This is a genomic window from Microbispora sp. NPDC049125 (assembly GCF_040802045.1).
In the GTDB taxonomy this organism is placed as follows: domain Bacteria; phylum Actinomycetota; class Actinomycetes; order Streptosporangiales; family Streptosporangiaceae; genus Microbispora.
Genome location: NZ_JBEZDW010000002.1, coordinates 298,586 through 354,193, shown reverse-complemented (window position 1 = coordinate 354,193; position 55,608 = coordinate 298,586). Strand labels below are relative to the sequence as shown.

At 71.5% G+C, this 55,608-nt stretch carries 54 protein-coding genes and 2 pseudogenes (2 of these 56 only partly in view); 26 read left to right on the top strand and 30 right to left on the bottom strand.

The genetic code is table 11. The features are described 5' to 3' along the window. Positions 1-302: pseudogene (locus AB0B72_RS04075) on the bottom strand (histidine phosphatase family protein) (its annotated part extends 301 nt beyond the left edge of the window); the annotation flags it as partial. A gap of 12 nt (positions 303-314) precedes the next feature. After that, positions 315-1,223 carry a LysR family transcriptional regulator gene (locus tag AB0B72_RS04070; RefSeq protein WP_367736797.1) on the bottom strand — a complete coding sequence of 303 codons (909 nt, stop codon included), beginning with the start codon at positions 1,221-1,223 and terminating at the stop codon, positions 315-317. A 196-nt stretch (positions 1,224-1,419) separates the two neighbouring features. On the opposite strand from AB0B72_RS04070, the gene AB0B72_RS04065 reads away from it, so the two are divergent. Together AB0B72_RS04065 and AB0B72_RS04060 are read left to right on the top strand one after the other, a co-directional pair. Further along, complete coding sequence (locus tag AB0B72_RS04065) at positions 1,420-2,403, top strand: EamA family transporter (RefSeq protein WP_367736796.1); 984 nt, start codon at positions 1,420-1,422, stop codon at positions 2,401-2,403. Positions 2,404-2,476: 73 nt separating this feature from the next. After that, complete coding sequence (locus tag AB0B72_RS04060) at positions 2,477-3,073, top strand: Uma2 family endonuclease (protein WP_367736795.1); 597 nt, start codon at positions 2,477-2,479, stop codon at positions 3,071-3,073. Positions 3,074-3,077: 4 nt separating this feature from the next. Here AB0B72_RS04060 and hemL read toward each other — a convergent pair whose 3' ends face one another. After that, entirely contained in the window at positions 3,078-4,373 is a 1,296-nt protein-coding gene (gene hemL, locus AB0B72_RS04055; protein ID WP_367736794.1) for a glutamate-1-semialdehyde 2,1-aminomutase, read from the bottom strand. Positions 4,374-4,580: 207 nt separating this feature from the next. Here hemL and AB0B72_RS04050 point away from each other — a divergent pair, with 207 nt between their 5' ends. Beyond that, complete coding sequence (locus tag AB0B72_RS04050; RefSeq protein ID WP_367736793.1) at positions 4,581-5,354, top strand: NAD(P)H-binding protein; 774 nt, start codon at positions 4,581-4,583, stop codon at positions 5,352-5,354. A 64-nt stretch (positions 5,355-5,418) separates the two neighbouring features. Here the strand turns inward: AB0B72_RS04050 and AB0B72_RS04045 are convergent, their stop codons facing one another. From AB0B72_RS04045 to AB0B72_RS04020, 6 genes are all read right to left on the bottom strand, one after another. Beyond that, positions 5,419-6,063 (bottom strand): bifunctional DNA primase/polymerase, encoded by a 645-nt coding sequence (locus tag AB0B72_RS04045; RefSeq protein ID WP_367736792.1) that lies wholly within the window; start codon positions 6,061-6,063, stop codon positions 5,419-5,421. Positions 6,064-6,226: 163 nt separating this feature from the next. After that, positions 6,227-7,213, bottom strand: a complete 987-nt coding sequence (gene hemB / locus AB0B72_RS04040) for a porphobilinogen synthase (protein ID WP_367736791.1) — start codon at positions 7,211-7,213, stop codon at positions 6,227-6,229. Positions 7,214-7,376: 163 nt separating this feature from the next. After that, positions 7,377-8,966, bottom strand: coding sequence for a uroporphyrinogen-III synthase (locus AB0B72_RS04035; RefSeq protein WP_367736790.1), 1,590 nt, complete (start codon positions 8,964-8,966; stop codon positions 7,377-7,379). Then, positions 8,963-9,874 (bottom strand): hydroxymethylbilane synthase, encoded by a 912-nt coding sequence (gene hemC, locus AB0B72_RS04030; protein WP_367736789.1) that lies wholly within the window; start codon positions 9,872-9,874, stop codon positions 8,963-8,965. Before hemC ends, AB0B72_RS04035 begins: the two co-directional genes overlap by 4 nt. After that, on the bottom strand, positions 9,871-11,271 hold the full coding sequence (locus AB0B72_RS04025; RefSeq protein WP_367736788.1) for a glutamyl-tRNA reductase: 1,401 nt from the start codon (positions 11,269-11,271) through the stop codon (positions 9,871-9,873). Before AB0B72_RS04025 ends, hemC begins: the two co-directional genes overlap by 4 nt. A 25-nt stretch (positions 11,272-11,296) precedes the next feature. After that, positions 11,297-11,995 (bottom strand): redox-sensing transcriptional repressor Rex, encoded by a 699-nt coding sequence (locus AB0B72_RS04020; protein WP_367736847.1) that lies wholly within the window; start codon positions 11,993-11,995, stop codon positions 11,297-11,299. Positions 11,996-12,249: 254 nt separating this feature from the next. On the opposite strand from AB0B72_RS04020, the gene AB0B72_RS04015 reads away from it, so the two are divergent. Further along, positions 12,250-12,498, top strand: a complete 249-nt coding sequence (locus AB0B72_RS04015; RefSeq protein WP_367736787.1) for a glutaredoxin family protein — start codon at positions 12,250-12,252, stop codon at positions 12,496-12,498. A gap of 141 nt (positions 12,499-12,639) precedes the next feature. On the opposite strand, the gene AB0B72_RS04010 is transcribed toward AB0B72_RS04015, so the two are convergent. Next, on the bottom strand, positions 12,640-14,166 hold the full coding sequence (locus tag AB0B72_RS04010) for a hypothetical protein (RefSeq protein ID WP_367736786.1): 1,527 nt from the start codon (positions 14,164-14,166) through the stop codon (positions 12,640-12,642). A 190-nt stretch (positions 14,167-14,356) separates the two neighbouring features. Here AB0B72_RS04010 and AB0B72_RS04005 point away from each other — a divergent pair, with 190 nt between their 5' ends. The 3 genes from AB0B72_RS04005 to AB0B72_RS03995 all read left to right on the top strand — a co-directional run bounded on the left by AB0B72_RS04005 (position 14,357) and on the right by AB0B72_RS03995 (position 16,738). Further along, positions 14,357-15,013 carry a sigma-70 family RNA polymerase sigma factor gene (locus AB0B72_RS04005; RefSeq protein ID WP_367736785.1) on the top strand — a complete coding sequence of 219 codons (657 nt, stop codon included), beginning with the start codon at positions 14,357-14,359 and terminating at the stop codon, positions 15,011-15,013. Between the two features lie 105 nt (positions 15,014-15,118). Further along, positions 15,119-15,802, top strand: a complete 684-nt coding sequence (locus tag AB0B72_RS04000) for a DUF5667 domain-containing protein (RefSeq protein ID WP_367736784.1) — start codon at positions 15,119-15,121, stop codon at positions 15,800-15,802. 66 nt (positions 15,803-15,868) lie between these two features. Further along, a complete protein-coding gene (locus tag AB0B72_RS03995) occupies positions 15,869-16,738 on the top strand; it encodes an HAD family hydrolase (RefSeq protein ID WP_367736783.1) in 870 nt (289 codons plus the stop codon). A 13-nt stretch (positions 16,739-16,751) separates the two neighbouring features. Here the strand turns inward: AB0B72_RS03995 and AB0B72_RS03990 are convergent, their stop codons facing one another. The 6 genes from AB0B72_RS03990 to AB0B72_RS03965 all read right to left on the bottom strand — a co-directional run bounded on the left by AB0B72_RS03990 (position 16,752) and on the right by AB0B72_RS03965 (position 21,619). After that, complete coding sequence (locus tag AB0B72_RS03990; protein WP_367736782.1) at positions 16,752-17,756, bottom strand: lysophospholipid acyltransferase family protein; 1,005 nt, start codon at positions 17,754-17,756, stop codon at positions 16,752-16,754. Beyond that, on the bottom strand, positions 17,753-18,805 hold the full coding sequence (locus AB0B72_RS03985; protein ID WP_367736781.1) for an NAD-dependent epimerase/dehydratase family protein: 1,053 nt from the start codon (positions 18,803-18,805) through the stop codon (positions 17,753-17,755). The genes AB0B72_RS03990 and AB0B72_RS03985 overlap by 4 nt, the downstream gene beginning before the upstream one ends. A 43-nt stretch (positions 18,806-18,848) precedes the next feature. After that, on the bottom strand, positions 18,849-18,947 hold the full coding sequence (locus AB0B72_RS03980) for an AURKAIP1/COX24 domain-containing protein (RefSeq protein WP_018654693.1): 99 nt from the start codon (positions 18,945-18,947) through the stop codon (positions 18,849-18,851). A gap of 166 nt (positions 18,948-19,113) precedes the next feature. Further along, a complete protein-coding gene (locus AB0B72_RS03975) occupies positions 19,114-19,317 on the bottom strand; it encodes a helix-turn-helix domain-containing protein (protein WP_030456159.1) in 204 nt (67 codons plus the stop codon). Between the two features lie 310 nt (positions 19,318-19,627). Then, a complete protein-coding gene (locus AB0B72_RS03970; RefSeq protein ID WP_367736780.1) occupies positions 19,628-20,401 on the bottom strand; it encodes a phosphatase in 774 nt (257 codons plus the stop codon). Between the two features lie 54 nt (positions 20,402-20,455). Next, positions 20,456-21,619 (bottom strand): acetoin utilization protein AcuC, encoded by a 1,164-nt coding sequence (locus AB0B72_RS03965; RefSeq protein ID WP_367736779.1) that lies wholly within the window; start codon positions 21,617-21,619, stop codon positions 20,456-20,458. A gap of 136 nt (positions 21,620-21,755) precedes the next feature. Here AB0B72_RS03965 and AB0B72_RS03960 point away from each other — a divergent pair, with 136 nt between their 5' ends. Both AB0B72_RS03960 and AB0B72_RS03955 read left to right on the top strand, forming a co-directional pair. After that, positions 21,756-23,078, top strand: coding sequence for an SWIM zinc finger family protein (locus AB0B72_RS03960; RefSeq protein ID WP_367736778.1), 1,323 nt, complete (start codon positions 21,756-21,758; stop codon positions 23,076-23,078). Further along, positions 23,075-25,684 (top strand): DUF6493 family protein, encoded by a 2,610-nt coding sequence (locus AB0B72_RS03955; RefSeq protein ID WP_367736777.1) that lies wholly within the window; start codon positions 23,075-23,077, stop codon positions 25,682-25,684. The genes AB0B72_RS03960 and AB0B72_RS03955 overlap by 4 nt, the downstream gene beginning before the upstream one ends. A 4-nt stretch (positions 25,685-25,688) precedes the next feature. Here the strand turns inward: AB0B72_RS03955 and AB0B72_RS03950 are convergent, their stop codons facing one another. The 4 genes from AB0B72_RS03950 to proC form a co-directional block, all read right to left on the bottom strand. Then, a complete protein-coding gene (locus tag AB0B72_RS03950; protein ID WP_367736776.1) occupies positions 25,689-26,873 on the bottom strand; it encodes an ABC transporter permease in 1,185 nt (394 codons plus the stop codon). Continuing rightward, on the bottom strand, positions 26,870-27,703 hold the full coding sequence (locus AB0B72_RS03945) for an ABC transporter ATP-binding protein (protein ID WP_367736775.1): 834 nt from the start codon (positions 27,701-27,703) through the stop codon (positions 26,870-26,872). The genes AB0B72_RS03950 and AB0B72_RS03945 overlap by 4 nt, the downstream gene beginning before the upstream one ends. A 41-nt stretch (positions 27,704-27,744) precedes the next feature. Continuing rightward, a complete protein-coding gene (locus tag AB0B72_RS03940; RefSeq protein ID WP_367736774.1) occupies positions 27,745-29,145 on the bottom strand; it encodes an efflux RND transporter periplasmic adaptor subunit in 1,401 nt (466 codons plus the stop codon). 164 nt (positions 29,146-29,309) lie between these two features. Beyond that, a complete protein-coding gene (gene proC, locus AB0B72_RS03935; protein ID WP_367736773.1) occupies positions 29,310-30,104 on the bottom strand; it encodes a pyrroline-5-carboxylate reductase in 795 nt (264 codons plus the stop codon). A gap of 235 nt (positions 30,105-30,339) precedes the next feature. On the opposite strand from proC, the gene AB0B72_RS03930 reads away from it, so the two are divergent. Then, positions 30,340-31,899: an alpha/beta hydrolase gene (locus tag AB0B72_RS03930; RefSeq protein ID WP_367736772.1), complete on the top strand. Its 1,560-nt coding sequence runs from the start codon at positions 30,340-30,342 to the stop codon at positions 31,897-31,899. A 96-nt stretch (positions 31,900-31,995) separates the two neighbouring features. Here the strand turns inward: AB0B72_RS03930 and AB0B72_RS03925 are convergent, their stop codons facing one another. Both AB0B72_RS03925 and AB0B72_RS03920 read right to left on the bottom strand, forming a co-directional pair. After that, positions 31,996-32,730: an ABC transporter permease gene (locus AB0B72_RS03925; protein ID WP_367736771.1), complete on the bottom strand. Its 735-nt coding sequence runs from the start codon at positions 32,728-32,730 to the stop codon at positions 31,996-31,998. Next, positions 32,727-33,458 carry an ABC transporter ATP-binding protein gene (locus tag AB0B72_RS03920; RefSeq protein ID WP_367736770.1) on the bottom strand — a complete coding sequence of 244 codons (732 nt, stop codon included), beginning with the start codon at positions 33,456-33,458 and terminating at the stop codon, positions 32,727-32,729. Before AB0B72_RS03920 ends, AB0B72_RS03925 begins: the two co-directional genes overlap by 4 nt. Positions 33,459-33,562: 104 nt before the next feature. Between AB0B72_RS03920 and AB0B72_RS03915 the strand changes: the two genes are divergently transcribed. Together AB0B72_RS03915 and AB0B72_RS03910 are read left to right on the top strand one after the other, a co-directional pair. After that, the gene (locus tag AB0B72_RS03915; RefSeq protein ID WP_367736769.1) at positions 33,563-34,057 is read left to right on the top strand and encodes a hypothetical protein; all 495 of its coding nucleotides are present in this window, start codon (positions 33,563-33,565) and stop codon (positions 34,055-34,057) included. Positions 34,058-34,205: 148 nt separating this feature from the next. Next, positions 34,206-34,547: a hypothetical protein gene (locus tag AB0B72_RS03910; RefSeq protein WP_367736768.1), complete on the top strand. Its 342-nt coding sequence runs from the start codon at positions 34,206-34,208 to the stop codon at positions 34,545-34,547. 24 nt (positions 34,548-34,571) lie between these two features. Here the strand turns inward: AB0B72_RS03910 and AB0B72_RS03905 are convergent, their stop codons facing one another. Further along, entirely contained in the window at positions 34,572-34,871 is a 300-nt protein-coding gene (locus tag AB0B72_RS03905) for a hypothetical protein (protein WP_367736767.1), read from the bottom strand. 50 nt (positions 34,872-34,921) lie between these two features. On the opposite strand from AB0B72_RS03905, the gene AB0B72_RS03900 reads away from it, so the two are divergent. The 7 genes and pseudogenes from AB0B72_RS03900 (at position 34,922) to AB0B72_RS03870 (ending at position 44,001) form a co-directional block, all read left to right on the top strand. Continuing rightward, a complete protein-coding gene (locus AB0B72_RS03900; protein ID WP_367736766.1) occupies positions 34,922-35,575 on the top strand; it encodes a TetR/AcrR family transcriptional regulator in 654 nt (217 codons plus the stop codon). Between the two features lie 135 nt (positions 35,576-35,710). After that, entirely contained in the window at positions 35,711-37,585 is a 1,875-nt protein-coding gene (gene dnaK / locus AB0B72_RS03895; RefSeq protein WP_367736765.1) for a molecular chaperone DnaK, read from the top strand. Then, positions 37,582-38,235: a nucleotide exchange factor GrpE gene (gene grpE / locus AB0B72_RS03890; protein ID WP_367736764.1), complete on the top strand. Its 654-nt coding sequence runs from the start codon at positions 37,582-37,584 to the stop codon at positions 38,233-38,235. The genes dnaK and grpE overlap by 4 nt, the downstream gene beginning before the upstream one ends. A gap of 79 nt (positions 38,236-38,314) precedes the next feature. Beyond that, positions 38,315-39,490 (top strand): molecular chaperone DnaJ, encoded by a 1,176-nt coding sequence (gene dnaJ, locus AB0B72_RS03885; protein ID WP_367736763.1) that lies wholly within the window; start codon positions 38,315-38,317, stop codon positions 39,488-39,490. A gap of 4 nt (positions 39,491-39,494) precedes the next feature. After that, positions 39,495-39,785, top strand: a pseudogene (locus AB0B72_RS03880) (helix-turn-helix transcriptional regulator); the annotation flags it as partial. 84 nt (positions 39,786-39,869) lie between these two features. Continuing rightward, positions 39,870-42,455 (top strand): ATP-dependent chaperone ClpB, encoded by a 2,586-nt coding sequence (gene clpB / locus AB0B72_RS03875; RefSeq protein WP_367736762.1) that lies wholly within the window; start codon positions 39,870-39,872, stop codon positions 42,453-42,455. Positions 42,456-42,615: 160 nt separating this feature from the next. After that, positions 42,616-44,001 carry a hypothetical protein gene (locus AB0B72_RS03870; RefSeq protein WP_367736761.1) on the top strand — a complete coding sequence of 462 codons (1,386 nt, stop codon included), beginning with the start codon at positions 42,616-42,618 and terminating at the stop codon, positions 43,999-44,001. A 244-nt stretch (positions 44,002-44,245) separates the two neighbouring features. On the opposite strand, the gene AB0B72_RS03865 is transcribed toward AB0B72_RS03870, so the two are convergent. Beyond that, on the bottom strand, positions 44,246-44,782 hold the full coding sequence (locus AB0B72_RS03865; protein ID WP_367736760.1) for a tetratricopeptide repeat protein: 537 nt from the start codon (positions 44,780-44,782) through the stop codon (positions 44,246-44,248). 164 nt (positions 44,783-44,946) lie between these two features. On the opposite strand from AB0B72_RS03865, the gene AB0B72_RS03860 reads away from it, so the two are divergent. Next, positions 44,947-45,357, top strand: a complete 411-nt coding sequence (locus AB0B72_RS03860) for a hypothetical protein (protein WP_367736759.1) — start codon at positions 44,947-44,949, stop codon at positions 45,355-45,357. 7 nt (positions 45,358-45,364) lie between these two features. On the opposite strand, the gene AB0B72_RS03855 is transcribed toward AB0B72_RS03860, so the two are convergent. Together AB0B72_RS03855 and AB0B72_RS03850 are read right to left on the bottom strand one after the other, a co-directional pair. Continuing rightward, a complete protein-coding gene (locus tag AB0B72_RS03855; RefSeq protein ID WP_367736758.1) occupies positions 45,365-46,015 on the bottom strand; it encodes a TetR family transcriptional regulator in 651 nt (216 codons plus the stop codon). Positions 46,016-46,097: 82 nt separating this feature from the next. Continuing rightward, positions 46,098-47,174, bottom strand: a complete 1,077-nt coding sequence (locus AB0B72_RS03850; RefSeq protein ID WP_367736757.1) for a CapA family protein — start codon at positions 47,172-47,174, stop codon at positions 46,098-46,100. A 116-nt stretch (positions 47,175-47,290) separates the two neighbouring features. Between AB0B72_RS03850 and AB0B72_RS03845 the strand changes: the two genes are divergently transcribed. After that, positions 47,291-47,734, top strand: a complete 444-nt coding sequence (locus AB0B72_RS03845) for a Fur family transcriptional regulator (protein ID WP_367736756.1) — start codon at positions 47,291-47,293, stop codon at positions 47,732-47,734. Positions 47,735-47,788: 54 nt separating this feature from the next. Further along, positions 47,789-49,237, top strand: a complete 1,449-nt coding sequence (locus tag AB0B72_RS03840) for a catalase (protein WP_367736755.1) — start codon at positions 47,789-47,791, stop codon at positions 49,235-49,237. 63 nt (positions 49,238-49,300) lie between these two features. Here AB0B72_RS03840 and AB0B72_RS03835 read toward each other — a convergent pair whose 3' ends face one another. Both AB0B72_RS03835 and AB0B72_RS03830 read right to left on the bottom strand, forming a co-directional pair. Continuing rightward, positions 49,301-49,507 (bottom strand): DUF397 domain-containing protein, encoded by a 207-nt coding sequence (locus AB0B72_RS03835; RefSeq protein ID WP_367736754.1) that lies wholly within the window; start codon positions 49,505-49,507, stop codon positions 49,301-49,303. Between the two features lie 61 nt (positions 49,508-49,568). Next, positions 49,569-50,426, bottom strand: a complete 858-nt coding sequence (locus AB0B72_RS03830) for a helix-turn-helix domain-containing protein (protein WP_367736753.1) — start codon at positions 50,424-50,426, stop codon at positions 49,569-49,571. Between the two features lie 491 nt (positions 50,427-50,917). On the opposite strand from AB0B72_RS03830, the gene AB0B72_RS03825 reads away from it, so the two are divergent. From AB0B72_RS03825 to AB0B72_RS03810, 4 genes are all read left to right on the top strand, one after another. Further along, on the top strand, positions 50,918-51,124 hold the full coding sequence (locus AB0B72_RS03825; RefSeq protein WP_367736752.1) for a hypothetical protein: 207 nt from the start codon (positions 50,918-50,920) through the stop codon (positions 51,122-51,124). 118 nt (positions 51,125-51,242) lie between these two features. Then, on the top strand, positions 51,243-53,411 hold the full coding sequence (locus AB0B72_RS03820) for a molybdopterin-dependent oxidoreductase (protein ID WP_367736751.1): 2,169 nt from the start codon (positions 51,243-51,245) through the stop codon (positions 53,409-53,411). Between the two features lie 117 nt (positions 53,412-53,528). Beyond that, positions 53,529-54,080 carry an HD family hydrolase gene (locus tag AB0B72_RS03815; RefSeq protein ID WP_367736846.1) on the top strand — a complete coding sequence of 184 codons (552 nt, stop codon included), beginning with the start codon at positions 53,529-53,531 and terminating at the stop codon, positions 54,078-54,080. A 153-nt stretch (positions 54,081-54,233) separates the two neighbouring features. After that, positions 54,234-55,145: a Rieske 2Fe-2S domain-containing protein gene (locus tag AB0B72_RS03810; RefSeq protein ID WP_367736750.1), complete on the top strand. Its 912-nt coding sequence runs from the start codon at positions 54,234-54,236 to the stop codon at positions 55,143-55,145. A gap of 90 nt (positions 55,146-55,235) precedes the next feature. Here the strand turns inward: AB0B72_RS03810 and AB0B72_RS03805 are convergent, their stop codons facing one another. Together AB0B72_RS03805 and AB0B72_RS03800 are read right to left on the bottom strand one after the other, a co-directional pair. Continuing rightward, positions 55,236-55,481, bottom strand: a complete 246-nt coding sequence (locus tag AB0B72_RS03805) for a hypothetical protein (protein WP_367736749.1) — start codon at positions 55,479-55,481, stop codon at positions 55,236-55,238. A 6-nt stretch (positions 55,482-55,487) separates the two neighbouring features. Beyond that, positions 55,488-55,608 carry the final stretch of a sulfite exporter TauE/SafE family protein gene (locus tag AB0B72_RS03800; protein ID WP_367736748.1) on the bottom strand. The gene runs 629 nt beyond the window's last position, so 121 of the gene's 750 nt are visible here — the last part of the coding sequence; its start codon lies off the right edge, out of view; the stop codon is at positions 55,488-55,490.

The window sequence follows — 55,608 nt, the reverse complement described above, 5'->3', positions numbered from 1 at the left end:
ACGCCCCGGCCGCCGGTCACCCGCAGGCCCTCGAACACGTTGCCGGCCTCGGTCAGCCGCTCGTCGAGGACCACGTCCAGCCCGAGGGCCCCGGCCGACGGCGCGGCGGTCTCCTGGGCCCGCTCCATCGGCGAGCTCCACACGCCGACGATGTCCCGGCTCCCGACCGCCTTGGCGACGGTCTCGGCCATCCGGCGTCCGGTGTCGGACAGGTGGTAGCCCGGCAGCCTGCCGTACAGGACGCCGTGGGGATTGTGGACCTCTCCGTGACGGAGCAGGTGGACGATGGTCATCTCACTCATGACCTCGACAGCCTACCCGGCGGTGAGGTCGGAAGACGCGGAGCGCAGCGCGTCGACCGCGGCCCGGATCGCGGGCCGGCGGGCGGCGTCGGTCCGCCAGACCGCGTAGAGCCTCCGTACGGGCGGCGGATCCACCGACAGCACCTCGACCCCGTCGGGAAGCGGGCCCCGCCCCAGCCGGGGAACCAGCGCGCAGCCGTGACCGGCCGCCACCAGGGCGAGCTGGGTCGGGTACTCGTCCGCCATGCAGACGATCGTCGGCTCACGCTCCTCCGAGCGGAGCAGGAAGACCAGGAAGTCGTGGCAGACCGTTCCCGGCGTCGAGCTGATCCAGCAGTCGCCGGCCAGGTCGGCGAGCCGGACTCCGGGCTTGCCCGCGAGCGGGTGGCCGGAGGGGACGACGACGTCCGCCACGTCGTCGAGCAGCGCCGTGCGCGACAGGCCCTCGGGCAGCGCCATCGGCCGGTTCAGCCAGTCCTGCAGGATGGCCAGGTCGAGCTCTCCCCGGGAGACCTCGCGGATCTGGCGGTCGGGCTCCCGCTCGTAGACCAGCAGGGCGAGACCGGGATGCTCCCTCTTCAGCAGGGAGAGCGCCTGCGGCAGGATGCCCCGGGCCGCGGTGGGGAAGGCCGCCATGCTGAGCTTGCCGACCACCTCCCCGCGAAGCGCCTCGAAGTCGGCCTCGGCCGTCTCGACCAGGGCGAGGATGCGCTCGGCGTGGTCGGCGAGCAGGCCGGCGGCGTCGGTGAGCCGCACGCCCCGCCCGTTGCGCTCGACGAGGACCGTGCCCGTCTCGCGTTCGAGCTTGGCGAGCTGCTGGGAGATCGCGGACGGGGTCACCATCAGCGCGTCGGCGGCGGCGCCGACCGATCCGTAGACGGACACGGCGTGCAGGGCCTTCAGCCGGTGCAGATCCAACATGTAAGCCAGTCTAAACCGTACCCCTTAGAAAATCTCGCTTGTCCTCAACAGTTAAGCGATGCGACGATATCTTCATGCGAATCTTAAACAAGTTCTTCACAAAGCCGTCCCGTCGTGACGAGGTCTCCTACCTGGAGACTCTCGCCGTCCACGCCCGCCAGAGCAGGACCCGGCGGCCCTCCACCTCCCGCTGACCGTGCGTCCCCGGGACCTCGCCCTGGCGCTCGGCCTCGCCGCCGTCTGGGGCTTCAACTTCGTCGTCATGCAGGCGGGCCTGCGGCACTATCCGCCGCTGACCTACGCGGGGCTCCGGTTCGCCGTGGCCGCCTTCCCGGCGGTGCTGCTCATCGGCGGGCCGCGGGTCCCCTGGCGGTGGGTGCTCGCCACGGGCGCGTCACTCGGCGTCGCCCAGTACGGCCTGCTCCTGCTGGGCATGCGCGCCGGCATGCCGGCCGGGCTGACCTCGCTGGTCATCCAGGTCCAGGCCGTTTTCACGGCTCTGTTCGCGACCGCACTGCTGGGCGAGCGGCTCGGCGTCCGCCGGGTGACCGGCATGACCGTCGCGTTCGGCGGCCTGGCCGTCATCGCCGTCGGAGTGGTCGCGAAGTCGGGGGCGATCCCGATCGGCGCGTTCCTGTTGTGCGTCGGCGCCGCCGCGGCGTGGGGGCTCGGCAACGTCGCCACCCGCAAGGCCGCGCCGCCCGACTCGCTGCGCTTCATGGTCTGGGTGAGCGCCGTGTCGGCCGTTCCCCTGCTCGGCCTGGCGCTGGCCGTCGAGGGCACGTCCTCGCTGACCGCGTTCACTTCCGAGGGTGTCGGGGCGGTGCTGTACACGGGGCTGCTGTCCACACTCGCCGGCTTCGCCGTGTGGGGACGGCTCCTCGCCCGGTACAACGCGTCCATCGTCGCGCCGTACGCGCTTCTCGTGCCGGTCACCGGGCTCGCCTCCGCCGCCCTCGTCACCGGCGAGCCGATCTCGCCGTCCACCCTCGCCGCGGGCGGCCTCATCCTCGCCGGGCTGCTCCACGCCAACTCCCGGCCGCGTACGGCTCCCGCCGCCCCCGAGAGCGATTACCTGCGGACTCTCGCCGTACAGGCACGGGCCCGCCGCACGGCCCGCTGCCCGGACGCGGTGCTGGTCCCACCCCTGCGCGAGCACACCGACAACCCCGCCCGCTGACCGTTCCCTCTCCCGGCGCATCGGTAGACAATTGGCTACTGTGAGCGACCGAGATGACACCAACGTGCGGGACGTGAGCAGCGCACTCGAGTACTGGCCGGCTCCGCCCCCGTGGGGGTGGACCTCGGAGGACCTCGATCATCTGCCTTCGGAGGGCCCGAACGGCGAGCCCGGCTTCTTCGAACACGTCGAGCTGATCGATGGCGCACTCGTCTTCATGGCTCCCCAGCGACGGTTCCATCAACGTGTCACCCGCGGTTTGACGGAGCGGCTCGACTCCCAGGCTCCCGGCCACCTGGCGGCCGTGCACCGGATGGATGTCAAGCTCGGGCACCGTACGCGCCCGTGCCCGGACGTGATGGTGATCGACGCCGAGGCCGCGGCGGACCACGCTCGCACCTTCTACACCCCGGACGAGGTCCGCCTCGTGGTGGAGATCGTCTCCCCCGAGTCGGTGGACCGCGACCGCAAGACCAAGCCGCTGCGGTACGCGGAGGCGGCCATCCCGCATTTCTGGCGGGTCGAGGAGACCGAGGGCAGGCCCGTCGTCTACGTGTACGAACGGGACCCCGCCACCGGCGCCTACGCGGTGACGGGAATCCACCACGGGCGCCTCACGGTGGAGGTGCCCTTCCGGATCGAGCTGGACCTCGATCTGCTGGTGAAGTGACGCCTCAGGCGCCGGCTGCCTGCGCGGCGGCCTTGGCGGCGACGGGAAGGGCCTCCGCGACGCGGGTGAGCGCCTCGTCGTCGTGGGCGGCCGACAGGAACCACGCCTCGTAGGCCGACGGCGGCAGGTAGACCCCCTGGTCGAGCATGCTGTGGAAGAACGCCCGGTACGCCCCGGTGTCCTGGCTCTGCGCGTCCGCGAAGTCGGCCACCGGCACATCGGTGAAGAAGATCGAGAAGAGGCTGCCCGCCCGCTGGAGTCGGTGCGGGACGCCGGCGGCGGCCAGCGCGTCGGAGGCCGCCCGTCCGATGACCAGGGCGGCGGCGTCCACCCGGTCGTACACGTCCTCGTCGCACGCGCGGAGCGTGGCCAGCCCGGCCGCGCAGGCGAGCGGGTTGCCCGACAGCGTCCCCGCCTGGTAGACGGGGCCCTCCGGTGCGAGGGCGGCCATCACATCGGCCCGCCCGCCGAACGCGGCGGCCGGCAGCCCGCCGCCCATGACCTTGCCGAATGTCACGAGGTCGCCCTCGACTCCCTCAAGGCCGTACCAGCCGGAGGCGGAGACCCGGAAGCCGGTCAGCACCTCGTCCATGATCAGCAGGGCGCCGTGCTCGGTGCACAGCTCGCGCAGACGCCGGTTGAAGCCCTCGGCGGGCGGCACGACACCCATGTTCGCCGGGCACGCCTCGGTGATCACCGCCGCGATGTCGAACGTGCGGAAGGCCTCCTCGACCGACTCGGGCGAGTTGTACGGCAGGACGATCGTGTCGGCGGCGGAGGCCCCGGTGACCCCCGGGGTGTCGGGCAGCCCGAACGTGACGACTCCGGAGCCGGCCGAGGCGAGCAGCGCGTCCACGTGCCCGTGGTAGCAGCCGGCGAACTTGACGATCTTCGAGCGGCCGGTGAAGCCGCGGGCCAGCCGTACGGCCGACATGGTGGCCTCGGTGCCCGAGCTGACCAGCCGGACCTTCTCGACCGGGGCGACCCGGGAGACGATCTCCTCGGCGAGCAGGACCTCGCCCTCGGTGGCGGTGCCGAACGAGAACCCGCGGCCGGCCGCGGCCTCCACGGCGGCGACGACCGCCGGGTGCCGGTGACCGAGGATCATCGGGCCCCACGAGCACACCAGGTCGACGTAGCGGTTGCCGTCCACGTCGGTGAGGTACGGCCCCTCGGCGGAGGCCATGAACCGGGGAGTGCCCCCCACGGCGCCGAAAGCGCGCACCGGCGAGTTCACGCCGCCCGGGACGATCCGGCGGGCTCGGGCGAACAGGTCCTCGGAGGTCTGGGTTCTCGTCACGCCCCCAGATTACGGGCCGGGGACGTCACCCGGCCCTACCGGATCTCCCGGCCGGCGCGACGACGACAGGAGCCGAGCAGTCAACCTCCTCGGGGCGACGGTCTCGGCCGCGCCCGCGTACCCAGTGGCCGATCAGCTCGAAAACGAGTGGCGTCGCTTCACCCACCCGACTTCACTGTGACCAGTCCATGTCCCAGAGGGAGTTTCATGATTGTGATCTCGGCCGCGTCGGGTGCGTTCGGCCGCCTCGTCATCGAGCGTCTGCGGCCCCGGGCGGAGGTGGTGGCGGCGGTGCGCGATCCCGGGCGGGCCCCTGAAGGCGTCCCGGTCAGGCGGGGCGACTACGACGACCCGGCGAGCATGCGTGAGGCGTTCGACGGCGCCGCCCTTCTGCTGCTGATCTCCTCTCCAGAGCTCGACCCCGCCCGCAGGATCAGTCAGCACCTGGCCGCGGTCGAAGCGGCCGTAGAGGTTGGTGTGGGCGCCATCGCCTACACCAGTTTCCTCGAGGCCGACACCGCAGCCACCGGCATGACCGAGGCGCATCACGCTACAGAGCAGGCCATACTCCGCAGCGGCCTGCCGTACATCCTGTTGCGTCATCCCTTCTACAGCGAGGCGTTCATCCCGCGGGTGTCCGGCGGAGAGCTGACCAGCGGCACCGGGGGCCGAGGGTTGAACACCGCCTTCCGGTCCGACCTGGCCGAGGCGGCGGCCAACGTGTTGACCGGCCAGGGGCATCTGGGCCACGCCTACGATTTCACCGGCCCCCTCTGGACGTACCCCGAGGTGGCCGAGGCGCTGGGTGTCACTTATCGCGAAGTGCCGGACGACGGCCCAGGACCGATGAGCTGGATCAATGCGCGAGTGCGGGCCGGCGCTCTTGAGAAGCAGACGCCCGACCTGGAGCGAGTGCTCGGCAGACCCGCCGAGACGGTCGCCTCCCGCCTGCGGGCGCACCGCGCGGCGAGCGCCCTCTGACAGGCCCGGCACGACGCCCAGTCGCATCGGCGGCGGTCATCCGTCCTTCAGGGCGAGGAGGATGTCATTCGCAGTAATCCGCGATCAGGTCGAGGACGCGCAGCGGGTCGGGCAGCGGGCGGCCGTCAGGCGGCCTGATCCAGCTCACCGCCTCGCCTGTAGGCAGCGTGGACGGCGGCGCCAGCACATAGCTCTCCCGGCAGTGCCATCGCAGGCCGGGTGTCATCTCGATGGTCTCAGGGCCCGCGTCGAGCTGACAGGACCACCACTCGTCCTCGTCCTCCGGAGCTCCTCGGGTGGCCACGAAAAAAAGCACCCGGTCGCCGTTCTCGGCGACCGGGCCGGTCTCGAAGCCCGCGGCGTCCATCGCCGCCAAGGCGGGCATCCCCGCCGCGGCGGGCACGTCGAACACGTCGAACACCCGGCCCGTGGGCAGGATGACGTTCGCGTCCGGCTCCTGCTCCCACCACCGCGTCAACTGGGCGGAGTCGGTCGTCGACTGCATCTGCCACGCGGGCGACAGCGGGTGCCTGCCCGGGTCGGGACAGCCGACCCGGTCGCAGGAGCACGCCCTGCCGCCTTCCTCCAGCGGATGCGCACCCGGGCAACTCGGCCAGCCCAGCTGGGCGTATTCCAGCACGGAAGTGACCTTCCGCGGCACTCGGTGCGCCCGCCGTTTCGAACGGCGGGCCAGCGGCACCCCCACCATGGCGCTCCTCCCCACAGGCGGCTGTGTGCTCCCCCGCGGCCCAGGAGGCCGGCCGGGGATCACGAAAGCCGCACCCACGCACGCCGTCCCGGGATCGCCGGGATGTGCATCCGATAATGCCCCCCGGCTCGCGCCCTCGCCGCGCGACCCCCCGGATGACCCGTCAGGATAGCCTGCGGGCGACCTCCGTGGCCCAGTAGGTCAAGATCATATCCGCGCCGGCGCGGCGGATCGCGATGAGCGACTCCATGATGACCCGCTCGCGGTCGATCCAGCCGTTCGCCGCGGCCGCCTCGACCATCGCGTACTCGCCGCTGACCTGGTAGGCCGCGACCGGCACCTCGACCAGGTCGCGCACCTGGCGCACGATGTCGAGGTAGGCGAGGGCCGGCTTGACCATCACCGCGTCCGCGCCCTCGGCCAGGTCGAGCCGCACCTCGCGCAGCGCCTCGCCGAGCGGGCCCGCGGGGTCCTGCTGGTAGGCGTTGCGGTCGCCGAACTGCGGCGCGCACTCGGCGGCCTCACGGAACGGCCCGTAGAACCCGGAGGCGTACTTGGCGGAGTAGGCCAGGATCGGGATCTGGTCGAAGCCGCCTGCGTCGAGGGCCTGCCTGATGGCCGCCACCTGGCCGTCCATCATGCCGCTCGGGGCGATCATCTGGGAGCCGGCGGCGGCCTGGGCGACCGCGGCCGACGCGTACCGCTCCAGCGTCGCGTCGTTGTCCACCTCGCCGTCGTCGGTGAGCAGGCCGCAGTGACCGTGGTCGGTGTACTCGTCGAGGCAGGTGTCGGTGATCAGGACGAGCCCGTCGCCGACCTCGGCCGCGAGATCCCGCAGGGCGAGCTGGACGATCCCCTCCGGGTCGTCGGCGGCCGAGCCGCGCGCGTCCTTGTGCTCCGGCACGCCGAAGAGGATGACGCCGCCGACGCCCGCCTCGGCGGCCTCACGGGCGGCCTTGCGCAGGGACTCCCGCGTGTGCTGGACGACGCCGGGCATCGACGCCACCGGCTGCGGCTCGGCGATGCCCTCCTTCACGAACATCGGCAGGATGAGCTCGGCCGGGTGCAGCCGCGTCCCGGCGACCATCCGGCGCATTGAGGCGGTGCGGCGCAGCCGCCGGGGGCGCGCCGCCGGGAATTGGGCGTTCACTATGATCTCCGCTCACGGTGACCTGGAAATGTTTTGGCAAAGGTGTACAACACCCCGGGCTCATCAGGTCATTTCCCGGTGTGCCTGTTCACATCGTGGCGGGCGGGCGGCCGTCGCGCGGCGGAATCACCGCATCGCGGCACGGCCGCCGCCCCTCACGAGCTCATTTCACCCTGCGGCGGGCCCCCCTGCGGGTCTGGGACGGCCTGCGGGGCACCTCCCCCGCCGAGATGGCGGCGTGCCGCAGCTTGGCGCCGTAGTCGGCCAGGGCGGCCGCGAGCGCCGACGCCGACGGCCTGTCGGCCATGACGTCGACCCGCAGGCCGAACTCCTCGGCCGTCTTCGCCGTCTGCGGGCCGATGACCGCGATCACCGTGACGTTGTGCGGCTTGCCGGCGATGCCGACGAGGTTCCGCACGGTGGACGACGAGGTGAACAGCACCGCGTCGAACCCGCCGCCCTTGATGGCCTCCCGGATGGGGGCGGGCGGCGGCGCCGCCCGCACGGTCCGGTACGCCGTCACGTCGTCGCACTCCCACCCGAGCTGGGTCAGCCCCGCGACCAGCGTCTCGGTCGCGATGTCGGCCCGCGGCAGCAGGACCCGGTTGATCGGGTCGAGCATCGAGTCGTACGGAGGCCACTCGGCCAGCAGGCCCTCCGAGGACTGCTCGCCGGTCGGCATGAGGTCGGGCTTCACGCCGAACTCCACGAGCGCGCGCGATGTGGCGTCACCCACGGCCGCGACCTTGAGGCCGGCGAACGCCCGCGCGTCCAGGCCGTACTCCTCGAACTTCTCACGCACCGCCTTGACGGCGTTGGCGCTGGTGAACGCCACCCACTCGTAGCGTCCGGTGACCAGGCCCTTGATGGCGCGGTCCATCTGCTGAGGAGTGCGCGGCGGCTCGACCGAGATCGTCGGCACCTCCTCGGGCACGGCGCCGTACGACCGCAGCTGCTCCGACAGGCCCTTGGACTGCTCCTTGGTCCGCGGCACGAGGACCCGCCAGCCGAACAGCGACTTCGTCTCGAACCACGACAGCCGGTCGCGCATGCCGACGGCCTCGCCGACGACGATCACGGCGGGCTCGGTCATGCCCGCGTGCTTCAGGTCGGGGCCGAGACGGCCGAGCGTGGACACCACGGTGTACTGCTCGGTGGTCGTACCGTCGCTGGTGACCGCCACCGGCGTGGTGTCCGGCTTGCCGCCGCCGATCAGCGCCTTGCTGATCGGCACGGCGTCCGCCACGCCGTTGTAGATGACCAGCGTGCCCTCGCACGAGGCGTGCACCGACCAGTCGTCCACCTGGGCGGCGTCGACGATGCGGAACTCCGGCACCGACACCGCCGGCGGGATGCCCGCGTAGGTGAGCACGGCCGTGGCGGGCGGGACACCGGGAACGATCTCGAAGTCGACGTCCGCCTTCACGCAGGCCGCGACCTCGTCGGTGACCGAGGAGAAGAACGACGGGTCGCCGGGGCACAGCCGCACCACGGTCCGGCCCGCCTTGGCCTCCTGGAGGGTCCTGAGGGACACCGAGTTCTCCGCGGCGTCGGCGGAGATGTCGACGACCTCGGCGTCCTCACGGCAGTGGCGCAGCAGCGGGCCGTACGCCTGCCTGTCGAGCACCACGACGTCGGCCCTGCCGAGCAGGTCGGCGCCACGCAATGTGAGCAGGTTCTCGTCGCCCGGACCGGCGCCCACGAAGGCGACGAACCCGGACCGTACCTGTGTGCTGTGATTCGCGGGGCTCAATGGGCCTGCTCCCCCATCAATGTGCCGGCCCCTTCGGCGATCATGGCGGCCGCTAGTTCGCGGCCCAGGTCCATGGCCGCCGGAAGAGGTCCGGAGGTGGACTTGCGCACTGACCTGAGGCCGTCAACGGCGATGACGGCTGCGGTCAGACTGAGAATGTGCCCGTCACCGGACGCGAAAGCACCTACTGGTGCCGCGCAACCGGCTTCGAGGGCGGAGAGCACCGAGCGCTCGGCGGACACCGCCGCCCGCGTGCGCGGGTCGTCGATGACGCGGAGAAGCTCGATGAGGTCGGCACGATCGGCCAGGCACTCGACGGCGAGGGCCCCCTGCCCCGGGGCCGGGAGCATCTCGTCGACCTCGAACACCTGGGAGATGTCCCCGTCCCTGCGGATCCGGCCCAGCCCGGCGGCGGCCAGGACCACCCCGTCGAGCTCCCCCGAGCCGACCTTGCCGATGCGGGTGTCCGCGTTCCCCCTGATGGGGACGTATTCGAGATCCGGCCGAAGGAGCCGGAGCTGGGCGACCCTGCGGGGCGACCCGGTGCCGATCCGCGCGCCCGGCGGCAGCTCGGAGAGCTTGCCCGCGCTGACGAGCGCGTCGCGCGGGTCGTCGCGCGGCGGGATCGCCGCGAGGGCGATCCGCTCGTCCTGCTTGGTGGGGAGGTCCTTGAGCGAGTGGACCGCGAAGTCGATCTCACCGGCGAGCAGGTTGGCGCGCAGCTCGTTGACGAACACGCCGGTCCCGCCGAGCTGGGTGAGGTGGGCCCGGGAGACGTCGCCGAGCGTCGTGACGCCCACCAGCCGTACGTCGCGGCCGGTCAGGGCGGTCAGCCGGTCGGCCACCTGTTGCGACTGGGTGGTCGCCATCAGGCTCTTACGGGTGCCGAGCCGCAGATGGGCGCTCACTTGTCGGCCTCCAGTCGCGAGACGTCCATCCTCGGGAGCTCCCCGGGCGGCAGCTCCGTACGCAGGAGCTGGGCGGGCGAGATCTCGGGCTGGGAGACGTCCAGCTGCGAGACGGCGTCCGGGGCCTTGGGATCGAGCCCGAACAGCTCGCGCAGCGCCTCGGCGTAGTGGTCGCCCCCGGGAGAGGCGGCAAGCCGCTTGACCCGGACGGTGGGCTCGTGGAGCAGCTTCTCCACGACCCTGCGCACCGTCTGGGTGATCTCCTCACGCGTCCGGGTGTCGAGCTCGGGCAGCCGCGACACCAGCCGGCCCATCTCCGCCTCGACGACGCCGGCGGCCTTGCTCCGCAGGGCTATCACGGTCGGCGTCACCACCGCGGCACGCTGGGCGTCGAGGTAGGCGCCGACCTCCTCGGCGACGATGTCCCTCACCTGGTCGATCGCCTCGGCGCGGCCTCCGTCGGCGACCTCGGCGCCGAGCCCGGCCTGCTGCATCGACTCCAGGTCGACCAGCGTCACGCCGGGCAGCGTGCGCACGCCGGGATCCACGTCGTGGGGCAGGGCCAGGTCGAGCAGGAAGATCGGCGTCTGCCTGCCGCGCATGGCCGTCTCGACCATCTCCACGGTGACGGCGCGGGTCCCCGCCCCGACGCACGAGACGACCAGGTCGGCCCCGGCCAGCTCCGCGGTGATGTCCGCGGGCTTCACGGCCCGCCCGCCGACCGTGCCGGCCAGCCGTACGGCCCGCTCGTAGGTGCGGTTGGCGATGACGATGTCGGTGACACCCGCCCGGGAGAGCGTCGCGGCGGTCAGCGCGCTCATCGAGCCGGCGCCGACCACCAGTGCGCGCCTGCCCGCCACCGGGCCGAGCACCCGCTCGGCGAGTGTCAGGCCCACCCCGACCAGCGACGCCCCGGCCCGGTCGATCTCGGTGTCGGCGTGGGCCCGCTTGCCGGCCCGAAGGGCCTGCTGGGTGAGCTCGTTGAGCGTGGTCCCCGCGGTGCCCTCGTCCTGGGCGAGCTTCAGGGCCGCCCGGATCTGGCCCAGGATCTGCCCCTCGCCGACCACCATGGAGTCGAGGCCGCAGGCGACCGTGAACAGGTGCTGGACCGCCCGCTCCTGGTAGTGGACGTACAGGTGCCGTGCGAGCACGTCCTGCGGCAGGCCGGAGTGGGCGCTGAGCAGGCCGATGACGGCGGTCACGCCGCCGTGGAAGCGGTCGACGTCCGCGTACACCTCGACCCTGTTGCACGTGGACACCACGAGCGCCTCGGAGACGCTCTCGTCCTGCCCCACGTCGTGGAGCAGCTTGACGAGCGCGTCGCCGCTCACCGTCACCCGTTCGAGCAGGGCGACAGGCGCGGTCCGGTGGCTGAGACCGACGACGAGGACACTCATGCGCGCGCTCCCATCGATGGATCACTCACATGACCACCCCGTCCGGCCACTCCTCGGCCATGATGGCCCCTCCGTTAGCCTTGCGCTGTTCGTGGAACGCAAGAATCTGCAGCTCGATGGATAAATCGACTTTACGGACATCCACGCCGTCAGGCACAGCCAGGACGGCGGGAGCGAAGTTCAAAATACTGGTGACGCCCGCGGCGATGACACGGTCGCACACCTGCTGAGCGGCCGTGGCCGGCGTCGCGAGCACCACTATCGACACCCCACGCTTCTTGATCACCGATTCGAGCTCGTCGGTGTGCTCCACGACGAGGCCCGCGATGCGGTCGCCCACCACGCGGGGATCGGCGTCGAGCAGGCCCGCGATCCGGAACCCCCTGGACACGAAGCCGCCGTAGTTGGCCAGGGCCCGACCGAGGTTACCCACCCCGACGATGGCCACGGCCCAATCCTGGGTGAGACCTAGCTCACGGGAGATCTGGTAGATCAGGTACTGCACGTCGTACCCCACACCGCGGGTGCCGTACGACCCGAGGTGCGACAGGTCCTTGCGGAGCTTGGCCGAGTTGACCCCGGCGGCCACCGCGAGATCCTCCGAGCTGACCGTGGGCGTTCCCCGCTCGGCGAGGCCGTTCAGCGCGCGCAGATAGAGCGGCAGCCTCGCCACGGTGGCGTCGGGGATGCCGCGGTCACGTGCTTGCGGGATACGGCGGATCACGTGCCGGTGCTCCAGGGGGGACAACGGCCGGTGCGTCCCCGGCCGCACGAGCGGATGCGACGGTTGAACTTCAGATTAGTGCATTTGTGAAGCCGTGCACAAAGTAGGTATGTCCACTGTCCCAGGAGGGCGGCCCGGTCGCCAATCCGGCCCGTGCTCTTCCACCGGGCCCGTGCTCACCCGCCGGACCGGGACTCCTGCGCCGGCCGCATGCTCCTCCGCCGCCCGCGTGCGCTCCGCAATAGGCTGAGGCCATGGCTCCCCATGATCATCGCATCACCCTGCTGGGCAAGCCCGGCTGCCACCTGTGTGACGACGCGCGCGCGGTCGTCGAGCGCGTCGCCGGCGAGCTCGGCGTGCCGTGGGAGGAGCGCGACATCACCGCCTCCCCCGACGACATGGCCGAGTACGGGGAGATGATCCCCGTCGTCCTAATCGACGGCGTTCAGCACGACTACTGGCGCGTCGAGGAGTCCCGCCTCAGATCCGCCTTGACCATCTGATCCTCCCCACGGCCACGCCACCCCGCGAGGGGCGCGGCCGGGTCTGGACCGAGGAGCGCGCGGGAGCGAAGCGACCAGAGCGCGACGAGGGGAGGCACAGCCTCAAAGCCGCCCCGAGCCGCGCGAAGCGGAGCGAGCGCCTCAAAACAGCGCCGTGGGGAGCGGCGCGACCTTGGCGGCGTTGACGCTCAGCTCGATGACGTTGGTGGCCAGCACGTACGGCTGGCGCTCGGTGGCGAAGCGCTCCATGTGGGGCTGCCGCTGGTGCTCGGCGAAGCCGACCTCGTCCCGGTAGAGTTCGTAGACGATCCGCTGCAGCGGGGCCGACTTGACGCCGTGGCAGACGAAGACCAGCGTGTCCGGCTCGTTGCCCTGCACGGACTGGACGGTCTCCTCGGCCAGCTTGTCGAACGCCTCGCCCGTGCCGTCGAGCAGGGTGAAGACGGTCAGCAGGCCGTAGATGCTTGGAGCGGGCCTGACGGAGCCCGCGCCCTGCCGGGCCTTGGCCGCCCTGCCGAAGCCGACGCCGAAGGTCGCCGCGAGCTCAGCGGGCATCTCGGCCCCGGGGAGGACCGCGCCGGTCGCGGGCATCCCCATGTCCGGCTCGGCCCGGGCAGGCATGCCGTACTCGGGGGGCCGGGGCTGGCCGTACGGGTCCGGGGCGAGGAGCTGGCCGGTGGCCGGGCCGCCGAAGTCGTCGGGCGGCGCGGCGCGACCGCCGTAGCCGTCCTGCGGCCGCATTCGCGCCGCGTAGTCGACCTCGCCGCCCTGCTCCCCGGCCCGGTACTCGGCCACGAGGTCGCCCAGGCCCGTACGGCGCGGCGGCAGGCCGGCGGGGGACGGCGGGGGCACCGGGGAGGGAGGCATCGGGGAGGCGGCCGAGACGGGCGACACCGGTGGCATGGCCGGCTCCGCGCGGCCGGCGGCCCTGTGGCCGCGGCCTTGCTGCTGCCGTCCCTCCCACTCGTCGTCAGGGGCGTCGTCCTCGTCGTCCTCGTCGTCGTAGGGCGCCAGCGGCCGGGCCACGGCGTACCAGACGCCTCCGGCGGCGGCCGCCATGAGCGGCACGATGACCAGCCCGGGGAGGGTGAGCTCCAGGGCACCCGCGAGCGCCATGCCCGCCGGGGCGAGCACCACGGTCGCGTTCATGTTGTCCGCGTCGTAGTCGTCCCCGTCACGCCAGCTCAGCAGGGCCATGGCCAGCGAGAAGATCAGCATGAAGATCACAAGGCCGTGGACGCCGCGCAGCAGCCACTCGGGCCAGATGTCCCAGTGCGCCGGGCCCGCCGGGAGCTGCTTGGTGAACGAGGCGACGATCGGGTCGAGCAGCATGATCACCGTGCCGACCACGGTGATGCCGACGCCCAGCAGCCAGCCCCCGAACCGGGCCGACGCCTTCTCGGCAAGCAGTTGCATCACACCGACCGCGAGCCAGAGCGGGGCGAGCAGCGAGCCGGTGATCTGGAACGCCCGGAAGGTCACGGACCCGAACCCGGCCAGGTGACCGACCGCGACCGCGCCGAGCGACAGCGTCAGCGCCGCCGTGGCGATGCTCCACGCGATCAGCCAGCCGGCGGGCTCGTCCCTGAGGCGTCCGATGAGAACGCCGGTGGTGATGCCGGCGAGCAGGGCGCCGGCGAACGCGAGGAGAGCAACGAGGACTTCCATGGTGACCCCCATGCTGCCGGACATTGCCTTCACACCGGTAGCCGGTGGTGCGGCCAGGTCATCTCGCCGGCGGCCGAGCCGGTGGCTGAGGAGGCGTGCCGCTATCTGAGGTGATTACTGTGCTCAGACGGATTGTGTTATCTCGCGTTGATTTCTAGAGTGTTCCGAGCACGCCGACTCCCCTTCCCCCATGGGACACCGGATGCCGAACACGTGGCCGTTGGCCGGGCTGTCCCCTCCAGCCGCCGGAACGGCTCAGCCCGTACATTCCGCCGACCCCGCTGTACGCGATCACGAGCACGACGCGATGCGGATGCTGGTGCTGCGCGCCAAGACGGGCGACAGCGAGGCCTTCGGCGCGCTCTACGACCACTACCTCGATCTGGTGTACCGGTACGTCTACTTCCGGGTGGGCAGCCACGCGCTGGCCGAAGACCTGACCAGCGAAACCTTCCTCCGGGCCCTGCGCGGGATCGTCGACTTCACCTGGCAGGGCCGCGACTTCGGCGCCTGGCTGGTGACGATCGCCCGCAACCTCGTCACCGATCACTACAAGTCGGGTCGCAACCGGCTGGAGGTCACGACGGCCGAGGTGCTCGACACCCCCCTGGACGGCCCGCACATCCCGGAGAACGCGGTGGTCACCAACATGGTGAACGAGCGCGTCATGCAGGCCATCAAGCAGCTCGGCGCCGAGCAGCAGGAGTGCGTGATCCTGCGGTTCCTGCACGGCATGTCGCTGGCGGAGACGGCCCTGATCATGGGGAAGAAGAGCGGGGCCATCAAGGCGCTCCAGTTCCGGGCGATCAAAGCGCTCGCCCGGGCGCTTCCCAGGGATCTCGATTAGCCCCTGCCGTAACCATTCGCCGCGCCTCTTCGTTGGGCATGTGGCAGGCGAGGATCTTCGAGTGAATCTCCGTGATCACCAAGCGGGGGGATGGCGGGAGCGTTCATGGGCTGGTGGCGATTCTCGCGCTGGTCGTGCCGCAGATGGGTGGCGCGCGCCTCCGAGACGGTCGCCGATCTCCGCTCCCTGCTCGGCAGCGGCCCGAGCCCGCAGTTCCGCGCGGACCTGCGCGCCGAGCTGCTGCGGACCCACGCGGCCGAGCGGGCCGCCGCCCCCGCGTCCGAGCCGCCGCCTGCACGGCGGCCCGCGATCCGCCGCCGGTCCCTCCTGGCCCAGCTGCGCCCGCTGCTCGTCTTCGCCGTGCTGATGGTCGCCATGTTCGGCACCGGCGTCCAGACGTTCTACTCGGTGCCCGGCGATGCGCTCTATCCGCTCAAGAGGGCCGCGGAGGCGACCGTCCTGTCCCTCGCGTACGACGATCGCGAGCGGGCGCAGCGGGAGATGGCGGCGGCGCACGAGCGGGCGGCCGAGACCAGGTCCCTGCTGGGCGGCGCGACTCCCGACCGCCACCGGCTCATCGGCCAGACGCTCGACGACATGGAGATGACGACGAGGGCGGCGCTGGGCCGCGTCTCACCCCGCGAGAGGGCGACCAGGGAGACCCGCAGCTTCGTGCGTGAGCAGCGCACGCTCGTCGAGCCCATGCTCAAGGATCTCGACGAAGAAAATCGCGACAAGGCAACCAAATACCTGAGATATATCGACACCTTCACGGTTTCTGGACGTTGACACGTCATGTGCCGCTCACGCCCTGCTCCCGTTCCGGGCACCTCAGGGCGGTTAAGCTGATGACCCATGAGGCGGCTATTGCGACGGCGGGAAGAAGCGGAGATCGCCGGTGAGGTGGCGGCCGCCGCGGCGGTGACGACTCCCGCGGCCACGCCCGATCCGGCGGCCGCGGCCTTCTTCGACGTCGACAACACGATCATCCGGGGCGCCTCGATCTACCACTTCGCCCGCGGGCTGGCGGCGCGTGGCCTGTTCACCAGCCAGGACCTCATGAAGTTCGCCCTGGGGCAGGCGTTGTTCCGCATCCGGGGCAACGAGAATCCCGAGCACATCGCCAAGGCCAAGGAGATGGCGCTCGCCTTCGTCGCCGGCATCAAGGTGGACGAGGTCGTCCGCCTCGGCGAGGAGATCTACGACGAGGTGATGGCCGACCGCGTCTGGACGGGCACCCGCGCCCTGGCCCAGGCCCACCTCGACGCCGGGCAGCGTGTCTGGCTGGTCACCGCCACCCCGGTCGAGCTGGCCCGCGTGATCGCCCAGCGGCTCGGCCTGACCGGCGCGCTCGGCACGGTCGCCGAGACCACGGAGGGCGCCTACACCGGCAGGCTCGTCGGCGACCTGCTCCACGGGCCGGCCAAGGCCGAGGCCGTCCGGGCGCTGGCCCGCCGCGAGGGGCTCGACCTGTCGCGCTGCTCGGCCTACAGCGACTCGGCCAACGATCTGCCGATGCTCTCCCTGGTCGGGCATCCGTACGCGATCAACCCCGACAGCGAGCTGCGGGAGCACGCCGAGGAGAGCGGCTGGGAGGTCCGCGACTTCCGCACCGGCCGCAAGGCCACGATGATCGGCCTGCCGATCGCCGCGACGGCCGGCGCCATCGCGGGCGGCATCGCCGCGGGGATCGCCCTGCGCCGCCACTACCGCTCCGCGATCTGACCTCCCGGCACCTTCACGGAAGCGGCGGGAAGGCCGGCCCACGGCGCAGACGCAGCGCGTCGAGCTGCCGCTGGATCGTCTCGCGGATACGGTCGGTCAGTTCGAAGACCAGCATCGGGTCGTCGGCGTCCTCGGGATCGTAGGAGTCCGTGCGGATCGGCTCGCCGAACTCGATCAGCCACTTGGACGGCAGCGGAATCAGCCCGAGAGGGCCGAGCCAGGGAAACAGCGGAGTGATCGGCAGGTACGGCAGGCCGAGCGCCCGGGCCAGGGCCGGCACGTCGCCGATCTTGGGGTAGATCTCCTCGGCGCCGACGATGGCGCAGGGCACGATCGGCACGCCGGCCTGGATGGCCGAGGCCACGAAGCCGCCCCGGCCGAACCGCTGGAGCCTGTACCGCTCGGAGAACGGCTTGCCGATGCCCTTGAAGCCCTCCGGGAAGACGCCGACGAGCTCGCCCTTGCGGAGCAGCCTGTCGGCGTCCTCGCGGCAGGCGAGAGTGTGCCCGGACTTGCGGGCCAGGTGGCCGAGAACGGGAAGCTGGTAGACGAGGTGGGCGCCGAGCAGGCGCACCGGCCGCCGCGCCTCGTCGTGCAGCGCCACCTGGAGCATCAGCGCGTCGAGAGGCAGCGTGCCGGAGTGGTTGGCCACCACGAGCGCGCCCGCCTCGGCGGGCACGTTCTCCAGCCCGAGCGTCTCGATCCGGAACCAGCGCCGGTACAGGGGGCGGAGCAGCTCCAGCAGCACCTTGTCGTTGAGCTCGGAGTCGAAGCCGAACTCGTCGATCTCGTAGTCGCCCGTGACCCGGCGGCGCAAGAAGGCGAACAGGCTCGCGAGGCGCTCGTCCGCCGGGTCCGGCGGTGGCGCGCTGGGAGCCGCGGTGATGGGGATGATCCGGGCGCCGTTGCCATTGCCGGTTCCGGTACCGGCGCCGCCGTTGAGGGAGGCGTCGTCGCCGGAGGCGCCGTGGCGGGAGGCGCCGTTGCCTGGGCTCACTGCGTCGTCACCCGTGCTCACCGTCTCGTCATCGCGTAGGCCAGCCAGTCGACCAGTGCCACCGGCAGGGTGCCCGGGCCCCCACGGGACCTCAGGAAGTCGTCGAACGCCGCCGCCGTGGTGAACTTCGGCTTCCAGCCGAGCTCGGCCGACAGGCGGCCGGTGTCCACGGCGCGGCCGTGGCTCATCAGTGCGAGCTGCTCCGGCGAGAAGTCCACAAGCCGGGCGCCGCGGGCGAGCCCGCCGAGTAACCGGAACGCGGGTGCGGGCATGGGGAGCATCGGGCGCCCCGCCCGCCGTACGCACTGGGACAGCAGCAGCACTCCGTCGCCCGACACGTTGAACACGCCGGGGTGGTCCGCCCGCGCCATGCGGCTCAGCACCTCGACCGCGTCGTCGGAGTGAACGAACTGCAGCCGCGGATCGAAGCCGAGCGCGGTCGGCAGCACCGGCTGCGAGAAGTACCGCGTCAGCGCGGAGTCCACGCCCGGACCCATGAAGCTGGCGAACCGCAGGGTCGTGGTCGCCACGTCGGGACGCCTCCGGGCGAAGCCCCGGACGTACGTCTCGACCTCCACGGCGTCCCGGGCGTACCCGTGGTGCGAAACCTCGGGTGACACGGTGTCCTCGGCGAACACGGCCGGGGCGTGCGGCGACGAGCCGTACACGGCCGTGGTCGAGCGGACGACCACCCGGCGCACCGTCGCGGACCGCTGGCATGCGGCCAGCAGCTGCATGGTGCCGATGACGTTGTGCTCCTTCATGGCCGTACGGCCGGCGGACGGGCCGCTGACCAGGCTGAAGTGCACGACGGTGTCGACATCCGCCGCCCGGATCACCTTCGTGACATCCGGACCGCGCAGGTCGACGCGGACGAACTCGGTGCGGCCGAGCAGCGCGCCGTCCTCCCGGGGGAGGGACGGCGGCGGCACCGTGTCCACGCCGATGACCCGGTGGATCTCCGGATCCGCCGCGAGCGCGGCCGCCACTCGAGCGCCGATGTGGTCGGAGACCCCGGTGACCAGCACGGTACGAGCCATCGTCGCCTCGCTGGGGGTGTGCGTGTTCACGGTCGCCCGGCCCCTTGCGGGCCGGTGCGCGGCTCCGTCTCGACTACTTCTTGTTACGCCGCTGGATGCGGGTCTTCTTGAGCAGCTTGCGGTGCTTCTTCTTGGCCATGCGCTTGCGGCGCTTCTTGATCACAGAGCCCACGGGACCCCCAGGTGAAGGTGGTGAATGCCGAATCGGCGCGCGAGCGCACACCGGCTCAACAGCCTACCGGCGATCCACGGTAGATCGCTCCTCCCCGGGGGACCCCGCGTAGCCGGGAGCCGGCCACGCCCCGGTCAAAAGGCGTGGCCCCCGGCCGCGAGCCGGCTCATCCAGCTTCGATGAACGCGTCTCGCAGGTAGTCGTGCACCGCCTGCTCGGGCACTCTGAAGGACCGTCCGACCCGGATGGCCGGTAACTCGCCCGAGTGCACGAGCCGGTACACCGTCATCTTGGACACCCGCATGACGGTGGCGACCTCAGCCACCGTCAGGAACTTCACCTCGCTGAGAGGTCTTTCGCCTGCACCCATCGGACGCCTCTTCCGCACGTGTTTCCGGGTTATCCCCACTGGTGCCATCGCTCACGCACGTGTACTGCCGTCAGCGTAAGTCCGGACTCCGAGTAGGCAAACCCCCCATTTCATCAGTCATCGGAGCCGCGTGCCGTCAAAATCGAGAAATCGCTGGCAGCAGCCGGGCCGTGCCCCTCGCCTCAATCTTGGAACGGACCAACTTCTCTCCCTTTAGAGTCGCCCAGGCCCACAAAAAAGTTGGCAAACGGTAGACACGTGGGTGGAAAAGCGGGCGCGAAATGCCCGATTTGGGATGTCCGGATTGGGGTCAGAGGCTACGGGCGATGCGGTCGAGCAGGTACGAGGTCAACGGGGCGTAAAAGCGGGGCAACACATTGTCATCGAGCGGGACCGAAACGGCGATCTTCCCCTCCGCCTCCCCGACGAACAGCGCGGGATCGTTGCTGTCGGCGAAGCCGACCGTCTCGATTCCGGCGTCGCCGGCCGCGCCCGCCCAGCCGTGATCGGCGATGACGAAGTCGGGCCGCTCCTCCGCGATGATCGCCCGCATCGGGTGCGGGTCGTGGGTGTGGACGAACGAGCCGTGGTCCTCCAGCATCGCCACCCCGTCGAGGTAGCGGATGCGCCGGCGCCGGCCGAGACCGCTCGCGTAGGTCCATCCCTCGGCGGGCGCCAGGAGCGTCGCCCCGTGCGCGACCGCGAACCGGGCCAGGGCGAGGTGGACGGTGAGCAGGCCGGTGGGGTGACCGGTGGCCACCACCAGGCGGGGCGCCGCACGGCGCAGCATCTTGGAGACGCGGCCGGCGAGTTCCTCGACGGCGTCGATCGTGCGATCGGGATCGATCGTGTCCTGGCCCTCCCGGTACGCGGGGTCGGCCACCACTCCCACCTTCTCGGCCATCAGCTCCAGGACGTCCGGGTACGTCCAGTCGCCGTCCAGCGTGAGGCCGAACAGGTATCCGGGGTCGCGCAGCGCCAGTGACCGGTAGTGGTCGAGATTGTTCTCGCGGCTGGTCGCCACGTCACCGGCGATGGCGGTCCGTACAAGGTGGTCACGTAGCTCGGCGCGGGTGGGGATCACGTTAGGTACAGCGCTCCTCGTCTCGGCATGATTCCAGCGCCTCGCAGAGGAGGCTCAAGGCATCGGGTCCAGGCCGTGGAAGGGGAAGACCGCGTTCCTGGTCGCCATGATCGCCCTGTCGACGGCGTCGGCTGGATCGTACCCTTCGGAAATGTCGCGCCAGCGGGGGTCGTGCCCGTCCGTCATGCTGAGCGGCGGCACCTCGCCGGTACGCTTCCCCGCCAGCGTCCGCCAGCTCTCCGGCGTCGGCGTGGCGGGATCGACCGGCGAGCCCGCCGCCTCGGCGATCAGGTGCGTCCAGGCTCGCGGCACCACCTGGACCAGCTCGTAACCTCCGCCGCCGACCGCGATCCACCGGCCGCCCGCGGTCTCGTGGGCCAGCCGGTGCAGGGCCGCGTAGGCCGTCCGCTGCCCGTCTACGCTGAGCATCAGGTGGGCGAGCGGGTCGAGCGCGTGACTGTCGCACCCCTGCTGGGTGACCAGCACCACGGGGTCGAAGTGCCGCAGCAGCGGGGGGACGACCGCGTCGAAGGCGCGCAGCCAGCCGGTGTCACCGCACCCCGCAGGCAGCGCCACGTTGACGGCGGTGCCCTCCGCGCCGGTCTCCTGGGGGAAGCCCGTGCCGGGGAAGAGCGTGCGGGGGCTCTCGTGCAGGCTGATCGTCAGCACCCGCGGGTCGTCGAAGAACGCCGCCTGGACGCCGTCGCCGTGGTGGACGTCCACGTCCACGTACGCGACCCGGGACGCGCCCTGCTCCAGCAGCCAGGCGATGGCGACGGCCGGGTCGTTGTAGACGCAGAAGCCGCTCGCGGTGGCGGCCATCGCGTGGTGCAGGCCGCCCGCCACGTTGACCGCGTGCTCGGACTCGCCGGTCCACACGGCCCTGGCGGCCGCCAGCGTCGCGCCCGCGACGAGGGCCGACGCCTCGTGGACGCCCGCGAACGCCGGATTGTCGGCGGTGCCCAGCCCGTGGCGCAGGTCGGGCCGCCCGGTACGGGAGACCTCCCTGACCGCCTGGATGTAGTGGCGATCGTGCACCAGCGCGAGCTCGTCGTCGGTGGCGGGCAAGCACCCGGCCATCTCCACGCCGTCGAGCACGCCGAGGTCCCCGGCGAGAGCCATGGTGAGCTCGACGCGCACCGGCGCGAGCGGGTGCCCGGCCCCGAAGTCGTAGGAAACCAGCCCGTCGTCCCAGACGACCCGCACCGCCTGACTCATGCCGCGACCGTACCGCACGGTCGGGCCCCCTCCGCCATCCGCCCGGGCCGCCGGACGGCGGCTCCGGGACCGGCGTCAGACCGGGGCGGGAGCGGCCACGGCAGGAATGTCGGTGACCGCGGTTAGTGTCCGGGCCATGATCAGTGCGGTACAGGCGTTCGCCTACTCCGGACCGTCGACGCTGGCCGGCGGGCGGCTCACCCTGTCGACCTCGGGCGGGCGCACGGCACGCGGCCTGCCGGGCCGTCCCCGGTTCTTCAGCGGCCTGCTCACCGAGGCCGCCCCCGCGGCCGCCGGGCTGCTGGCCGTCGCCGACGTGGCGCGGGCCCGCTACGACCGTCCGGCGCCGTCCTTCTCCCGCGATCCTGTGGTGACCTGCAACGGCGACCGGCTCCGGTTCGAGTCGCTGTCCGCCTGCGGCGGCGTCTACGCCCGCCTCGACGTGCTGGAACGCGCCCTCGACGGAGAGGTGATCGACCTCGGCACCACCAACGTCGACGTCAACGGCCCGTTGCGCGAGGCGCTGGCCCGCGTCGGCGGCGCCGACCCCCTCCATCTGGGCGTCGGCCGGGACGAGATGGCCGTCACCACACTGGACGGGGCGGTGGTCGAGAAGAAGGTGCCGCTGCCTGACCGGTGGCTGCGCGGCTTCGCCGAGGTTCAGCTCGTGACCGCGGGGTTCGATCCGCGGGCCGAGGTGACGGGGCCGGAGGCGGCGCGTTTCCTGCGCGCGCTGCCCCGCCGGGCCGGCGCCACCCTGTGGGCGGTGCCCTCGGGTCGATCGATGCGGCTGACCGCGAGCCCGGTCCCCGGCGCCGTCTGCCTGCCGGGACCCGACCGGCTGGCGACCATGCTCCCGCTGCTGCGCTTCGCCAGGACCCTCAGGCTGTACGGCCCGGCCCGCCCGGACACGGCCGTGGCGAGCGCGTGGGAGCTGGAGCTGCCCGGCATGCGGTTCGTGCTCACCCTCTCCCCGGACAGCCTGCGTTCCTTCTCGACCGAAGGCGCCGTGCTCCGGACCCTTGCCTCCGACGACGCCGCCGACGACGCCGACCTCGTGAGGGCGCTGCTGGCATTCGAACCGAGGCTGGATCCCGGTCTGCTGGCGGAGCGGTCCGGACTGGGCACGTCTCGGGTGCGGGCCGCGCTGACCCAGCTCGGCGCGGCCGGCCAGGTGGGCTACGACACCGCCGAGGCCGCCTACTTCCACCGCGAGCTGCCGTACGACCGCGACAAGGTCGCCGCGATGAACCCCCGGGCCAGGGCCGCCCGTGAGCTGACCGATCGCGGTGCGGTACGGCTCGACGGGCCCGGCCGCGCCCTGGTGGTCTCCGGCGACCAGGTGCGCGAGGTGCGCGGCGCCGCCTGCACGTGCCCCTGGTGGGCCCGGCATCAAGGACGACGAGGCCCGTGCAAGCACGTGCTGGCCGTACAGATCGTGAAGGGAGACCAGGCGTGACCGCATGGGACGACGTGCGCGACCTGATCGACAAGCGGGACGCCGACGGCGTCGCGGCGCTGGTCGTGACACTGGACGACGCCGCCAAGCGTGAGGTCGCCGGGCGACTGCCCGGGCATCTCAAGGAGGTCCGGCTCTATCTCGACCCCTGGCGTGGCGCCGGGGACCGGGCCGAGGCGTTGCGCGCGGCGGGCGCCGGGACGATCGCCGCCGCGGCCTCCGTCGCGTCCTGGCTCACCCGCCGTGGCCTGGTCGGCGCCGACGAACAGGTCGACGACACACGGCGGCTGCTCGGACTGGTCCGCACCCGCCCTCACGCGTGGCAGGCCGAGCTGGCGGCACGGCTGGCGGGAAAGCTCCGCGGGCGCGGCCCGAGCTACGAGCTCACGGCGTCGCTGATCCGCGAGACCGGCATCGAGCCGCCGACCGACGACGGTTTCGTCGTGGGGTGGGTGTCGGCGGCGATCGGCCGGGGGCGGATCGCCGACGTGCTGGCCTCGGACCCTCTGCTCGACACGCTTCTGCCGCGGATCTTCCACGCCCAGGGTGTCGGGGAGGCCCTGCAATGGGAGGGCCTCCCGGAGGCCCACACCACCTGGCTGGGCGCGCTTCGCACGCTCGCCGCCGACGGCCGGATCGACCGCGCCATGCTGCTGGACGGGTGCGTCAGCCGGTTCCTGCGCGGGGGCACCCCCCTTGAGCTGCGGTTCTTCGTCCGCCTACATCGGGCCCTCGCCCCTGCCGAGCGTGAGATCGCGCCCCGGGTGCGGGACTACCTGCGGCTGCTGCCGGCCGCGCCCGGCACGGTCGCGGAGCTGGCCCTGGGCCACCTTCGGGAAATCCCGGCCCTGTCGCCCGGCGAGTTCGGCGAGGCCATGGAGGCGCTGATGTACCGGCCGGAGAAGAAGCTCGTGCGCGCCGGGCTCTCCTGGCTGGCCCAGTCGATACGGCTGGGGCCCGAGTACGCCGGGGCGGCGGCCGGAGCCTTGGCGACCGCCTTCGGCCACGAAGCCTCCGACATCCAGGAACAGGCCGTACGGCTCGCCGTCAGGCATGCCGCGCACCTGGATCCGGCCGCGATCCGCGACGCGGCCGCCGCCCTGCCGGCCGATCTGCGTGCGCGTCTCGGCGTCCCGGAGGATCCGGCCGCGGAGGCGGAGGCGGCCCCGCTGATCGCCCCCCTGATCGCCCCGGCGCTGCCCCGGGCCGAGTTCCCGCCGCCCATCACCACGGCGGCCGAGCTGAGCGCGCAGATCGCCCGCTTCGCGGACGCTCCCTACGCGCTCGAATGGCGCGGCGCCGAACGCCTCATGGCGGGGCTGGTCGAGTTCGCTCACCGGGACCGAGCGGCCTTACGGGCATCCGCTGCTCCGCTGTCGTCCCACCCGTGGGGATGGCGCGCCGACGGCGACCCGATGGCCTGGTTGTGGGCGGCGTTTCAGGCCGTCGCCTCCCCCGCGACGCGGTCGCTGGAGCTGAGGCTCCCCTCCTCACGCTCGATGCCGGCCCCTGACGTGCTGATCCTCCGCCGGATGGCCGAGCTCCTCGACGCGGCACGGGCCGACGACCTGCCGCCGGTGCTGCTGGCCACCCCGACCTCCGCCGACGGCCATGTCGACCCGGCCGAGCTCCTCTCCCGTCTCGAACGGCTGGAGGCCGCCGGCATGGATCCGGCGTACGCCGATCTGCAGCAGGCGCTGCTGCGGATCCCCCGGCACGTCGACGCGGACGTGGCGGAGAAGGCCGGTCGTCTCACCACTCCCGCCGGGCGGTCCGTGGCCCGATGGCTGTCCGGAGCAGGGCCGGCCGATCCCGTCGTGACGATCCGGTACGGCTACACCGACGGCGCCTCCCGCCGCTGGTTCGACGACGGGCAGCCGCCGCGGTTCTCCTGCTCCTACGCGCGCCCGTACCCGTTCATCGCCGCCTCACCGACGGGGTTCGACCTGATCGACATGCTGAGCAGCGACCCCGACCACTACGCCATCCGGCAGGGTGGGCACATGAGCTGGTGGGCCGGAACAATGCCGTCCCATCGCGAGGTCCTCGCGGCCTACCTGGTGCCGTGCTTCGACTGGGACTGGCCCGACGGCAGCCCGGGATCGCACATCCTGCGCGATCTCGCCCAGGCGGACGGCCCTCTCGGCTCAGCCTCCTCGGTCCTGCTGGCCTTCCATCTGAACAACGAGGACCCCGCCGAGCGCACGGCCGCCCTTGACGTGCTCCTCGCCCTCGCCGCGGCCGGCGACCTGCCCGCCGCCGAGCTGGGCGAGCAGCTCGGCCGGCTGGTCAAACACGGCATGGCGACACTGAGCCGCATAGTCCCGTCGCTGGCCGAGGCGGAACGGGCGGGCGCGGGCCCACAGGTGTGGCGGACCGTCGCCGCCGCCCTTCCCCACATCCTGCCCTCCGAGGGCGAACGCCCGTGCAACGGCCTGGCCGATCTCATCGCGCTCGCCGTGAAGACCGCTCCCCCGGGCGACGCCACGCCTGTCCCCGGCCTGGCCGCCGTCGCCGCTCGCGGCGGATCGAGCCGGATGGTCCGCGAGGCGAACCGTCTGATCCGGCTGCTCGACCCCGCCGATCACGATGCGGGGACCACTTGAGTGCTCACTCGGTGCGCAGCGCGATCACGGGGTCGAGCCGTCCGGCCCGCCGCGCGGGCGCGACGCCGAAGAACACCCCGACAGCGGCCGACACGCCGAAGGCGAGCGTGATCGACCACCAGGTGATCGAGGCGGGCACCGGGGAGACCGCCTGGATCAGCAGCGAGCCGCCGACGCCGAGCAGGATGCCGAGCACCCCGCCGATCGTCGTCAGCAGCACGGCCTCGATGAGGAACTGGGCGAGGATGTCGCGCTGCCGGGCGCCGAGGGCCTTACGCAGGCCGATCTCCTTGGTCCGCTCGCGGACGCTGACGAGCATGATGTTCGACACCCCGACCCCGCCGACCAGCAGCGAGATCCCCGCGATGGCGGCCAGCACGCCGGTGAGCATGCCGAGGACGGTGCCGATCGTCCCGAGCAGCTGCGTCTGGGTCACCGCGGAGAACCTCTCCCCCGGATAACGGGCGTCCAGGGCGGCCACCACCCGGCGCTGGAGGGGCTCGATCTCGTCGGGCCCGGACGCGCCGATCGCGATGCCGTTGATCCTCGGCAGCCCGATCAGCCGCTGGGCGGTGGTGACCGGCACGTGGACCTCCTGGTCCCTGGCGACACCGAAGGTGGAGCCGACGGTCTCGTAGATCCCGATCACCCGGAACCGCACACCCGCGATCGTGACCTGGCGGCCGATGGGGTCGACGTCGCCGAAGAGCTTGACGGCGACCTCTGCCCCGAGGAGGGCGACCCGGCGCCGGGTGTCGACGTCGGTCGAGGTCAGATAGCGGCCCCGGCGCAGCGGCCGGTCGAAGATGTGCTGCATGTTCTCGTCGGTGCCGGTGAGCGTGGCGAACACCTCCGTCCGCCCCACCCGGACCGGCTCCCCGGAGTTCACGGCCACGGTGACCTTCGACGGGTCGCCCACCACCCGCCGGACGTACGCGACATCCGTCAGGTCGAGGCGGCTCTGCGTCGGGGCGGCGCCCAGGCCGACCTGTCCGGGAACGACCAGGATGATGTTGCTGCCGAGGCCGGCGATCTCCTTCTCGACGGCGTTCTTGGCGCCGGTGCCGATGGCGACCAGGACGACGACGGCCAGGACGCCGATGACCACGCCGAGCATGGTGAGCGTGCTGCGCAGCCGGTTGACGCGCAGCGCGTCCAGCGCCATCCGCAACGCCTCCGCCGTTCTCACCGGGCGTCCCCCTCCAGAGCGGAGCCGTCCGATGCCGAGCCGTCCGATGCCGAGCCGTCCGATGCCGAGCCGTCCGCCGGCCGGGCCGTGTCGAGCTCCACGACGCCGTCTCGGACGTGAATCTGGCGGCGCGCCCGGGCGGCGACCTCGGCGTCGTGCGTCACGAGCACCACGGCCACGCCGCTGCCGGCGTTGAGCCGGCTCAGGAGGGCCATCACCTCCTCGCCGTTGCGGGTGTCGAGGTTGCCGGTCGGCTCGTCGGCGAGCACGACCTGGGGGTCGCCCACCAGCGCCCGCGCGATCGCGACCCGCTGCTGCTCGCCGCCGGACATCTGGGACGGCCGGTGCCCGAGCCGGTGCCCGAGGCCGACGGCCTCAAGCGCGGCCCGTGCCCGTTCCCGCCGCTCGGCGCGGGAGACGCCGCGATACACGAGGGGAAGGGCCACGTTGTCCAGCGCCGAGGTCCTGGCCAGCAGATGGAACGACTGGAAGACGAAGCCGATCGTCTGGTTGCGCAGATCTGCCAGGCTGCCGTCGTCGAGGGTCGCCACGTCGACGCCGCCGACGCGCAGCGTGCCGGAGGTGGGCCGGTCGAGACAGCCGAGCAGGTGCATCAGCGTCGACTTGCCCGACCCGGACGGCCCCACGATGGCCACGAACTCCCCCTGGGCGATGCTCAGTGTGACGCCGCGCAGCGCGTCGACGGTCACGCCGTCGAGAGAGTAGGAGCGGGTGAGGTCGACCGCCTCGAAGGCGCTCGCCCCCGGTGTCGCAGCGGGTGTGGAGGCGGGCGTCGCGGCCCCGCCGGGAGATCCCGAGGAGTCGATCATGGCGACCTGGTCACCGGCCCTCCATGCGATCGTTCACGTGATCACGCCAGCGTCTGGCCGGGACGGACCGTGTCGGCGCCCTTGACCACCACCCGCTCGCCGGGCGACAGCCCGCTGAGGATCTCCACGACCGCGTCGCCCTGGGCGCCGAGCTTGACGACCCTGCGCTCCGCCTTGCCCGCGTGCACGGCCCACACGACCGTCTCGCGGCCGCTCGTCACGATCGCGGAGGCGGGGACGGCCGTCGCGTCCGCCGCCTGCCGCACGGCCAGCCGGACGACCGCGCTCATCCCCGGCTTGGGATCGGGGGCGGCGCCGCCGTCGTCGTAGGCGCCCTTCCCGAGTTTCAGCCGTACGGGATAGCTCACGCCGCCGGTCGTGCCTTCCTTGGGGGTCACCCCGACGCCCGTCACGGTGGCCGGGTAGGTCCCTCCGGTCACCGCGTCGAACTCGGCCCGCGCCGGGGTGCCCTTCCTCACCAGCAGCACGTCGGTCTCGTCCACGTCGGCGGACAGGGTGAGCACGGAGACGTCGGTCACGGTGGCGATCGCGTCCCCGGCGGCCACCGGCACGCCGGTCGCGACGACGCCTCCCGACCGGCCGCCGGTGGCCGCCCCGCCCGCCGACGCCTGACCGGAGACTCCAGCGGGGAGCTGGCTGATCAGGGCGTCCAGCCCCGCCGTGCCGCCGTCCGGCGACGAGGCGCCGCCCAGCGTGACCACCCCGCCGAAGGGCGCCTTGACCACGAGCGCGTCCACCGTCCGCCGGGCGGAGCGCACGGCGGCCCTGGTCTGCGACCTCGACGCCGCCTGGAGGGAGGTCATCGACGCGGTGAGGCCGCTGAGGCCGGCGCCGAGCTGACCCGTCACCTGGGAGAGCACCTGGTTCACCGATCGGCTCAGCCCGTCGACGACGTTGCTGAGCGCGCGCTGCTGGGCCCGTTGCTGGGCCTGCGCCGTGTCGATCGCCGACAGCAGCTGGGCCCTGATCGCGCGGTCGCCGATCTTCTTGGCGGCCTTCCTGGCCTTCGCGAACCCGCGGGTGACCTGGGCGTCCAGCGTCCCCGGCAGCCTCAGCCGCGGGAGGCTGACGGACGTCGCGACGCCACCCGTGGAGACCGGCCGCGAAGCCTGCCTGTCGGCCTTCTTCGCCGCGTCGAGCTGCTCCCTGGCCTGCGGAGAGCTGATCCTGGCGATGACCTCGCCCTTCTTCACCGTGTCGCCGTCCTGGACGTACAGCCGGGAGACCGTGCCCGAGGCGGGTGCGGTCAGCACGGCGGTGGCGCGGGCGCCCACCGTCGCGGGGGCCTCGACGACCTCGCTGACCGTCGTACGGGTGACGGCCGCGAGCTGCACCTTCGGCGGCTCCGAGGACGTGCAACCGGCTGCGGGAAGGACGAGGAGAAACGCGAGGAGCGGGAGGAGTCCACGACGGAACGTCACTCGGCCAATGGTAAAGGGAGGGTAAGCCGCCCCCCGGAAAGCCCCGTACCGCTGTGGATAACGCCAGGTCCTGTGGATGACGCCCGGCGCCAAAGCGAGCGGCGCGCTCTAAGACGCACAGGGTTTTCCGGGCGGCCCGGACTCCGGCCTTGAACGCGTACAGGTCAGCCGGAGGCGAGCTGGCGGCTGCGGTCGCGGGCCGCCTCGATGGCGTCGAGGAACGCGGCCCGCACCCGGTGGCGCTCCAGCTCCGCGATCGCCGAGATCGTGGTGCCCCCCGGGGATGTCACGGCCTCCCGCAGGATCACGGGGTGCTCCCCGGAGTCGCGCAACATGGTCGCCGCTCCCACGATCGACTGGATGACCATGTCGAGCGCGGCGGCGCGCGGCATGCCCAGCAGGATCCCGGCGTCGACCATCGCCTCGACCAGGTAGAAGAAGTACGCGGGGCCGCTGCCGGAAAGGGCGGTGGCGGCGTCCTGCTGCGACTCGGGGATCCGCAGCACCTTCCCGACCGGGCTGAGCAGCGCCTCGGTCCGCTTGAGGTGCTCCTCGGAGGCGTGCGCCCCTGCCGAGATGACGCTCATGGCCTCGTCGACGAGCACCGGCGTGTTCGACATGACCCGGACGACCGGGACCTGATCGCCCAGCCTGGCCTCCACGAAGGCGGTGGTGATGCCGGCGGCCACCGAGATGACCAGCCGGTCGGCGGGCAGGTGGGGGGAGATCTCGGCCAGCAGGGCGTCCATGTCCTGCGGCTTGACGGCGAGGATCAGCGTGTCGGCGACCTTGGCGGCCTCGGCGTTGCCGGCCACCCGCACGCCGTACCGCTCACGCAGCGCCTCGGCCCGCTCCGGCCGCCGCGCCGTGGCGACGACCTCCTCCGGCCGCAGCCCGGCACGAACCAGCCCGGACAGCAGGGCCTCGCCCATCTTGCCGGTCCCGAGAATCGCGATCATTGCTGCACCTCACCGCTGGGCCGCCGGGATCTTTCCCGCAGCTTACCGAGCGGCGGCCACCAGCCCGTCCCTTCCCACCGGGGGTGATCACCCCTCTGACACTTCCGCACCATACGTTGCGGTTTGACAACCAAGCAGTGACATCGATCGCTTTATGTGGCCTTTATCCGCATGATCTGCCGTTGGTGCCATAAGTCGGTTCCAACGAAGGAGCGCGGGCGCCGAAGGGGTACACGTGAAGAAGATCCTCATAGCGCTGGCCACCGCCGGCCTGGGTCTGAGCGGGGCGCTCGTCGCGGGACCCGCGACCGCCACCGTCCGCCAGGCTCCCGGACACACGCCTTCCGCCCTCCAGTGGGCGCAGTGTGAGGGCCTGCCCGCGGGCATCGAGTGCGCGATGGTCGAGGTCCCCCTGGACTACGACCACCCGCGCGGCGAGAAGATCAAGATCGCCGTCTCACGGAAGAAGGCGACCGACACCGCCCACTACCAGGGCGCGGTGCTGTTCAACCCCGGCGGCCCCGGCGGCAGCGGACTGGCGTACCCGGCGGTGATGGAGGCCAGGCTCGGCGCCGCGCTGGCGGCGCAGTACGACCTGATCGGCTTCGACCCGCGCGGCGTCGGCTCAAGCGAGCCCGCGCTGCGCTGCGATCCGCACTTCTTCGACCCGGTGCGGCCCGACTACGTACCGGGCACCCCTGCCGAGGAGCTCGCCTGGGTGAAGCGCTCGAAGGGCTACGCCGAGGCGTGCGGCAAGACCTACGGCGACCTGCTGAACCACATGACCACGGTCGACGCGGCGACGGACATGGACCAGATCCGCAAGGCCCTCGGACACAAGCAGATCAGCTACGTCGGCTACTCCTACGGCACCTACCTGGGCGCCACCTACGCGACGCTGTTCCCGAACAGGGTCCGCCGCCTGGTCCTCGACAGCATCGTCAACCCCGAGCGGGTGTGGTACGGCGCGAACATCGACCAGAACCACGCGTTCGAGGCGAGGGCGAAGGACTTCTTCGCCTGGATCGCCAAGTACGACGCGACGTACCATCTCGGCACCACCGGCGACCAGGCCGAGAAGGCGTTCTACTCGGCCCGCGCCGCGCTGGAGGCGTCCCCCGCCGCCGGCCGCGTGGGGCCGGACGAGCTCGACGACACCTACCTCGCGGGCGGCTACCTCAAGAGCCGCTGGCCACGCCTGGCCGACGCGCTGTCGAAGTACGTCACCGCGAACGACGCCGCCCCGCTCGTCGAGGCGTACGGCCTGTACGGCGACAGCAGCGGCGACGACAACGGCTTCGCGGTCTACGCGGCCGTCGAGTGCTCCGACACCCGGTGGCCGCGCGACTGGGGCACCTGGCACAGGGACATGTGGGAGTCGTACCGCACAGCGCCTTTCCTGACCTGGGGCAACGCCTGGTACAACGCGCAGTGTGCCTTCTGGCCGGCACGGGCCGGGCACGCGCCGCGCATCGACGGCAAGAAGGTCGCTAGCGCGCTGCTGTTCCAGGACACCAAGGACGCCGCCACGCCGTACCAGGGTGGGGTGGAGATGCACAGGCGGTTCCCCACCTCCCGCCTGGTGGTCATGGACGGCGGCGGCAACCACGGCCTCACCGGCCGGGGGAACGCCTGCGTCGACGACATCTGGAAGGCGTACCTGGCCGACGGCACGCTGCCCGCGAGCCGTCCCGGACCGGACGTGCACTGCGCGCCGTTCGCCGACCCCGTCCCGCCGGCCGCGACGCTGCAGAAGTCTGCGCCGCAGGACGACTGGGTGCCGGGCGAGCGCTGACACCCGGCCGACACGCAGGAGCCCCCGACCCGGCGAGAATGGGTCGGGGGCTCCGTGCATGACCGGCGCACACGCGCCCGGTCATGGGGAAGCCGGTCATGGGGTGCGACGGCGCAGCGTGGCGGCGCCGAGGACGAGGGCCAGAAGGGCCGCCCCCGCGACGACCACCACGTCGCGCCAGAACTCTCCGCCCAGCTCGCCCCCGCCGACCGCGTCCTTCATCGCCTCGATCGCGTACGACATGGGCAGGACGTTGGACACCCACTCCAGCACGGTCGCCATCTGCGCCCGGGGCACCAGGATCCCCCCGAGCAGAAGCTGGGGGATCATGACCAGCGGCATGAACTGCACGGCCTGGAACTCGCTCCGGGCGAACGCGCTGCAGAACAGGCCGAGGGCCGTGCCGAGCAGGGCGTTGAGCAGGGCCACCAGCACCAGCGGCCACAGAGAGCCGGTCAGGTCGAGACCGAGCCAGGTCAGCGACACGGTCAGGGCCAGCGCCACCTGGACGCAGGCCATCACGCCGAACGCGATGCCGTACCCCAGGAGGAGGTCGAATTTGCCGAGCGGCGTCGCCATCAGCCGCTCCAGCGTGCCGGAGGTCCGCTCGCGCAGCGTGCCGATGGAGGTGACGAGGAACATCACCAGGAAGGGGAAGACGCACAGCAGGATGGGCGCCCACGCGCTGAACGCCCGCTCGTCGTCCATCACGTAGTAGAGGAGGATGATCACCAGCGTGGGGACCAGGACCATCAGCGCGACCGTACGGTGATCGTGCCGGAGCTGGTTCATGATCCGCCGGGCGGTGGCCATCGTGATCGCGAAGCTCATGCCGCCGCCCCCCTCTCTTCGACGAGGCGCAGGAACGCCTCCTCCAGGTCCGCCGTCATCGTGTGCTCGCGCAGACCGTCCGGCGTGCCGTCGGCGAGGATCTCCCCCTGGCGCAGCACGAGGAGCCGGTCGCAGCGCGCCGCCTCGTCCATCACATGGCTGGACACCAGGAGCGTCACCCCCTGACCGGCCAGGCGGCGGAAGAGCTGCCACAGCTCCTGCCGCAGCACCGGGTCGAGCCCCACGGTCGGCTCGTCGAGGACCACGAGCTCGGGGTCGCCGAGCAGGGCCACGGCGAGGCTGGCCCGGTTGAGCTGCCCGCCGGAGAGCGTGCCGCCCAGTTGGTGGCCCGCCTCCGCGAGGCCGACCTCCTCCATGACGCGCTCCGCGTCGTTCTTCGGCGCGCCGAGAACGGCGGCGAAGTAGCGGAGGTTCTCCCGGACGGTCAGGTCGCGGTAGACCGCCGGATTCTGCGTCGAGTAGCCGATCGAGCGGCGCAGCCGGGGGCTCCCCGCGGGCTCGCCGAGAACGGTGACCTCGCCGCCGGCCACCACCTGCACGCCGACGACGGCGCGCATGAGAGTCGTCTTGCCGCAGCCGCTCGGGCCGAGCAGGCCCGTCACCTGGCCTCTGGGCACCTCGAAGGTCAGGCCGTGCAGCACCTCGACCCCGCCTCTGGACACCCGCAGATCCCGCACGGAGATCGCGGGGCCGAATAAATTCATCATGTGTTGAATTTAACGCTCGGAGGAGGTCCCGTCAACACGCCGAGCCAGTACGGCTCGGCATGGCGGTGGCTGAACCCGCCGGGTCCTGACACCGTGTAGGGGATATGAGAAAGCTCTGGCTCGTGGCCCTCCTGTTCATGGCGGTCGCCTGCGGGGAGACGCCGTCCACGTCCTCGGCGCAGCCCGAGAGCCCGGCGGTCGTCCCGGCGAGCTCTCAGCCGCCCGCAAGCGCCCCGGCGAGCTCCAAGCCGCCGGTGAGCGTCCCGGCGACCTCAGGGCCGCCGGTGAGCGCCGCTCCCAGCCCCGTCACGCCGGTCGGGAACACCATGCGCACCCACAAGGTGCCGTGGATCAGCGCCACCCCGTCGGCCGGCGGATCCAAGCTGGACATCGTCTGGTGGTCGGGGGTCGAGCCCTGTGCCGTGCTCGACCGGGTCGAGGTGGACGAGGGCGGCAAGGACGTGACGGTGACGGTGTACGAAGGGCAGGACCGGCGCTCACCCGATGCCATCTGCATCGCGATCGCCATCCAGAAGACGACGACCGTGGATCTCCGCGCCCCGCTCGGAGACCGGAAGGTGGTGGACGGTGCCAAATGACCCGATGGGCCGCGGGCGCGCACGCGCGGCCGCGGTGGCGCTGACGACGGCGGCCGCGGCTCTGACCGCCATCATCCCGGCGTCGCCCTCATCCGCCTCGCCGCGCCTCCCAGCTCCGGCCTTTTCAGCGCCGGCCCTCTCTGTGGCGGTGCTTGGGACGACGGTGCTCGCCTCCGGACCGGCCGGGCCTCACCACCGCACGATCCGTACGCACGCCGTGCCGTGGACGTCGGCCAAGCCGTACGCGCATGGCAGGAAACTGCGCGTCACCTGGTGGTCGGGCGTCGCGCCGTGCAGCGTGTTCGACCACATCACGGTGAAGCAGACGGCCAGGCGGGTCGTCGTCACGGTGTACGAGGGCGCCGCTCCGTCGTCCCCCAACACGGTCTGCCTGGCCATCGCGGTCAAGAAGACGCGGACGGTGAAGCTCAGGACCCCGCTCGGCTCGCGGAAGGTCGTCGACGGGGCGCCGCGGCCCCGCTCCCACTGACGCCCCGATCATGCGGGCCGGGCGTCAGGACGGCGTCTCGCCCATCCAGACGTCGACCACTTCGAGCAGCGTGTACGGGGGCTCCGGCGGCCGGAACCCGAGGGCCTCCGTCAGCACGCCGTCGACCACCGGGTGCAGGCGGGTCTCCACGAACTCCTGGTACGCCTCCTTCGACGTCCACACGTCCAGGTAACGCAGCCCCTGGTCCGTCCGGTGGGCGATGTGGACGATCAGGCCCGGCGGCGGCTCGGCGCCCAGCCCTCGCTTGATCTTGGCATAGATCTCGGGACCTATCGGCACCTCGTAGGTGAGGGCGTACGACATGGCGGCCTCCCGCATTTGATCCGATGCAGCATCGGATGAATAATGGAAGCATGACCTGGGACGGCGAGGCGGTCAAGAGGCGTTACGACACGACCCGGCGGCGCGAGGCGGCCGGCCGCACCAGGCGGGCCGTCATCGACGCGGCGACCGAGCTGTTCCTCGAACAGGGGTACGCGGTCACCACCATGGCGGCGATCGCCCGTCGCGCCGGAGTCAACACCGACACCGTCTACGCCTCCGTGGGCGCCAAGCCCGCGCTCTTCCGCCTCCTCGTCGAGACGGCCCTGTCCGGGCGGGATCACGCGGTGCCCGCGGAGGAGCGCGACTACGTGCGGGCCATGCGGGCCGAGCCCGACCCCGCCGGCAAGCTGGCGATCTACGCCGGGGCCATGACCCGCATCCACGCCCGCCTCGCACCTCTGTTCGCCGTGCTGCAGACGGCCGCCCCGTCGGCTCCCGAGCTGGGCGACCTGTGGCGGGAGATCGCCGAACGGCGAGCAGCGAACATGCGCCTGCTCGCGGCCGACCTCTCGGCGACGGGACGGCTGCGCGTCGACGTCGACGAGGCCGCCGACGTCATCTGGGCCACCAACTCTCCCGAGTTCTACCTGCTCCTGGTCCGCGACCGCGGGTGGGCGCCCGAGCGCTACGAACGCTGGCTCGCAGGTTCCTGGACCCGGCTCCTGCTGCACGCGGAGCCTTGAGACGGCCCTCCCCTCCGGGAATGATTTACGCGCACTCCGGGGTTGAGCCTCATAGACTCAAGACGTTTGACAAAGACCGGGAGCCGGTTCAGTATTGAGTCAGACCGACTCAACTTTGACTACAAGGACGTACTCATGGCACGTGCGGTAGGTATCGACCTGGGGACGACCAACTCCGTCGTCTCGATCCTCGAGGGCGGCGAGCCCACGGTCATCGCGAACGCTCAGGGGTCGCGGACCACGCCGTCCGTGGTCGCGTTCGCGAAGAACGGAGAGGTGCTCGTCGGCGAGGTCGCCAAGCGGCAGGCGGTGACCAACGTCGACCGGACCATCCGATCGGTCAAGCGCGAGATGGGCACCAACTGGACCGTCGAGATCGACGGCAAGAAGTTCACCCCGCAGCAGATCAGCGCCTTCGTCCTGCAGAAGCTCAAGCAGGACGCCGAGGCGTACCTGGGCGAGAAGATCACCGACGCGGTGATCACCGTCCCGGCGTACTTCAACGACGCCCAGCGGCAGGCCACCAAGGAGGCCGGCCAGATCGCGGGCCTCAACGTGCTGCGCATCATCAACGAGCCGACCTCCGCGGCCCTGGCCTACGGCCTCGACAAGGAGAAGGACCAGACGATCCTCGTCTTCGACCTCGGCGGCGGCACGTTCGACGTGTCCCTGCTCGACGTCGGCCAGGAGGACGGCCACGGCTTCGTCGAGGTCAAGGCGACCAGCGGCGACAACCACCTCGGCGGCGACGACTGGGACCAGCGCGTGGTCGACGAGCTGGCGACCCGGTTCAAGAACGCCCACGGCGTCGACCTGTCGAAGGACAAGATGGCCCTCCAGCGCCTGCGCGAGGCTGCGGAGAAGGCCAAGATCGAGCTGTCCAGCCAGACCGAGACCAGCATCAACCTGCCCTACATCACCGCCTCCGCCGAGGGCCCGCTGCACCTCGAGGAGAAGCTGACCCGGGCCGAGTTCCAGCGGATCACCGCTGACCTGCTCGAGCGCTGCAAGGGTCCGTTCCACCAGGTGATCAAGGACGCCGGGATCAAGATCGCTGACATCGCCCACGTGGTGCTCGTCGGCGGCTCGACCCGCATGCCGGCCGTGACCGACCTGGTCAAGGAGCTGACCGGCGGCAAGGAGCCCAACAAGGGCGTCAACCCCGACGAGGTCGTCGCCATCGGCGCCGCGCTCCAGGCGGGCGTGCTGAAGGGTGAGGTCAAGGACGTCCTTCTGCTGGACGTCACGCCGCTGAGCCTGGGCATCGAGACCAAGGGCGGGATCTTCACCAAGATCATCGAGCGCAACACGACGATCCCGACGAAGCGCTCCGAGGTCTTCACCACGGCCGAGGACAACCAGCCGTCGGTGCAGATCCAGGTCTACCAGGGCGAGCGCGAGATCGCGGCGTACAACAAGAAGCTGGCCACGTTCGAGCTGACCGGCATCGCCCCGGCGCCGCGCGGCATCCCGCAGATCGAGGTCACCTTCGACATCGACGCCAACGGCATCGTCAACGTCTCCGCGAAGGACCTGGGCACGGGCAAGGAGCAGTCGATGACGATCACCGGCGGCTCGGCGCTCGCGAAGGACGACATCGAGCGCATGATGCGCGAGGCGGAGTCCTACGCCGAGGAGGACAAGCAGCGCCGCGAGGACGCCGAGGTCCGCAACAACGCGGACGCGCTCGCCTACCAGACCGAGAAGTTCCTCCGCGAGAACGACGAGAAGCTGCCCGCCGACGTCAAGACCGAGGTCAACGACTCGCTGGCGGAGCTGAAGAAGGCGCTGGAGGGCACCGACACCGCCACCATCCGCACCGCCGCGGAGAAGCTCGCCACCGTCAGCCAGAAGATGGGCTCGGCGATCTACGCGCAGGCACAGGGCGCGGGCGGCGAGGACGGCGCTCAGGCGGCCGACGCCCAGCAGCAGCAGTCCAAGGCCGATGACGACGTCGTCGAAGCGGAGATCGTGGACGACGAGCCCAAGCAGGAGGGCGGCAGCAAGTGAGCCCGCGCGAGAACGGCTCCCAGGAGGAGCCGGTGATCCGCGACAACCGCAAGATCGACCCGGAGACGGGAAAGGCCCGCGACGCCGCGGACCAGGCCGCCCCGGCGCCCGCCGGTACGGGGACGGAGGCGCCGGCCTCGGCCGACGCCTCCGCCCTGGACCTCCTGGCGGAGCGCACGGCCGACCTGCAGCGGCTCCAGGCTGAGTACAGCAACTACCGCAAGCGGGTCGAGCGGGACCGGATCACCGTCAGAGAGCAGGCCGTCGCGAGCGTGCTGACCGAGCTCCTTCCGGTGCTCGACGACATCGGCCGCGCACGCGACCACGGCGAGCTCACCGGCGGCTTCGCCAAGGTGAGCGAGTCGCTGGAGGCCGCAGTAGGCAAGCTGGGCCTGAACACGTACGGCACGAAGGGCGACCTGTTCGACCCGATGGTGCACGAGGCCCTCATGCACAGCTACTCGGCGGAGGTGACCGAGCCCACGTGCATCGAGATCCTCCAGCCGGGCTACCGGATCGGCGACCGGATCCTGCGGCCGGCCCGCGTGGCGGTCGCGGAGCCGGGCGAGGACGAGCTCCCGGCGGAGACGGCGGCCGAGTCCGGCGGCTCCGCGGATTCCGGCGCGCCCGCCGAGCCGGAAGAGAACTGAACACGCGGAAGTCTCTCCCGATCGGGAAAGATCGGGAGAGACGACCGGCTACTCCCCTTTCGTGCGAAGGAAGCGATAGATGAGCACCAAGGACTACCTGGAAAAGGACTACTACGCCGTCCTTGGTGTGCCCAAGACCGCGACCGCCGAGGAGATCAAGAAGGCGTACCGGAAGCTCGCCCGGCAGCACCACCCGGACGCCAACCCGGGGAACAAGGAGTCCGAGGAGAAGTTCAAGAGCGTCTCCGAGGCCTACGACGTGCTCTCCGACGTCAAGAGCCGCAAGGAGTACGACGAGGCCCGCACCTTGTTCGGCTCCGGGGTCGGCGGCTACGCGGGGACGGGCGCCCAGCGCGGCGGCGGCTTCAACTTCGACTTCGGCGACCTGTTCTCCGGCCAGCAGGGCGGCGGAGGCGAGCGCATCGGCGACCTGTTCGGCGGGCTGTTCAACCGGGGCGGCGGCGGTCAGCGCACGACCACGACCAGCAGGCCCCGGCGCGGACAGGACATCGAGTCGGAGGTCACACTCGCCTTCGGCGAGGCGGTCGACGGCGCCACCGTGTCCCTGCGGCTGACCAGCTCGGCCGCGTGCGCCGCCTGCGCCGGCACGGGAGCCAAGGCCGGCACGACGCCCCGGGTCTGCCCCACCTGCGAGGGAACCGGGGCGGCCAGCCGCAACCTGGGCAACTTCGCGTTCTCCGAGCCGTGCCGCGACTGCCGCGGCCGGGGCCTGATCGTCGACGACCCCTGCCCGGTCTGCGACGGCAGCGGACGCGGCAAGAGCACCCGCACCATCCAGGCCCGCATCCCCGCCGGAGTCGGCGACGGGCAGCGGATCCGGATCAAGGCCAAGGGCGCTCCCGGCGAGAACGGCGGCCCGGCGGGCGACCTCTACGTGCTCGTCCACGTCAAGCCGCACCCGGTGTTCGGGCGCAGCGGAGAGAACCTGACCATCACCGTCCCGGTGACCTTCCCGGAGGCGGCACTCGGCTCCGAGATCAAGGTGCCGACTCTCAGGGGCATGCCGGTGACGCTGCGCATCCCCGAGGGCACCCCGAACGGCCGCACGTTCCGCGTGCGCGGCCGTGGAGCCCCCCGCAAGGACGGAACCAAGGGCGACCTGCTGGTCACCGTGCAGGTCACGGTGCCTTCGACCCTCGACGACAAGGCCCGATCGGCCCTCGAGGAGTTCAGGGACGCCACCGAGGGGCCGGACCTGCGCGAAGAGCTGATCAAGCAGGCCAGAAGCGAGTGAGCCGATGGATGCACGATTCTTCGATCTTTCCGATGACACACCGGTCTATGTGATCTCGGTAGCCGCCCAGCTCTCCGGGCTGCACCCGCAGACGCTCCGGCAGTACGACCGGCTCGGACTCGTCAGCCCCGACCGTACGGCCGGACGCGGGCGCCTGTACTCCACGCGGGACATCGTGCTGCTGCGCGAGGTGCAGCGGCTCTCCCAGGAGCACGGCATCAACCTGGCGGGCATCAAGCGGATCCTCGAGCTCGAGACCGAGACCATGCGGCTGCGCGAGGAGGTCACCCAGCTGAGGGGTGAGCTCACCATGTTGCGGGCACTCGTCCGTTACGAACTGCCACCCGCCTGACGTGGCGAAGCGAGGCATTGGACACCCATGGATTACAAATTCACGCAGAAGAGCCAGGAGGCCCTGTCCGGGTCCGTACGGCGGGCCGCCGCCGAGGGCAACCCGGAGGTCTCCCCCGCTCACCTGCTCGCGATACTGCTGAGCCAGAACGGCGGCATCGCCGTGCCGCTCCTCGAAGCGGTCGGCGCTGACGTGAAGCGGCTGCGCGCCAAGACCGAGGAGCTGCTCGCGGGGCTGCCCAAGGCGAAGGGCTCCACGGTCAGCGCGCCGTCGAGCTCACGCCAGCTGCTGACCGTGATCAACACCGCCGCCCAGCGGGCCAAGCAGCTTGAGGACGAGTACGTCTCGACCGAGCACCTGCTGGTCGGCCTGGCGGCCGACGGCGGCCCGGTGGCGGACCTGCTCAAGGCCGAGGGCGCCACGTCGAACGCCCTGCTCGACGCGTTCCAGAAGGTCCGCGGGCACACCCGGGTCACCAGCGAGACCCCGGAGGACACCTTCCAGGCGCTGGAGAAGTACGGCGTCGACCTGACCGAGCGGGCCAGGGCGGGCAAGCTCGACCCGGTCATCGGCAGGGACAGCGAGATCCGCCGGGTGGTGCAGGTGCTGTCGCGCCGCACGAAGAACAACCCGGTGCTGATCGGCGAGCCGGGCGTGGGCAAGACCGCCGTGGTCGAGGGCCTGGCCCAGCGGATCATCGCCGGCGACGTGCCGGAGAGCCTCAAGAACAAGCGGCTGGTCGCGCTCGACCTCGGCGCGATGGTCGCCGGCGCGAAGTACCGCGGCGAGTTCGAGGAGCGCCTCAAGGCCGTGCTCACCGAGATCAAGGAGAGCGACGGCCAGATCGTGACGTTCATCGACGAGCTGCACACGATGGTCGGCGCGGGAGCGGCCGAGGGCGCCATGGACGCGGGCAACATGCTCAAGCCCATGCTGGCCCGCGGCGAGCTGCGGATGATCGGCGCCACCACGCTCGACGAGTACCGCGAGCGCATCGAGAAGGACCCGGCCCTGGAGCGGCGGTTCCAGCAGGTCTACGTGGGAGAGCCCACCGTCGAGGACACCATCGCGATCCTGCGCGGGCTCAAGGGCCGCTACGAGGCGCACCACCAGGTGCAGATCTCCGACAGCGCGCTGGTGGCCGCCGCGACGCTCTCCGACCGGTACATCACGGCCCGGTTCCTCCCGGACAAGGCCATCGACCTCATCGACGAGTCGATGTCGCGGCTGCGCATGGAGATCGACTCCAGGCCCGTGGAGATCGACCAGCTCCAGCGCGCCGTGGACCGCCTCAAGATGGAGGAGCTCGCCCTCGTCAAGGAGACCGACGAGGCGAGCCGCCAGCGGCTGGACAAGCTGCGCGAGGAGCTGGCCAACCGCCAGGAGGACCTCAACGCGCTGGTCGGCCGCTGGGAGCGGGAGAAGGCCGGGCTTAACAAGGTCGGCGAGCTGAAGAAGCAGCTCGACGAGGCGCGCGGGGCGGCCGAGCGGGCCCAGCGCGACGGCGACTTCGAGGCCGCCTCCCGCCTGATGTACGGCGACGTCCCCCGGCTGGAGAAGGACCTCGCGGAGGCCACCAAGGCCGCCGAGCAGGCCGAGAACGAGCCGATGGTCAAGGAGGAGGTCGGGCCCGACGACATCGCCGAGGTGATCTCGTCGTGGACGGGCATCCCCGCCGGCCGGCTGCTGGAGGGCGAGACGGCCAAGCTGCTCCGCATGGAGGACGAGCTGGGCGAGCGCCTCATCGGGCAGCGCCAGGCCGTACAGGCCGTCTCCGACGCGGTGCGGCGCGCCCGCGCCGGCGTCGCCGACCCCGACCGGCCGACCGGGTCGTTCCTGTTCCTCGGGCCCACCGGCGTGGGCAAGACCGAGCTGGCCAAGGCTCTGGCCGAGTTCCTGTTCGACGACGAGCGGGCCATGACCCGCATCGACATGAGCGAGTACGGCGAGAAGCACAGCGTCGCCCGGCTCGTGGGCGCCCCGCCCGGCTACGTCGGGTACGAGGAGGGCGGCCAGCTCACCGAGGCCGTCCGCCGCCGGCCGTACACCGTGGTGCTCCTGGACGAGATCGAGAAGGCCCACCCTGAGGTCTTCGACATCCTGCTCCAGGTGCTCGACGACGGGCGGCTCACCGACGGGCAGGGCAGGACGGTCGACTTCCGCAACACGATCCTGATCCTTACCTCCAACATCGGCTCCCAGTTCCTCATCGACCCGGCGATGGCAGGCGAGGCCAAGCGGGAGGCCGTGCTGAACGCGGTGCGCGGCTCGTTCAAGCCGGAGTTCCTCAACCGGCTCGACGACATCATCGTGTTCGACGCGCTCGGCACCGAGGAGCTGTCGCAGATCGTGGACCTGCAGGTCGCGCGGCTCGCCAGGCGGCTCGCCGACCGGCGGCTGACGATGACTGTCACACCCGCCGCCCGCGACTGGCTGGCCCTGACCGGCTTCGACCCGTTGTACGGCGCCCGGCCGCTGCGGCGGCTCGTCCAGTCGGCGATCGGGGACAGGCTGGCCAAGGAGCTGCTCTCCGGAACCGTCCGGGACGGCGACGAGGTAATAGTCGATCTCGACGACACGGGGGACACGCTGAGCGTTCAGCCCGCTCGGTAAGGTCTTCCCCACCATTGAGGCAAGCTGGCACCGCCCTTTTCCCTCGCTGCTACGTTCGGCGTTCGTCGGACTACCGTACGCAAACAGGGGGGCCTGGATGTCCAGGACATCACGAAGTATGCGAGGGCGGTGCGCCGCGCTGGCGGCGGTCACTGCCGGAGTGAGCTGGCTGACGAGTGGGCAGGCGATGGCGGACGGCGCGGGGGCGTCGGCGGCCTGCGGTGAGCCCCAGGGCCACGACCTGACCGGCGGAATGACCAACCTGGCCCCCGCGGCGGGCGTGCTCAGCATCGCCGACGCCGCCGGGGCCGCCGCCGGTCAGGGGCACCCGTCGCTTCCGGGCCGCGCCGGCGCCCTCCCGCCGGCCAGGGCCCTCGGCGGGCCGGCGCTGCCGGCGGTCCCGGGGGCGAAGGTCGTCCCGGCCGGGGCCGGCACGGTGACCAGGACGGTTCCCGGCGCGGCGACCGGCACGGCGAGCAGGACGGTCTCCAGCGCCGTGCCGAAGACGGTGCCCAACGTGGTGCCCCGTGGCGTGCCCGCCGTGCCCGCAGCAGGATCCGGTGCGGTCCCGGCCGGCGCGGGGAACCTCCCGGCCGCGGCCCCGGTCGGCGCGGTTCCGGCCGGTGCGGGGAACCTCCCGGCCGCGGCCCCGGCCGTCCCCGCCGCCTCCCGTGCCCTGCCCGCCGCCGCGGGCGCGCCCGGCAGGGCGGTCTCCGCCCTGCCCGCCGGCTCGCGCGCGCTTCCGCCCGCCAACAGCCTCCCCACCGGCGGGAAGGCGCTCTTCCCCGCCGCCAGGACGCCGACCGTCCCTCTCCTCGCCGTCGCCCCGGCCCGGCCGGCCGTCGCGGACGCCGCCTGCGCGCCTGCCGGCCCCGTCGAGGGTTCGGCGACCGGCCGGCCCGGCGCCGCACGCATCGAGCGGGACCCCAAGGGGCACAGGCACCCAAAGCCCGAGGACGCCGGCACTGCCGCGCAGGCGACGGCGGGCGACGCGCAGAACCGCCACAAGGCCAAGAACGCCGAGAACGCCCAGGGCGAGCAGGCCACGCAGGGCAACCAGGACCATAAGGCGCGCCGTCACCCCCACCACCGGGGGAACGGCCGGCACGCGTCCGCCGGGCAGGCCCTCACCCGGGACCAGGCCGGAGCGAACGACCAGGCGGACGCGAGCACCGCCGCCGGCCAGACCAACACCGGCCAGCCGAACACCGGCCAGACCAACACCGGCCAAACGAACACGGGCCAGGCGGACACCAGCCAAGCCAACCCGGTCGGCGCGAACGGCGCCCAGGCGGCGGCCGGCGAGAAGAAGGCCCGCCACAAGCGCCACCGCCACCACCCGGCTGGCGCCGCCGCGGCTCCCGCCGCACCGAGCGCTTCCAGCGACCCGGGTGCCGCGGACAGGCGCGGCGCGCGCCGGGAGACCCGGATCTACCCCAGGGCCGCGCAGAACCCCGACATCACCGCCCCCGCCCTGGCGAAGGCCGCGGACACCAAAGCGGTGACCGAGCTCGCCGACACGACCAGCGGGAAGCTCCTGCCCTAGGGAATGTCCTTCGGATCTTCACCGCGGCGAGGGACACCCGCCGGCAGCCGAGAGGATCCGGAGGACATGACCTGAGGCCCTCCTGCCGGGGTGGCAGGAGGGCTCCCGCCGCTCACCGGCGGAAAGCAGAAGGGGCCGTGTCCCACGGCCCCTTTTCCATGCCCGGGGACTCCATGCCCGGGGACTCCATGCCCGGGGACTCCACGCCCGGGGACTCCACGCCCGGGGACTCCATGCAGGCAGATCAGCGGGAGGCGTCGAGAAGGGCGTCGAGGTCGTCTTCCGGCAGCCCGAGATCGACCCTGATGCGGTAGCGGGTGCGCAGCAGCGAGTCACGGATGGGCGATCCCTGCGGACAGGCCCGGACGCCCTCGGTGGCCCAGTCGTGCGCGGCCTGCGGGTCGCCGTACGCCGCCAGCGTCTCGGCGACGGTGAGGGCGGTGGCCGGGTTCCAGTGGCCGGCCCGGATGGCGGCGATGACGTCCCTCGCCTCGTCGGGACGGTCCAGCTCGAACAAGGTGTCCGCGATGCCGGCCCGCGGGTCGGCGGCCACCTCTCCGCCGTCGTCCAGCGCGCTCTGGAAGCGGGCGAGCGCGGTCGCGGGCTGGCCGGCCTGGCGCCACTCCTCGGCGGCCAGCACGAGGATCGCCGCCCTGGACATCTCGCCTGACTCGTACCCCTGCGCCAGCGCGTCGAGCCGGCGAGCGAGGGCACCATGGTCATCGAGCAGCAGAGCCTGTTCGAGCAGTCGGTCTACCTGCTCATTTGTCACATGTGCCACAGTGCCGAGGCTACCGAGGGTCGGCCTGTTTTCGCAGGACAACCGTAGGCATTCACTAAGCAACGATTAGTACACGTTCCGTCACAGACCGCTTTTCTCGCCATGTACTCGGGCATAAGGCCCACGCTTGTGCTGGTCCGAGCTCGGCGGAGGAGCGATACGCGATGTCCAAGAGGGTGATTGTGACTCTGGCTTCCGCGACGGTTCTGTCCGCCGTCGTCCCCGGTCTGGCGGGATATGTGACGGCCCAGTTCGAGGCCCTCGACCACGCGCGTCACGAGCTGGCCAGGCTCCAGGCCCAGCTCCGCATGTTGGAGCTGACCGTGGAGCCCGCCGGGGCCACCTCGTGTCAGTCCGGACGGTCGGCCGACCGGCAGCCGGGCCTGCCGGGCCTGCTGGACGGCGACGGACGGGAGCCGACCATCCCCCCGCGTACGCACACCCGTCCGTGGCACAACTCCGCCTACGTGCGCGTTCTCGCACCCACTTTGTGGACCTCGGTGGTCACGCCGACGACGCTGCCGAGGCCCGCGCCCTCCGACTTCCATCACCACCATCACCATCACCACCGCTGACGGCGCGTCAGCGCGCGGCCGCCAGTTGCCGCGAGAGGTATCCCCGGACGAGCTGCTTGGCCTCGGCCACGATCTCCGGCGCGCCGTCCGGGTCGTGCTTGAAGGCCAGCTTCAGCACCGCGTCCCCCGCCTCGACCGCGACGAGGATGGCACGGTCCAGATCCTCGCTGTCCGCCAGGCCGAACTCGGCGAGCAGCAGCGCCCGCAGACGTCCCGCGATCACCATGTTGTTGTCGGCCACCGAGTCGAGCAGGTTGAGGTCGAAGACGTCGCCGAAGTGCAGCCACCGGAACCCCGGGACGCTGCGGTGCATCTCGACGTACTCGTCGATGATCGCGTCGACCGCCTCCCACCAGCCGGTGAAGTCCTCCGACATGAAGCGGCGGCCGATCCCGGCCACGAAGAGCTCGACGTTGCGCCGCGTCAGGGCGTGGCTGAGGGCCCGCTTGTCCGGGAAGAACTGGTAGACCGAGCCGATGGCCACCCCGGCCCGCTCGGCCACCCTCGTCGTCGTGAGCGCGTCGTACCCGCCCTCGTCGAGCAGCTCCGCGCACGCGTCGAGCATCCGCTCGACCCTGCGCGCGCTCCTGCGCTGCGAAGGCTGCCGGCGCAGCGGCTCGCCGGGACCGTCCGGTTCCGTCACAGGCTGGATGGACACACGACCATAGTGCCCGTTCGGCACGGTCCAGGTCAGGGCTTAGCCGTCACTCGACCGAATTGCCGGGTGAATCCGCGTCTCATCAGGCGTCAGGGGCCGCGGCCAGGCCGGTGCAGCCGCGCAGGGCACGGAAGGCGGACAGCGCCTGCTGCCTGCCTGCGCCGGTGACGGGGATCGGCACCCCTCCGCTGATGCGCGCGGGCGTCCACTGGTCCTTGAGCACCTTGCGCCCGTTGATCTGCAGCGTGAGCACCCCTGTCGTGCCGGTGTCGGGCCCCCAGTTGTAGAACGCGAAGTTGCCCAGGCCGTACTGGACGTAGGCCTGACCGGAGTAGCCTCCGCCGAGCAGGATGTGCGCGTGACTGCCGACCACCACGTCGGCTCCCGCGTCGACGAGCGTGGCCGCGAGGCTCCGCTGCGCCGGTGTGGGGCACTTGACCAGCTCGGTTCCCCAGTGCAGGAAGACGATCACGGTGTCGGACGCCTTGCGGGCCTGCCGTACGGCCTGGACGAGGCGGGGCTCGTTCTTGGCCGAAGCGAGGCCGCCCTTGTCCCGCGTGGCCGTCCAGGACTGGATGAACTGCGAGTCGAGCACCTGGGTCGCACCGATGACCGCGACCCGGTTGCCCTTCACGGTCGTCCGGAAGGGCCGGTACGCCTCGGCCTCGTCCTTGCCGATCCCGACGACCGGGAAGCGGGACTTCCTGATCGCGGCGAGCGTGTCCTTGAGGCCGGGCTCCATGTAGTCCATGCCGTGGTTGTTGGCCATCGTCACGACGTCCACGCCGGCCGCCTTGAGCGCGGCGAAGGCGGTGGGCGGGGCACGGAAGGTGAACTGCTTGCCCGGCGCGGGCGTGCCCCCGGTCGTGATGGCCGTCTCCAGGTTGAGCGCCGTGAGGTCCGACTTGCGCAGCACGGAGGCGATGGGGCCCAGGGCCGTGCGTGGATCGCCGTCCAGGCGCGTGCGCAGCACCCCCTCGAAGTGCACGTCACCCGCGAACGAGATCGTGTACGGCTGCCGCCGCGGCTTGGGATGGCTCTTCGTGGCGGTCGCCCGCGGCTCGCCGGAGCCGGTGGGGGTCGGCTCGCCCTGGGCGGCGGTGCACCCGGCGACGAGGAGGAGGGCGAGCAGGGGCAGGACGAGGGGGTCACGTCTCACAGCTCCCGAGCATGCCATCTCCGCCGGTCGTCTGCCGACGGCACGGAGATCCGGGGCCAGTAAACTGGGAGAATTCCTTTACTTGAATCGTTAAGGTTTGCTGCTAACGTGGGCCTGTGAGAGACGCCATCCGGCTTCGCCAGGCAGGCCTGCGGGTGACCGCGGCCAGGCTGGCGATCCTGCAGACCGTCCGGGAAGGGGACCACCTCGATGTGGACGCCATCCACCGCGGTGTGCGCGACCGGGTCGGCCAGGTGTCCCTGCAGGCGGTCTACGACTCGCTGAACGCCTTGCAGCGCGGCGGGCTGCTGCGGCGCATCGAGCCCGCCGGAAGCCCCACGCGGTACGAGACGCGGGTGGGTGACAACCACCACCACCTCGTCTGCCGCCAGTGCGGGAGGGTGACGGACGTCGACTGCGCGGTGGGGCACGCCCCCTGCCTCGACCCGGTGTGCGACGCCGGATACGTGGTCGACGAGGCGGACGTCACCTACTGGGGCGTCTGCCCCGGCTGCCACATCCCGGCCGGGAGCCTCGCCGCCAACGACGCGACCCCCTGATGCCGCGCCCCCAACTCATTTTTCAGCCCTGAAGGAACACCGGAGGAACGCCCCATGACCGACAGGCGGATCACCACGACCGACGCGGGCATCCCCGCCCCCAGCGACGAGTTCTCGCTGTCCGTCGGCCCCAACGGGCCCCTGCTCCTGCAGGACCACTACGTCATCCAGAAGATGGCCCAGTTCAACCGCGAGCGGGTCCCGGAGCGCGTGGTCCACGCCAAGGGCGGCGGCGCCTACGGCGTCCTTCAGATCACCGAGGACGTCAGCCAGTTCACCAAGGCCGGCCTGTTCCAGAAGGGCAAGGAGACCGACCTGTTCCTCCGGTTCTCCTCCGTGGCCGGCGAGCTCGGCAGCCCGGACAGCCAGCGCGACCCGCGCGGTTTCGCGATCAAGTTCTACACCGAAGAGGGCAACTACGACATCGTCGGCAACAACACGCCGATCTTCTTCATCCGGGACCCCTCGAAGTTCTCCGACTTCATCCACAGCCAGAAGCGGCGCGCGGACACCCACCTGCGCGACCACGACATGCAGTGGGACTTCTGGACGCTCTCCCCCGAGTCGGCCCACCAGGTGACGTTCCTGATGACCGACCGCGGCACGCCGAAGAGCTGGCGGCACATGCACGGCTTCGGCTCGCACACGTTCCTCTGGTACAACGCCGCGGGCGAGAAGTTCTGGGTCAAGTACCACTTCAAGACCGACCAGGGCATCGAGAACTTCACCGACGCCGAGGCCGGAGCGGTCATCGCGCAGGACGCCGACCACCACATCCGCGACCTGCACACCGCGATCAAGAACGGCGACCACCCGTCGTGGACGGTCAACGTGCAGATCATGCCGTTCGAAGACGCGGCGGACTACCGCTTCAACCCGTTCGACCTGACGAAGGTGTGGCCGCACAGCGACTACCCGGAGATCACGATCGGGAGGTTCACGCTCAACCGCAACCCGCGGAACTACTTCGCCGAGGTCGAGCAGGCCGCCTTCGAACCGGCCAACCTGGTGCCCGGCATCGGGGCGTCCCCGGACAAGATGCTTCAGGGCCGGCTGTTCTCCTACCCGGACGCGCACCGGTACCGCATCGGGACGAACTACCTCCAGCTGCCGGTCAACGCTCCCAAGGCGCCCGTGCACAGCTACAACAAGGACGGCGCGATGCGGTTCACCAACACCGGCGACCCGGTGTACGCGCCGAACAGCGTCGGCGGGCCCGCCGCCGACCCGGCGATCTTCTCGGGAGAGAACTACCAGATCGCCGGTGAGATCATCCGCAGCGCCTACGCCAGGCACCGCGAGGACGACGACTTCGTCCAGCCGCGGGCCCTGTGGGAGAACGTGCTGTCGGCGGTCGACCGAGAGCACCTGGTGAGCAACATCGTCGGCCACGCCTCGGCTCCCGAGGTCACCGCCGACACCAAGAAGCGCGTGGTGGAGTACTGGGCCAACGTGCACAAGGACCTCGGCCAGGGCGTCGCCCAGGGCCTGGGTCTCGCCTGACCCCCGTTCCCCCTTGCGTACGGCTTGCGTCTTTCCCGGAAAGGCGCAAGCCGTACGCGCGGATCAGACGTCGAATTCGCCGTCTTTCACGCCGCCGATGAACGCGTCCCATTCGCCCGGGGTGAATACGAGAACGGGACCGTCCTGGTTCTTGCTGTCCCGCACGCCCACCTGACCATCGGGCAGGACGGCGATTTCAACGCACTGGCAGTTGTTAGCACTTCTGCTGCTCTTCCACCAGGCCGCACCATGCAGATCAGTTGCGTTCATCAGAATGGATCTCTCTCCCCGGAGAACGTCCCCTCCGGGCCCTCCGGGGCAGCTCATGGGCTCATCGCCAGCGACTGGAACTCTTCTCTATGAGGCGCCGGGAGGCGTCCACGTCCAGGGCTTTGGACTCCAGATAGTCGAAGGCCACCTCGTAGCGGTAGACGATGGCCTCGTCCTCGATCAGGCGCCCGCCGAGGAGTGCCTCCAGATACACCACGTCGTGGAACTGCGGCACCTTCAGATGGCTGAACGACCCGGTGTTGACGGGATGGTCGGCATCAAGCGGCAAGACCCGCAGCTCGACGTTGGGGAGCTGTGACACCTCGACGAGACGTCTGAGTTGTTCCCGCATCACTTCGTCGCCGCCGAAGCGGCGCAGCAGGACGGACTCCTCCAGCACGACCGAGAGGCTCAGCGGGCTCTCCGCCCTGAGAACGGCCTCCTGCCTGGCCATCCGGACCTCTATACGGCTCCGGACGCCACCTGGCGCCTCAAGGGTGCTCCGCTGCCCGCTCTCCATCATCGCCCGGACGTACGACTCGGTCTGGAACAGACCCGGCACAACCTGGGGTTCCCAGTCTCGTGCCGCCGTGGCCTCGGCCTCCAGGCCGAGGAAAGTCGTGTATTCCTTCGGCAGGGAGTCCCGATACTCCTCCCACCAGCCCTTTCGGGTCGCATCCTGGTGAAGGGCGAGCAGCTCTTGGCGTTGGCTGGAATCTACCATGTAGATCACCAGCAACGCCTCAACGTCGTCCGCGCGTGGCGAGGTGCGCGCCGTCTCGATCCTGCTCACCTTCGCCGCCGACCAGCCCAGCCGGGCCGCGACCTGGTCCCCGGTGAGATCGGAGCGCTCCCTCAGCCGGCGCAACTCCTGGCCCAGCCGCCGCCGGCGGACGGTGGGACTGCCATGGTCGGGCATCGGGGCCGACCTCCTTCGCCGCACCACCGGGGCGTACGGGTCCGGACGCCCTCCCCGAAGGCTACAACGCCGCCGTGTGCAAGTTGCACCGCAATTATCGGCGCAATTTTCCACGCAGGCCGCGAAGATTCTTGCGGATTTCGTTTCGCCAAGTATTGCAGGGGCCTGCGTCCTGGGTCACGATCGATGCGGGAACGGTTACCCGGAGATCGGGGAGGCGCCGAGGTCATGGCGCGTCACTCCGCGGCCCGAATCCCCAATCGAGGCGCCGGCGCCCGGCGACGGCACCGCACGCCTTGGATACCGGCACGAGCGGGAGGCATCCGGCCAACGGGGACGACGACGCGGCGAGCGACGGCCGCAACGGTCGCACGACGAGACGATCGCCACGCGTCAGGGGCGAACCGACGCCGGTCCGGCAAGGCTGCCGCCTCCGGCCCGGCGTGAACACCGAGAACTCCACCTCGAAGCCACCGAAAAGGAGTCTCACCATGCATTCCCACGGCACGGACTGGTTATCGCTGTTCAAGAGCCGGATCAAGTCCGCCGACAGCGCCCTGTGCGCCGACCAGGACGGATGGGCACGCCAGCTCAGCTGGACGGTCAGCCGCACGGGGTTCGGCGCGCGCCACTACAGGGACCCCCGCTTCGACATCGTGCGGGAGCTCGAAGAGGTCGGCCGCCTGTTCTCCGTCTGAGCGCTGCCTGAACGCGTCTTAGCGCTGCCCGAGCGCGTCCGAGCGCGCGGCGGGGCTTCCTCCGGCGGCCCCATGAGGGAAAGATGAGCCTGTCTCGCACCCAGCGCAGGAGGCCGCCATGAGGACCGTGCACCGGACCTGCCCGCTGTGCGAGGCCGTCTGCGGGCTGAAGATCACCCTCGACGACGTGGGCCACGTCACCGACGTGCGCGGCGACCGTGACGACCCGTTCAGCAAGGGCTTCATCTGCCCCAAGGGCGCCTCGCTCGGCCGCCTCGACGAGGACCCGGACCGCCTGAGCGCGCCGCGGGTCCGGGAGAGCGGCGAGTGGCGCGAGGTCTCCTGGGCGGAGGCGTTCGCCGCCGCCGACCAGGGCCTGTCGCGGGTGCCGGGCCCCTCCCGGGCGGTCTACCTGGGCAATCCGAACGCGCACACCATGGCCGGCGCTCTCTACGCCCAGCCGCTCGCGCGCTCGCTCGGCAGCCGCAACGTCTTCTCCGCGAGCACCGCCGACCAGATGCCGAAGCACGTGTCGGCCGGCCTGATGTTCGGCGACCCGCTGGCGATCCCGGTGCCGGATCTGGACCGCACCGGCTACCTGCTCATGCTCGGGGCGAACCCGCTGGAGTCCAACGGCTCTCTGTGCACCGCGCCCGACTTCCCCGGACGGCTCAGGGCCCTGCGCGGGCGCGGCGGCAGGCTCGTCGTGGTCGACCCCCGGCTCACCCGCACCGCCAAGCTGGGCGACGAGCACGTCTTCATCCGCCCCGGCACAGATGCCTACCTGCTCGCCGGGATGGCGCACACGCTGTTCGCCGAGGATCTCGTCACGGTCCGGGTGCCCGCCGCCGGGGTGGACGAGGTGAGGCGGGCGCTGACGCCGTTCACCCCGCTCACCTGCGCGGCGGCGTGCGGCGTGCCCGCCGGCGTGATCGTACGGCTGGCGCGCGAGCTGGCGGCCGCCCCCGCCGCGGCCGTGTACGCCCGGATCGGCACCTGCACCACCGAGTTCGGGACGCTGGCGCAGTGGCTGGTCGACGTGCTGAACGTGCTCACGGGCAACCTCGACCGGCCCGGGGGCGCGATGTTCGCCCGCCCCGCGACCGGGGGCCCCAGGCGGCGCCGGCCGTACCGGACCGGGCGCTGGCACAGCCGCGTGCGAAGCCTGCCGGAGACGAACGGCGAGCTGCCGGTGGCGACCCTCGCGGACGAGATCGAGACGCCGGGCGAGGGACAGATCAAGGCCCTGATCACGGTCGCAGGCAACCCCGTGCTGTCGGCCCCGAACGGCACCCGCCTCGACCGGGCGCTCGCCGGGCTGGAGTTCATGGTCAGCGTCGATCCGTACCTCAACGAGACGACGCGCCACGCCCACGTGATCCTGCCGCCGCCGCGGGTGCTGCAGTCGGGGCACTACGACTTCGCGCTGCTGGGCCTGGCCGTGCGCGACTACGCCCGCTACTCGCCGCCCTCTCTGCCGCTCGGGGACCGGCCGTCGGAGGCGGAGATCCTCGCGCGGCTCGCCATGATCGCCGCCGGTCAGGGCGTGGACGCCGATCCGGCCTCCCTCGACGAGCTGATCCTCGGCCGGATGCTCGGCGCGGCCGTGGACGCCGAGGGCACGCCGCTCCACGGCCGCGACCCCGCCGAGCTGCGCGCCGCCCTCCACGGGAGCGGCGGCCCGGAGCTGCGGCTCGACGCCATGCTGCGCCTCGGGCCGTACGGCGAGTGGAACGGCGGCGACCTGTCGCTGCGCACTCTGCTCGGCCATCCGCACGGGCTCGACCTGGGGCCCTTGCGGCCGCGCCTGCCGGGCAACCTCAGCACGGCGTCCGGTGTGGTCGAGCTGGCGCCGGCTGAGATCGTCGGCGACCTCGCACGGCTCCGCGCCGGTCTGGACGGCGACAAGCCCGAGTTCGTGCTGATCGGGCGGCGGCACCTGCGGTCGAACAACAGCTGGATGCACAACGTCGGCCCGCTGGTCGGCGGTGCCAACCGCTGCACCCTGCAGATCAACCCGGCCGACGTGGCCCGCCTGGGGCTGGACGGCGAGGCGGTCGTCCGGTCGGCCGCCGGCGAGGTGGCGGTCACCCTTGAACCGACCGACACGATCATGGCGGGCGTGGTGAGCCTCCCCCACGGCTGGGGCCATGCGGGCTCGGCCCAGTCGGTGGCCGCGCGGAACGCCGGGGTCAGCGCCAACACCCTCACCGACGAGACCGTGGTGGACCCGCTGTCGGGCAACGCGGTGTTCAACGGCGTCCCCGTCGAGATCGCCGCACGGTGAGCGCGGAACCGGCGGGAGGCGGAACTCCGGACGGGCAGTGATCGGCGAAGGGTTAGTCTTGCGCGGGTGACGACCGCGCCCATCCAGGAACGTCTGCAAGCCCAGATCGCCTTCGCCATGGAGATCGACAAGCTCAAGCGCGTCATCCGCAGGAACAGCCTGTTCGACGGATCTCGTCGCGAGAACGACGCCGAGCACTCGTGGCACGTCGGCATGATGGCGATGATCATGAGCGAGCACGCGCCGCCCGGGACGGACCTCGCCAAGGTCGTCGCCATGCTGCTCGTCCACGACATCGTCGAGATCGACGCCGGGGACACCTTCGTCTACGACACGCGGGCGGTCGAGCGGCAGAGCGCGCTGGAGCGGGCCGCCGCCGACCGCATCTTCGGGCTCCTGCCCGCGGACCAGGCCAAGCGCATGCGGGACCTGTGGGACGAGTTCGAGGAGCGGCTGACGCCGGAGTCGAGGTTCGCCAAGGCGCTCGACCGGTTCGCGCCCATCCTGGCCAACCACCACAACGAGGGCGGGACGTGGCCTCTGCACAAGGTCACCGCCCGGCAGGTGCTGGAGAAGGTGCAGATCATCACCGAGGGCTCGGCCACGCTCGGGGCCTACGCCGCCGGGCTCGTCGAGGCGTCCGTCGCCAGCGGCCACCTGGCCCCCTGACCTCTGGCCCCTGACCTCGCCCACGACCAGGAACAACACGCCGGCCCCGCCCTCCAGGAGCAGGGGCACGCCCGCGTCGGGGACGCCTGAGGCCGCCCCGCGATGTTCATGGCTTGAAGGCATGGGTACGGGCTCTGTGTTAGGGGGCAAAAGATGGAAGAGACCACCAAGCCGCGACGCACGGGGCGGCTGCCACGCATGGTGCCGTCGCCGGATCTCCTCGACGGCCTCGAACGGACCACCGCGTTCGACCGGCCGATCGGCGCGCTGAGCAAGGCCGTGCGCCGCAAGCTCGGCCCGGGCAAGTTACGCGACTTTCTCCACGGGGTCCCCATCGGGCATCCCCTCCACCCCGCGCTCGCGATGGTGAGCTTCGGGTGCTGGCTGTCCACGGCCGTGCTGGACATGACGAAGGCGGACCCGCGCGCGTCGCGCAGCCTGATCGTGGCCGGGCTCGGATCGGCCCTTCCCACAGCCGCCGCCGGCCTCACGGACTGGTCGACCCTCCACCGGGAGCAGCAGCGGGTCGGCCTCGTGCACGCGGTGACGAACCTCGCGGCCGCGGTCTTCTACACGGGCTCGCTGGTCATGCGGATGGCGGGACGCGAGCAGGCCGGCCGCACACTCGCGTACGCCGGGCTCGGCGCGGCCAGCGCCGGCGGGTACCTGGGCGGCCACATGGCCTACCGGCAGGCGGCGGGCGCCAACCACGCCGAGTCCGTGGGCCATCTGGTGCCGCTCGGCTGGCACGACCTGTGCGTGCTGAAGGAGCTGCCGAACGGCCGTCCGGTCCGGCGGCAGCTGGGCTACATCGACCTGTTCGTCCTGCGCCTCGGCGACGGGGTGCACGTGCTCGCCGACAACTGCTCCCACCTCGCCGGCCCGCTGCACCAGGGGCAGGTCACCGTGGAGGACGGGGACCCGTGCGTGGTCTGCCCGTGGCACGGCAGCGTCTTCCGGATCTCGGACGGCTCGGTCGTGCACGGCCCGGCGACCTCGCGGCAGCCCGCCTTCCAGACGCGGCTGCGCCCCGACGGCGTCGTGCAGGTCCGCCCCGCCGAATGAACCGCCCGGTGAGCGGCCGAACGAACCGCCTGACGATCCGCCGGTGAGCCGCTGAACGAAGCTCCCGGTGAGCCGCCGCCGGGGCGGCGGTCACTCCGGATCCGGCCCCCGGTCGTCGGCGGGATGCTCGACCAGCGCGAGGATCCGGTTGGACATGAACCGGGCCGTGCGCACGGGCGTGCCCGTCCTGGTGACCTCGGTCACCTCGACCACCCCCCGGCCCGTGGTGATCTCGATCCGGCGTCCCGCCCGGGTCGCCACCACTTCGTATGTGCGGGGGGTGCCGCCCGCGTCGATGACGATCTCCACCCGGTCGCCCTTCATAAGGGCAGACATACCCTTTCAGGACAGCAACTTCACTATCGCCACGACTCCGACTACGACGATGAAGCCGCGCAGCAACGGGGCGGGCAGCCTGCGGCCCACCCGCGCCCCGAGGAAACCGCCGGCCGCCGAGCCGAGC

Excerpts from the sequence above, each read along its gene's own strand:
- AB0B72_RS04070 (WP_367736797.1), bottom strand. The coding sequence starts at position 1,223 with ATGTTGGATCTGCACCGGCTGAAGGCCCTGCACGCCGTGTCCGTCTAC.
- AB0B72_RS04050 (WP_367736793.1), top strand. The coding sequence starts at position 4,581 with ATGATTGTGATCTCGGCCGCGTCGGGTGCGTTCGGCCGCCTCGTCATC.
- AB0B72_RS04045 (WP_367736792.1), bottom strand. The coding sequence starts at position 6,063 with ATGGTGGGGGTGCCGCTGGCCCGCCGTTCGAAACGGCGGGCGCACCGA.
- AB0B72_RS04025 (WP_367736788.1), bottom strand. The coding sequence starts at position 11,271 with ATGAGTGTCCTCGTCGTCGGTCTCAGCCACCGGACCGCGCCTGTCGCC.
- AB0B72_RS04015 (WP_367736787.1), top strand. The coding sequence starts at position 12,250 with ATGGCTCCCCATGATCATCGCATCACCCTGCTGGGCAAGCCCGGCTGC.
- AB0B72_RS04010 (WP_367736786.1), bottom strand. The coding sequence starts at position 14,166 with ATGGAAGTCCTCGTTGCTCTCCTCGCGTTCGCCGGCGCCCTGCTCGCC.
- AB0B72_RS04005 (WP_367736785.1), top strand. The coding sequence starts at position 14,357 with ATGGGACACCGGATGCCGAACACGTGGCCGTTGGCCGGGCTGTCCCCT.
- AB0B72_RS04000 (WP_367736784.1), top strand. The coding sequence starts at position 15,119 with ATGGGCTGGTGGCGATTCTCGCGCTGGTCGTGCCGCAGATGGGTGGCG.
- AB0B72_RS03995 (WP_367736783.1), top strand. The coding sequence starts at position 15,869 with ATGAGGCGGCTATTGCGACGGCGGGAAGAAGCGGAGATCGCCGGTGAG.
- AB0B72_RS03975 (WP_030456159.1), bottom strand. The coding sequence starts at position 19,317 with ATGGGTGCAGGCGAAAGACCTCTCAGCGAGGTGAAGTTCCTGACGGTG.
- AB0B72_RS03965 (WP_367736779.1), bottom strand. The coding sequence starts at position 21,619 with ATGAGTCAGGCGGTGCGGGTCGTCTGGGACGACGGGCTGGTTTCCTAC.
- AB0B72_RS03960 (WP_367736778.1), top strand. The coding sequence starts at position 21,756 with ATGATCAGTGCGGTACAGGCGTTCGCCTACTCCGGACCGTCGACGCTG.
- AB0B72_RS03945 (WP_367736775.1), bottom strand. The coding sequence starts at position 27,703 with ATGATCGACTCCTCGGGATCTCCCGGCGGGGCCGCGACGCCCGCCTCC.
- proC (WP_367736773.1), bottom strand. The coding sequence starts at position 30,104 with ATGATCGCGATTCTCGGGACCGGCAAGATGGGCGAGGCCCTGCTGTCC.
- AB0B72_RS03925 (WP_367736771.1), bottom strand. The coding sequence starts at position 32,730 with ATGAGCTTCGCGATCACGATGGCCACCGCCCGGCGGATCATGAACCAG.
- AB0B72_RS03920 (WP_367736770.1), bottom strand. The coding sequence starts at position 33,458 with ATGATGAATTTATTCGGCCCCGCGATCTCCGTGCGGGATCTGCGGGTG.
- AB0B72_RS03915 (WP_367736769.1), top strand. The coding sequence starts at position 33,563 with ATGAGAAAGCTCTGGCTCGTGGCCCTCCTGTTCATGGCGGTCGCCTGC.
- AB0B72_RS03905 (WP_367736767.1), bottom strand. The coding sequence starts at position 34,871 with ATGTCGTACGCCCTCACCTACGAGGTGCCGATAGGTCCCGAGATCTAT.
- AB0B72_RS03900 (WP_367736766.1), top strand. The coding sequence starts at position 34,922 with ATGACCTGGGACGGCGAGGCGGTCAAGAGGCGTTACGACACGACCCGG.
- dnaK (WP_367736765.1), top strand. The coding sequence starts at position 35,711 with ATGGCACGTGCGGTAGGTATCGACCTGGGGACGACCAACTCCGTCGTC.
- dnaJ (WP_367736763.1), top strand. The coding sequence starts at position 38,315 with ATGAGCACCAAGGACTACCTGGAAAAGGACTACTACGCCGTCCTTGGT.
- clpB (WP_367736762.1), top strand. The coding sequence starts at position 39,870 with ATGGATTACAAATTCACGCAGAAGAGCCAGGAGGCCCTGTCCGGGTCC.
- AB0B72_RS03860 (WP_367736759.1), top strand. The coding sequence starts at position 44,947 with ATGTCCAAGAGGGTGATTGTGACTCTGGCTTCCGCGACGGTTCTGTCC.
- AB0B72_RS03840 (WP_367736755.1), top strand. The coding sequence starts at position 47,789 with ATGACCGACAGGCGGATCACCACGACCGACGCGGGCATCCCCGCCCCC.
- AB0B72_RS03835 (WP_367736754.1), bottom strand. The coding sequence starts at position 49,507 with ATGAACGCAACTGATCTGCATGGTGCGGCCTGGTGGAAGAGCAGCAGA.
- AB0B72_RS03830 (WP_367736753.1), bottom strand. The coding sequence starts at position 50,426 with ATGCCCGACCATGGCAGTCCCACCGTCCGCCGGCGGCGGCTGGGCCAG.
- AB0B72_RS03825 (WP_367736752.1), top strand. The coding sequence starts at position 50,918 with ATGCATTCCCACGGCACGGACTGGTTATCGCTGTTCAAGAGCCGGATC.
- AB0B72_RS03820 (WP_367736751.1), top strand. The coding sequence starts at position 51,243 with ATGAGGACCGTGCACCGGACCTGCCCGCTGTGCGAGGCCGTCTGCGGG.
- AB0B72_RS03815 (WP_367736846.1), top strand. The coding sequence starts at position 53,529 with ATGGAGATCGACAAGCTCAAGCGCGTCATCCGCAGGAACAGCCTGTTC.
- AB0B72_RS03810 (WP_367736750.1), top strand. The coding sequence starts at position 54,234 with ATGGAAGAGACCACCAAGCCGCGACGCACGGGGCGGCTGCCACGCATG.
- AB0B72_RS03805 (WP_367736749.1), bottom strand. The coding sequence starts at position 55,481 with ATGTCTGCCCTTATGAAGGGCGACCGGGTGGAGATCGTCATCGACGCG.